The 57,671-nt window shown below is 62.7% G+C and carries 43 protein-coding genes (2 of these 43 only partly in view); 17 read left to right on the top strand and 26 right to left on the bottom strand.

Going from position 1 to position 57,671, the window contains the following annotated elements; genetic code table 11:
- Both waaA and Q8O96_RS20550 read right to left on the bottom strand, forming a co-directional pair.
- On the bottom strand, positions 1 to 478 hold the 5' portion of the coding sequence (gene waaA, locus Q8O96_RS20555; protein ID WP_305949308.1) for a lipid IV(A) 3-deoxy-D-manno-octulosonic acid transferase. It extends 803 nt beyond the left edge of the window; 478 of the gene's 1,281 nt are visible here — the first part of the coding sequence; it begins with the start codon at positions 476 to 478; its stop codon lies beyond the left edge, outside the window.
- A gap of 22 nt (positions 479 to 500) precedes the next feature.
- On the bottom strand, positions 501 to 1,385 hold the full coding sequence (locus tag Q8O96_RS20550) for a LysR family transcriptional regulator (RefSeq protein ID WP_162884166.1): 885 nt from the start codon (positions 1,383 to 1,385) through the stop codon (positions 501 to 503).
- A gap of 111 nt (positions 1,386 to 1,496) precedes the next feature.
- Here Q8O96_RS20550 and Q8O96_RS20545 point away from each other — a divergent pair, with 111 nt between their 5' ends.
- The 4 genes from Q8O96_RS20545 to Q8O96_RS20530 all read left to right on the top strand — a co-directional run bounded on the left by Q8O96_RS20545 (position 1,497) and on the right by Q8O96_RS20530 (position 5,128).
- Entirely contained in the window at positions 1,497 to 1,829 is a 333-nt protein-coding gene (locus tag Q8O96_RS20545; protein ID WP_011058907.1) for a multidrug efflux SMR transporter, read from the top strand.
- A gap of 137 nt (positions 1,830 to 1,966) precedes the next feature.
- A complete protein-coding gene (locus Q8O96_RS20540; RefSeq protein ID WP_102862882.1) occupies positions 1,967 to 3,142 on the top strand; it encodes an FAD-binding oxidoreductase in 1,176 nt (391 codons plus the stop codon).
- Positions 3,139 to 3,960, top strand: coding sequence for an aldo/keto reductase (locus tag Q8O96_RS20535; RefSeq protein WP_102862881.1), 822 nt, complete (start codon positions 3,139 to 3,141; stop codon positions 3,958 to 3,960). The genes Q8O96_RS20540 and Q8O96_RS20535 overlap by 4 nt, the downstream gene beginning before the upstream one ends.
- Positions 3,961 to 4,156: 196 nt before the next feature.
- Positions 4,157 to 5,128: a metal ABC transporter ATPase gene (locus tag Q8O96_RS20530; RefSeq protein ID WP_102862880.1), complete on the top strand. Its 972-nt coding sequence runs from the start codon at positions 4,157 to 4,159 to the stop codon at positions 5,126 to 5,128.
- A 51-nt stretch (positions 5,129 to 5,179) separates the two neighbouring features.
- Here Q8O96_RS20530 and hldE read toward each other — a convergent pair whose 3' ends face one another.
- From hldE to msbA, 4 genes are all read right to left on the bottom strand, one after another.
- Positions 5,180 to 6,613 carry a bifunctional D-glycero-beta-D-manno-heptose-7-phosphate kinase/D-glycero-beta-D-manno-heptose 1-phosphate adenylyltransferase HldE gene (gene hldE, locus Q8O96_RS20525; protein ID WP_102863061.1) on the bottom strand — a complete coding sequence of 478 codons (1,434 nt, stop codon included), beginning with the start codon at positions 6,611 to 6,613 and terminating at the stop codon, positions 5,180 to 5,182.
- A 102-nt stretch (positions 6,614 to 6,715) separates the two neighbouring features.
- Positions 6,716 to 7,327 (bottom strand): adenylyl-sulfate kinase, encoded by a 612-nt coding sequence (cysC, locus tag Q8O96_RS20520; RefSeq protein ID WP_102862879.1) that lies wholly within the window; start codon positions 7,325 to 7,327, stop codon positions 6,716 to 6,718.
- Positions 7,320 to 8,024: a sulfotransferase family 2 domain-containing protein gene (locus Q8O96_RS20515; protein ID WP_305949307.1), complete on the bottom strand. Its 705-nt coding sequence runs from the start codon at positions 8,022 to 8,024 to the stop codon at positions 7,320 to 7,322. Before Q8O96_RS20515 ends, cysC begins: the two co-directional genes overlap by 8 nt.
- 190 nt (positions 8,025 to 8,214) lie before the next feature.
- Complete coding sequence (gene msbA / locus Q8O96_RS20510; RefSeq protein ID WP_102862877.1) at positions 8,215 to 10,020, bottom strand: lipid A export permease/ATP-binding protein MsbA; 1,806 nt, start codon at positions 10,018 to 10,020, stop codon at positions 8,215 to 8,217.
- 156 nt (positions 10,021 to 10,176) lie between these two features.
- Between msbA and Q8O96_RS20505 the strand changes: the two genes are divergently transcribed.
- The gene (locus Q8O96_RS20505; RefSeq protein ID WP_305949306.1) at positions 10,177 to 12,039 is read left to right on the top strand and encodes an O-antigen ligase family protein; all 1,863 of its coding nucleotides are present in this window, start codon (positions 10,177 to 10,179) and stop codon (positions 12,037 to 12,039) included.
- Between the two features lie 81 nt (positions 12,040 to 12,120).
- Here the strand turns inward: Q8O96_RS20505 and Q8O96_RS20500 are convergent, their stop codons facing one another.
- The 16 genes from Q8O96_RS20500 to glnE form a co-directional block, all read right to left on the bottom strand.
- Entirely contained in the window at positions 12,121 to 12,741 is a 621-nt protein-coding gene (locus Q8O96_RS20500) for a CatB-related O-acetyltransferase (protein ID WP_102862875.1), read from the bottom strand.
- Between the two features lie 15 nt (positions 12,742 to 12,756).
- On the bottom strand, positions 12,757 to 13,641 hold the full coding sequence (locus tag Q8O96_RS20495; RefSeq protein WP_102862874.1) for a glycosyltransferase: 885 nt from the start codon (positions 13,639 to 13,641) through the stop codon (positions 12,757 to 12,759).
- Entirely contained in the window at positions 13,638 to 14,792 is a 1,155-nt protein-coding gene (locus Q8O96_RS20490; protein ID WP_305949305.1) for a glycosyltransferase, read from the bottom strand. Before Q8O96_RS20490 ends, Q8O96_RS20495 begins: the two co-directional genes overlap by 4 nt.
- Positions 14,789 to 15,673, bottom strand: coding sequence for a DUF6625 family protein (locus tag Q8O96_RS20485; RefSeq protein WP_102862872.1), 885 nt, complete (start codon positions 15,671 to 15,673; stop codon positions 14,789 to 14,791). Before Q8O96_RS20485 ends, Q8O96_RS20490 begins: the two co-directional genes overlap by 4 nt.
- A gap of 54 nt (positions 15,674 to 15,727) precedes the next feature.
- Complete coding sequence (locus Q8O96_RS20480) at positions 15,728 to 17,140, bottom strand: PIG-L deacetylase family protein (RefSeq protein ID WP_115581467.1); 1,413 nt, start codon at positions 17,138 to 17,140, stop codon at positions 15,728 to 15,730.
- Positions 17,141 to 17,148: 8 nt separating this feature from the next.
- Positions 17,149 to 18,045 (bottom strand): antimicrobial resistance protein Mig-14, encoded by an 897-nt coding sequence (locus tag Q8O96_RS20475; RefSeq protein ID WP_102862870.1) that lies wholly within the window; start codon positions 18,043 to 18,045, stop codon positions 17,149 to 17,151.
- Complete coding sequence (locus tag Q8O96_RS20470) at positions 18,045 to 19,175, bottom strand: glycosyltransferase (RefSeq protein WP_102862869.1); 1,131 nt, start codon at positions 19,173 to 19,175, stop codon at positions 18,045 to 18,047. The genes Q8O96_RS20475 and Q8O96_RS20470 overlap by 1 nt, the downstream gene beginning before the upstream one ends.
- The gene (locus Q8O96_RS20465; RefSeq protein ID WP_102862868.1) at positions 19,159 to 20,916 is read right to left on the bottom strand and encodes a carbamoyltransferase; all 1,758 of its coding nucleotides are present in this window, start codon (positions 20,914 to 20,916) and stop codon (positions 19,159 to 19,161) included. The genes Q8O96_RS20470 and Q8O96_RS20465 overlap by 17 nt, the downstream gene beginning before the upstream one ends.
- 202 nt (positions 20,917 to 21,118) lie before the next feature.
- The gene (locus Q8O96_RS20460; RefSeq protein ID WP_305949304.1) at positions 21,119 to 22,573 is read right to left on the bottom strand and encodes a lipopolysaccharide kinase InaA family protein; all 1,455 of its coding nucleotides are present in this window, start codon (positions 22,571 to 22,573) and stop codon (positions 21,119 to 21,121) included.
- Positions 22,573 to 23,325 carry a lipopolysaccharide kinase InaA family protein gene (locus tag Q8O96_RS20455; RefSeq protein ID WP_102862866.1) on the bottom strand — a complete coding sequence of 251 codons (753 nt, stop codon included), beginning with the start codon at positions 23,323 to 23,325 and terminating at the stop codon, positions 22,573 to 22,575. Before Q8O96_RS20455 ends, Q8O96_RS20460 begins: the two co-directional genes overlap by 1 nt.
- Positions 23,322 to 24,056, bottom strand: coding sequence for a lipopolysaccharide kinase InaA family protein (locus Q8O96_RS20450; protein WP_305949303.1), 735 nt, complete (start codon positions 24,054 to 24,056; stop codon positions 23,322 to 23,324). The genes Q8O96_RS20455 and Q8O96_RS20450 overlap by 4 nt, the downstream gene beginning before the upstream one ends.
- Positions 24,056 to 24,862, bottom strand: coding sequence for a lipopolysaccharide core heptose(I) kinase RfaP (rfaP, locus tag Q8O96_RS20445; RefSeq protein WP_115581465.1), 807 nt, complete (start codon positions 24,860 to 24,862; stop codon positions 24,056 to 24,058). The genes Q8O96_RS20450 and rfaP overlap by 1 nt, the downstream gene beginning before the upstream one ends.
- On the bottom strand, positions 24,859 to 25,983 hold the full coding sequence (locus Q8O96_RS20440; RefSeq protein ID WP_305949302.1) for a glycosyltransferase family 4 protein: 1,125 nt from the start codon (positions 25,981 to 25,983) through the stop codon (positions 24,859 to 24,861). The genes rfaP and Q8O96_RS20440 overlap by 4 nt, the downstream gene beginning before the upstream one ends.
- Positions 25,983 to 27,044, bottom strand: coding sequence for a lipopolysaccharide heptosyltransferase I (waaC, locus tag Q8O96_RS20435; protein ID WP_102862862.1), 1,062 nt, complete (start codon positions 27,042 to 27,044; stop codon positions 25,983 to 25,985). Before waaC ends, Q8O96_RS20440 begins: the two co-directional genes overlap by 1 nt.
- A gap of 1 nt (position 27,045) precedes the next feature.
- Positions 27,046 to 28,080 (bottom strand): lipopolysaccharide heptosyltransferase II, encoded by a 1,035-nt coding sequence (gene waaF / locus Q8O96_RS20430; RefSeq protein WP_102862861.1) that lies wholly within the window; start codon positions 28,078 to 28,080, stop codon positions 27,046 to 27,048.
- A 133-nt stretch (positions 28,081 to 28,213) separates the two neighbouring features.
- Positions 28,214 to 31,153 (bottom strand): bifunctional [glutamate--ammonia ligase]-adenylyl-L-tyrosine phosphorylase/[glutamate--ammonia-ligase] adenylyltransferase, encoded by a 2,940-nt coding sequence (gene glnE / locus Q8O96_RS20425; RefSeq protein WP_207166978.1) that lies wholly within the window; start codon positions 31,151 to 31,153, stop codon positions 28,214 to 28,216.
- Between the two features lie 383 nt (positions 31,154 to 31,536).
- Between glnE and aceE the strand changes: the two genes are divergently transcribed.
- From aceE to msrA, 4 genes are all read left to right on the top strand, one after another.
- Positions 31,537 to 34,182 carry a pyruvate dehydrogenase (acetyl-transferring), homodimeric type gene (aceE, locus tag Q8O96_RS20420; protein WP_102862859.1) on the top strand — a complete coding sequence of 882 codons (2,646 nt, stop codon included), beginning with the start codon at positions 31,537 to 31,539 and terminating at the stop codon, positions 34,180 to 34,182.
- Between the two features lie 11 nt (positions 34,183 to 34,193).
- Positions 34,194 to 36,122 carry a dihydrolipoyllysine-residue acetyltransferase gene (aceF, locus tag Q8O96_RS20415; RefSeq protein WP_305949301.1) on the top strand — a complete coding sequence of 643 codons (1,929 nt, stop codon included), beginning with the start codon at positions 34,194 to 34,196 and terminating at the stop codon, positions 36,120 to 36,122.
- Between the two features lie 311 nt (positions 36,123 to 36,433).
- Positions 36,434 to 39,127, top strand: coding sequence for a GGDEF and EAL domain-containing protein (locus Q8O96_RS20410; RefSeq protein ID WP_102862857.1), 2,694 nt, complete (start codon positions 36,434 to 36,436; stop codon positions 39,125 to 39,127).
- A gap of 73 nt (positions 39,128 to 39,200) precedes the next feature.
- Complete coding sequence (gene msrA, locus Q8O96_RS20405; RefSeq protein WP_060837213.1) at positions 39,201 to 39,851, top strand: peptide-methionine (S)-S-oxide reductase MsrA; 651 nt, start codon at positions 39,201 to 39,203, stop codon at positions 39,849 to 39,851.
- A 78-nt stretch (positions 39,852 to 39,929) separates the two neighbouring features.
- Here the strand turns inward: msrA and Q8O96_RS20400 are convergent, their stop codons facing one another.
- From Q8O96_RS20400 to eutH, 3 genes are all read right to left on the bottom strand, one after another.
- Positions 39,930 to 40,766, bottom strand: a complete 837-nt coding sequence (locus tag Q8O96_RS20400; protein ID WP_102862856.1) for a 23S rRNA (adenine(2030)-N(6))-methyltransferase RlmJ — start codon at positions 40,764 to 40,766, stop codon at positions 39,930 to 39,932.
- A gap of 103 nt (positions 40,767 to 40,869) precedes the next feature.
- Positions 40,870 to 41,226, bottom strand: coding sequence for a DUF1937 family protein (locus tag Q8O96_RS20395; protein WP_102862855.1), 357 nt, complete (start codon positions 41,224 to 41,226; stop codon positions 40,870 to 40,872).
- Positions 41,227 to 41,262: 36 nt separating this feature from the next.
- Positions 41,263 to 42,498: an ethanolamine utilization protein EutH gene (gene eutH / locus Q8O96_RS20390; protein WP_102862854.1), complete on the bottom strand. Its 1,236-nt coding sequence runs from the start codon at positions 42,496 to 42,498 to the stop codon at positions 41,263 to 41,265.
- A 380-nt stretch (positions 42,499 to 42,878) separates the two neighbouring features.
- On the opposite strand from eutH, the gene Q8O96_RS20385 reads away from it, so the two are divergent.
- The 6 genes from Q8O96_RS20385 (at position 42,879) to Q8O96_RS20360 (ending at position 49,987) form a co-directional block, all read left to right on the top strand.
- Positions 42,879 to 43,643 (top strand): DeoR/GlpR family DNA-binding transcription regulator, encoded by a 765-nt coding sequence (locus Q8O96_RS20385; RefSeq protein WP_102862853.1) that lies wholly within the window; start codon positions 42,879 to 42,881, stop codon positions 43,641 to 43,643.
- A 157-nt stretch (positions 43,644 to 43,800) separates the two neighbouring features.
- Positions 43,801 to 45,207, top strand: a complete 1,407-nt coding sequence (locus Q8O96_RS20380) for an NAD(P)/FAD-dependent oxidoreductase (RefSeq protein WP_305949300.1) — start codon at positions 43,801 to 43,803, stop codon at positions 45,205 to 45,207.
- Positions 45,194 to 46,426: an NAD(P)/FAD-dependent oxidoreductase gene (locus Q8O96_RS20375; RefSeq protein ID WP_305949299.1), complete on the top strand. Its 1,233-nt coding sequence runs from the start codon at positions 45,194 to 45,196 to the stop codon at positions 46,424 to 46,426. Before Q8O96_RS20380 ends, Q8O96_RS20375 begins: the two co-directional genes overlap by 14 nt.
- Before the next feature lie 27 nt (positions 46,427 to 46,453).
- Positions 46,454 to 47,878 (top strand): glycerol kinase, encoded by a 1,425-nt coding sequence (locus tag Q8O96_RS20370; protein WP_207166972.1) that lies wholly within the window; start codon positions 46,454 to 46,456, stop codon positions 47,876 to 47,878.
- A gap of 220 nt (positions 47,879 to 48,098) precedes the next feature.
- On the top strand, positions 48,099 to 49,370 hold the full coding sequence (locus Q8O96_RS20365; protein ID WP_102862849.1) for an O-acetylhomoserine aminocarboxypropyltransferase/cysteine synthase family protein: 1,272 nt from the start codon (positions 48,099 to 48,101) through the stop codon (positions 49,368 to 49,370).
- 122 nt (positions 49,371 to 49,492) lie between these two features.
- The gene (locus Q8O96_RS20360) at positions 49,493 to 49,987 is read left to right on the top strand and encodes a DUF2165 family protein (RefSeq protein ID WP_102862848.1); all 495 of its coding nucleotides are present in this window, start codon (positions 49,493 to 49,495) and stop codon (positions 49,985 to 49,987) included.
- Positions 49,988 to 50,536: 549 nt separating this feature from the next.
- On the opposite strand, the gene putP is transcribed toward Q8O96_RS20360, so the two are convergent.
- Positions 50,537 to 52,021, bottom strand: a complete 1,485-nt coding sequence (gene putP / locus Q8O96_RS20355) for a sodium/proline symporter PutP (RefSeq protein WP_102862847.1) — start codon at positions 52,019 to 52,021, stop codon at positions 50,537 to 50,539.
- 466 nt (positions 52,022 to 52,487) lie between these two features.
- On the opposite strand from putP, the gene putA reads away from it, so the two are divergent.
- Together putA and Q8O96_RS20345 are read left to right on the top strand one after the other, a co-directional pair.
- Positions 52,488 to 56,441 (top strand): trifunctional transcriptional regulator/proline dehydrogenase/L-glutamate gamma-semialdehyde dehydrogenase, encoded by a 3,954-nt coding sequence (gene putA, locus Q8O96_RS20350; protein WP_102862846.1) that lies wholly within the window; start codon positions 52,488 to 52,490, stop codon positions 56,439 to 56,441.
- 277 nt (positions 56,442 to 56,718) lie between these two features.
- Positions 56,719 to 57,671, top strand: the 5' portion of a protein-coding gene (locus tag Q8O96_RS20345) for an acyl-CoA dehydrogenase (RefSeq protein WP_207166970.1). It continues 850 nt past the right edge of the window; only the first 953 of its 1,803 coding nucleotides appear in the window; its start codon is at positions 56,719 to 56,721; its stop codon lies off the right edge, out of view.

Genomic DNA, 57,671 nt, shown 5'->3' with positions numbered 1-57,671 from the left:
GCTCGGACAACCGGGCATTGGCCAGGGCCACCGGAATCCCGCGCCGGGCGCACTGGTCAATGTGATTGGGCCACAGCTCGGTCTCCATGATCACCGCCAGCTTGGGCTGCACCCGATCCAGAAACCGCGCCGCGGCGCAGGGCAGATCGTAAGGCAGGTAGCAATGCTGGATTCGTGGCTCATTGGCGAACAACGCCTGGATACGCTCGGAGCCGGTGGGCGTCATGCAGGTCACGGTGATCGGCAACTGGGGATAACGGGCCAACAGGGCACGAATCATCGGCGCGGCGGCGATGCTCTCGCCCACAGACACCGCATGCACCCAAATGCCGCCAGTCTGCATGGCCGGCAAGCCAAGGGAGAAACGCTCGCCAATGCGCTTGGCATAAGCCGGAGCCTTGCGCGAACGCAGCCACAGGCGAATCGCTACCAATGGCAGCCCCAGGTAAAACAGTGCGGTATAGAGAGTTCTATTCATGGCGGCGGAGTTTATCGGTTTTTTAGCCGATCGCCTTCAGGTGCACGGCAAAACGTTCCGCCAGCCAACGCGCCGCCGGCCCCAGAGGTTCGTCGCGGCGCCAGGCCAACTCCACCACCAGCGCCGGCGGGGTCCATTCGCTGACCAATTCGACCATCTGGTGCTGGTAAGCCGGGTACTGCACCACATGCCGCGGCAGCCAGGCCCAGCCCAGGCCGCGCATCAGCCATTCAGCCATGACATAGAAGCTGTCAGCCCGCCAGACCTGGGGGCTGACCTGCTCGCCACCGGGATAACCGCTGAGTTGAGGAGCGATCAACAACTGCCGGTGCCGGGCCAGCAGTTGGCGATTGACCCGTTTCTCATGGGCCAGCGGATGCCCCACGGCGCAGACGGTGACCATCTCGACGCTGCCCAGGGCTTGGCGCTCCAGGGTTTCCGGCATCTGCTCATGGTGAAACAGCAACCCCAAGTCGGCCCGACGCTCCACCAGTTTGCGCGCCACGTCCCCCTGAGCACCGCTGGCCAGTTGCACTTCCAGGCTGGGAAAGCGCTCGGCCAGTGCCTCCAGGCTGTCGAGCACCGGCTGATAGGGCATCGCCTCATCCTGGGCCAGGCGCAACCGCGCCTCCTGGCCCCGCATCAAGGCCAGCGCCCGGCCATTGAGGCGATCACACTGGCGGAGGATTTCCCGGGCCTCCTGCAACAAGGCACTGCCGGCTTCGGTGAGTTTTGGCTGACGGCCGCTGCTGCGCTCGAACAGGCTCACTCCCAGGTCCTCTTCCAGCAGGGCAATGGCACTGCTGATGGCGGACTGAGCCTTGCGTTGCTGGCGGGCTACTGCAGAAAACGAGCGCAGCTCGGCAACACTGACAAACAGCCGCAACTGCTCCAGGTTCCATTGCATGTTCATAGAGCAACCTATCTCCATAACAGATAGGTAATGACTTTACCCCATCTGAACACTCTCTAGAATGCCGACCTCAGAAAAGCAGTCCCAGACACGAGGAACCCTCCCATGAACGCTTACTACTACCTGGCCATCGCCATCTGCGCGGAAGTAATTGCCACTGTTTCAATGAAAGCGGTCAAGGGCTTGAGCACACCACTGCCCCTGGCGCTGATCATCGTCGGCTACGGCGTGGCGTTCTGGATGCTGACCCTGGTAGTGCGCACCGTCCCGGTAGGCGTGGCCTATGCAGTGTGGGCAGGCATGGGCATCGTCATGGTCAGCATCGCCGCCCTGTTTCTCTACGGCCAGAAGTTGGATATCCCGGCCATGCTGGGCATGGCGCTGATCGTCCTCGGCGTGGTGGTGATCCAGCTGTTCTCTAAAACCGCCGGGCACTGACCCTCTGCTCATGCAGGAGCCGGCTTGCCGGCGAGCAGCCCCCCCCGTGACAACCTGTCACGGGGTTCGCCTGGCCGCTCCTACAGATTCACGAGCCTGTATACTGCGCCTCTCGTTTTGAACACTGAGGTCGCTGCATGCCATCCGCTATTTCTACCGATGTGCTGATTGTCGGCGCAGGCGTCGCCGGTCTCTGGCTCAACGCCCGTCTGCGGCGCCAGGGCTTTTCCACTGTACTGGTGGAAAGCGCCAGCCTCGGTGGCGGACAGAGCGTGAAATCCCAGGGGATCATCCACGGCGGCGCCAAATACGCCCTGCACGGCGCCCTCACCGGTGCCTCGGAAGCCATCGCCGACATGCCGCGGCGTTGGCGCGAAGCCCTGGCCGGCACCGGCGAGCTGGACCTGTCCGGCGTGCGCCTGCTGTCCGACGCCCATTACCTCTGGTCTCCCGGCACCCTGGCCGGCAACCTCACCAGCTTCTTTGCCAGTAAGGCCGTGCGCGGCCGGGTCGATCAGGTCAAGGGCGAACAATTGCCCCCGGCCCTGCAAGACAAACGCTTCAAAGGCAAGGTCTATCGCCTGGCCGAGCTGGTGGTGGATGTGCCTAGCGTCATCCAGCGTCTGGCAGACCTCGGCGGCGATAGCCTGCTGGCCGGACAGAAGATCGAACCCCTACTGGAGAATGATCATCTGGTGGGCCTGCGGATCGATGGGCGCGAGATCCGCGCGCAACGCATCGTCCTCAGCGCCGGTGCCGGCAATGCCGACCTGCTCAAGGCCATCGGCCTGAGCCAGCCGGCCATGCAGCAACGTCCGCTGCACATGGTGCTGGTCAAGGGGCCAACCCTTAAACCCCTGTACGCCCATTGCCTGGGCGGCGGCCCCAAACCCCGGATCACCGTCACCACTCACCCGGCTGCCGACGGCCAATGGGTCTGGTACCTGGGAGGCGATCTCGCCGAAGCCGAAGGCGTGGCCCGGGAACCGGCGGCGCAGATCGCCGCTGCCCAGAAGGAACTGGGGCAACTGCTGCCTTGGGTCGACCTGAGCCAGGCGCAGTGGGCCACCTTGCGAGTGGATCGGGCCGAGCCGGCGCAATCGGGCCTGACCCGGCCGGATAACGCCTTCCTCGCCGAGCAGGATCGCCTGCTGGTGGGTTGGCCGACCAAACTGGCCCTGGCGCCGGACTTCGCCGACCGCGTTCTCGCGGCTCTGGAGCGCGACGGCATTCGTCCAGGCCACAGTGATCCACTTCCCGCCCTGCCCAAGCCGCCCCTGGCACAACCGGCCTGGGAGCAACTGTTGCCATGAGCCAGCCGACCCTGCATAACCTGCATCGCCCCATCGGCAGCACCGGCCTGATGGTTTCGCCTCTGGGCCTGGGCACGGTCAAGCTGGGCCGTGATCAAGGGGTGAAGTACCCCAGTGGCTTCCAGATCCCAGATGACCAGGAAGCCCGCATGCTGCTCAAGCTGACCCGCGACCTGGGCATCAACCTGATCGACACCGCCCCCGCCTACGGCCGCAGCGAAGAGCGCCTGGGCCCCCTATTGCGCGGCCAGCGCCAGGAATGGGTGATCGTCAGCAAGGTCGGCGAAGAGTTTGCCGACGGCGTGTCCCGCCACGACTTCAGTGCCGCTCACACCCGACTGTCCGTGGAGCGCAGCCTGCAACGCCTGGAAACCGACTTCATCGACCTGGTGCTGGTGCATTCCGACGGCAACGATCTGGCGATCCTTGAGCAGTACGAGGTCTACCAGACCCTCGCGCAGCTCAAGCAGGAGGGCAAGATCCGTGGCTTCGGCTTCTCCGGCAAGACCGTCGACGGCGGTCTGAAGGCTCTGGAGCAAGGCGATTGCGCCATGGTTACCTACAATCTGAACGAACAGGCCGAGCGGGCGGTCATTGACTATGCCGCCGACCACCACAAGGGCATCCTGGTGAAAAAGGCCCTGGCCAGCGGCCATGTCTGCCTGAGTCCGGGCATCGACCCGGTGCGGGCCAGCTTCGAACTGCTGTTTGAGCGGCCCGGCGTTGCCAGTGCTATCGTCGGGACCATCAACCCGTTGCACCTGGCCCATAACGTGGCGACCGTGGCACAGGTTCTAGGGTCTGTTCCCGCTTGGTGACAGGCCGCGACGGCGGCTCACTGGGCACAGGGCAAGGCGCGAGGAGCGCTGTTTGGTTGTTCCAAATAAGCTCCGAGCAACGCCGCCCTGTGCCCAGTGAGCCCCGTCCCTTCGGGTTGCATGCCAAACGGGAACAGACCCTAGGTACCAACTGATGCCGCCGACGCGGCCGACCCCGACGCAAGAAGGAGCCGAGATGTCGCGACCGCTCATTAGAAAGAACCCCAGCAACTTCAAGACCCTGCCGCTGTTCGTCGAAGCGACTCCCGAAGGCCTCTGCTACCAGAGCGTCGGGAGGCCGCTGAACTTCGCTCAGACCCTGCAGCGCCGACGCGCGGTGACGGTGGCAGACCACGAAAGGTTTGCCTTGGAACTGGCCAACCTCGGGGTTTCTGTACGCCTGACCCTGCACTGGCAGAACCGTGACTACTGGGTGCTGGTGCGCCAGCGACGCCAGGACCGCGGCGACGTGGTGCTCAAGCTGATCTCCGGCTACGTACCCGCCCATGAACTGAACCTGCCGCTGCACACGGCCATCCAGGAAATCGCCGAGGAATGCCTGCTGGAAACCCCGGAAGGCTGGCTCGGCGGACGCTTCAACGACACTTGGCTACCTGCCCCTTACGCCGGGGCCCTGCATTATCGCGAGGCCCTGCCCTTTCGCCTGACTCCACTGTCCGGAGCCGCGCGACCGGTACGCTGCGCCAACCTGCAATTGCTGGAGCGACCCCGAGCCTACGTGCACCTGCCCACCGCCTCGTTGCAACTGATCTACGACCTGCGCCTGGACGTCCCCAAGGAAGCCAAGTCGCTGAGCCTGTTCCACGTCGACGAGCGCCTGGAAGGCGACCAGTTGGTGGCGCGCCTGGACCGCAAGCGGCCGGATCTGTACCTGATGCCCCTGGACAATGGCCAGCCCTGTGCCGAGCTGTACACCTTGAAGAAGGATCAACTGCACCCGGCCAGCACCCGCGGCCTGTACCTGGCCGAAAGCTTCGCCCAGCAGGAAGGCTGGGTGGTGCGTGAGGAGCGGATTCGCTGGAAGGACTGGCTCAGGCAACGAGGCCTGAGCGAACCGGAAAAGGACTCGAAGCTTTCGCGCCTGACCGGCAAGGCCCGGCAGATCCTGCGCAAGATGGTTCCCGCCAAGGCCAGGCGCCAAGGCTGAGGCAAAAAAAACGGCGCCTGGAGCAGGCGCCGTTTTTTCAGACTGCAACCGTTACTGGGCCTTGTCGGTCTTGCGGATCTTCTCGACGATGGCGGTGGTCGAGCTGTTCTCCACCAATCCCAGCACCTTCACCGTGCCGCCATACGCCGTGACGATATCGGCGCCCACCACCTGATCGATGCCGTAGTCGCCACCCTTGACCAGCACGTCCGGGCGGACCTGGGACAGCAGGTTTTCCGGAGTGCCTTCAGAAAAGCTGATCACCCAGTCCACGGCCCCCAGCCCCGCCAGCACCGCCATGCGCCGGTCGACACTGTTGATCGGACGTCCAGGCCCCTTGAGGCGGCTGACCGAAGCATCGTCGTTGATCGCCACAATCAATCGGTCCCCTTGAGCCCGGGCCTGTTCAAGGTAGGTCACATGCCCAGCGTGAAGGATGTCGAAGCAGCCATTGGTGAACACGATCTTCTCGTTGTGCGCCCGGGCATCATCGATGGCCAGCAACAGCTGATCGAGGCTCAGAACACCGCGCTCGGAACCTTCCTCGCGCTGGATCGCCCGACGCAGCTCCGGTGCACTGATGGCCGCCGTCCCCAGCTTGCCGACCACAATGCCCGCGGCCAGATTGGCCAGGCCCACCGCGTGGGGCAGCTCTTCACCGGCGGCAATCGCTGCCGCCAGGGTCGAAATCACGGTATCACCGGCCCCAGTGACGTCGAACACTTCACGGGCACGGGCCGGCAGATGCAGGGCCGGATGATCCGGACGCAACAGGGTCATGCCGTGCTCGCCACGGGTCACCAGCAGCGCCCCCAGCTCCAGATCGTGCATGAGCTTGGCGCCCTTGCTCACCAGTTCGTGCTCGTCGGCGCAGCCGCCGACTATGGTTTCGAACTCGCTGAGGTTCGGCGTGATCAGGCTGGCACCACGGTAGATGGAGAAATCCTTGCCCTTGGGGTCCGCCAGCACCGGAATGCCACGGGCCCGCGCGGCCGCGATCAGCACCTGATGGTTGCGCAGAGCACCTTTGCCATAGTCGGACAGCACCAGCACCTTGATGCCGTCGAGCAAAGCGTCGACCTCGGCCGCCAGGGCCAGGGCGTCGGTGGCAAAGGGTTCTTCAAAGTCGATGCGCAGCAGCTGTTGGTGACGGCTCATGACCCGCAGCTTGACGATGGTCGGCTGGTGGGCAATGCGCTGGAACAGTGCACGTACGCCGGCACCTTGCAGGCTGTTGGCCAGGCTGTCGGCAGCCTCATCGTCACCGGTCACCCCGACCAGGGAGGCGGGCGCACCGAGGGCGGCGATGTTCAGGGCAACGTTGGCGGCACCACCCGGGCGGTCCTCGATCTGCTCGACCTTGACCACCGGCACCGGCGCCTCAGGGGAAATCCGTGAGGTACCACCATGCCAGTAACGGTCGAGCATGACATCGCCGACCACCAAGACAGGGGCTTGATCGAATCGCGGCATGGACAACTTCATGGAGCATCCCACATACAAAATGAACAGGGGCGCGATATTAACACAGGGTTGGCGCCGCCTAGTTCTATGCCTTGAGTGAGGCCGGCGAAGATTTTCTACGATTCATTTGCACGCCAGCAGTTGCAGCAGCCGGCGGATCGCCTCCGGCAACTCCACGCAGGACGTATCGATCTCGCAATCGGCTTGCAAAGGCGCTTCATACGGACTGTCGAGCCCGGTGAAATCCTTGATACGGCCCTCCAGGGCCGCCTGATACAGGCCCTTGGGGTCACGCTGGGCACAGGCCTGGAACGGCGTGCTGATGTACACCTCGATAAACTGTCCAGCCCCGAACAGCGCCCGGGCAGCATCACGATCGGCGCGAAACGGTGAAATCGCCGACACGATCACCAACAGCCCAGCCTCCACCATCAGCCGCGCCACCTCGGCCATGCGGCGGATATTTTCCTTGCGTGCCTCGGCCCCCATTCCCAGGTCACGGCACAGCCCACTGCGCACATTGTCGCCATCAAGGACGAAGGTATGCATGCCCAACTCGTTGAGGCGCAGTTCCAGCAGGTTGGCCAGGGTCGACTTACCGGCCCCCGACAGGCCCGTCAGCCATAGACAACAGGGCTTCTGCCGCTTGAGGGCGGCCCGGGCCTCGATGGACAGCGACAGGCTGTAGGGGCGGATCTGCAGTTGCTCCAAAGGCGCACAAGCGAGCTTATTCATAACCCAGCATCTCGTAGTCGCGTTGATAGACACGGCGCACCAGGCGACGGGTGCGTACCGAGCAGAATTCCCTGACAGGGGTAGTGCGGCGTTGAGCAGTGCCGTTGACATGGGGCAGTTGGGCATCGACCCCCAACTGCTGGCACAGCAGCTGGAAGTCACGTTGCAGGTATTCCTGATAGCCGATGAAGTCCAGGGCCAGGCGCCCCAGGGAGTCGGAGAGGAAGTCGCTCTGGGGCGCGAAATGCATCTGCCTGTGGATATTCTCCGAGTGCAGCCAGCGGCCGACAAAGTCGTCGAAGTCCCGGTAGTGCGTCACCAGGCTCTGGGCCGCCTGATCCCGTCGCCCCAGGCGGTTGCCCCGCAAAAAGGCATAGGCCGAATAGGCGCGTTCCAGGGGATCGCGGACGAAGGCGAACTTGAAGCTGCTGGAAAACGCCCGGGGGAACTGTTGCTCATACCAGTACAACGGCAGGTGCCCCGGCATCCACCCGTCGAACAGGGCCGAACAGACGCTGCTGCCGGCACACTTGGGAACATGGATAAACAGACAGGAACGACGGGCAAAAGCATCAGGGAACCGCACATTGGCGGACATGGACTTGTTCACCACCTGACGATCCACCACCGACAGGCGACCCAACAGGAAATGACGCTGGGCCTTGGGTAATAACTTCCACACAAAACGTTGCAGCATTGCGGTACCCACGCGAGAAGGATGGCCCTCTCGATCCATTCGAAGATTCAGGCGGGAACCATAACAAGCGTGAAACGCAGAATTATTTAGCCTTGGTCAAGACTGTAAGACGGGCCATACAAATGATGCCAAGGTGCCTTGCACACCCTGGAGGCTCCGGGGAACGAGCGGGCTCGCTCCCCGGAAAGACTCAGGCGATCCCGGTGGGTGCGGGCTCTTCCAGCCCCATGGCATGCAACCGCGAGTAGTAGCCATTCTGGGCCAGCAACTGGGCATGAGTGCCGCGCTCGACAATCCGTCCCTGATCCATGACCAGGATCATGTCCGCCTTCTCGATAGTGGACAGACGGTGCGCAATCACCAGGGTGGTACGTCCCTTCATGACCTTGTCCAGGGCAGCCTGGATATGCCGCTCGGACTCGGTGTCCAGGGCCGAGGTGGCCTCGTCGAGAATCAGCAGCGGAGCGTTCTTCAGCAAGGCCCTGGCAATCGCCAGGCGCTGACGCTGGCCACCCGAAAGCAGCACGCCGTTCTCCCCCACCTGAGTGTCGAGGCCTTCTGGCAACTGGGCGATGAAGTCCATGGCGTAGGCGTCGGCCGCGGCCTTTTCGATGTCAGCCCGCGGTGCCCCGGCCAGGTCGCCATAGGCAATGTTGTTGGCCACGGTGTCGCTGAACAGGGTGACGTGCTGGGTAACCTGGGCGATATGCCGACGCAGGTTCAGCAGGCGGTAATCTTCAACCTCGGTGCCGTCCAGAAGGATCTGGCCCTTGTCATGGTGATAGAAGCGCGGGATCAGGTTGGCCAGGGTCGACTTGCCGCTGCCGGAACGCCCCACCAGGGCGACCATTTTTCCGGGCTCGACGCTGAAGCTGATGTCGTCCAGCACCTGACGCTCGGTACCTGGATAGGTGAAGCTCAGGTTACGCACTTCCAGGTGTCCGCTGATGCTGGCGTGTTCCACCGTGCCATGATCGACCTCGGGCTCGACGTCCAACTGTTCGAAGATGCTTTCCGCGCCGGCCACGCCTTTCTGGATGGTGGAACTGACTTCCGACAGCTGACGAATGGGCTTGGGCAGCAACCCGGCCATGGTGATGTAGGCCACCATTTCCCCCGCCGACGCATCGCCACGCAGGTACAGGACCAGGAACATCAGCACCGCCATGGCGCTGTATATCACCAGTTGCAGCAGCGGCGTGTAGATCGCGCCGGTGCGGGTCATGCGCAGTTGCTTGTCGGTGTTGCCCTGGCTGGCCGCCAGAAAGCGCTGCTGCTCATAGGTCTCGCCGCCAAAGCTGCGCACCACGCGATAGCCCTGGATGGTTTCCGAGGCAACGTGAGTCACGTCGCCCATGGCCACCTGGATCTTCTTGCTTTGCTTGCGGAATTTCTTGCTGGCGGTACGCACCATGATCGCAATCAGCGGCAGGATGGCAATCATCACCAGGGTCAGGCGCCAGTTCATCCACAACAACGAGGCAAACAGGAAGATCACCGTCATGCCTTCGCGGATCACCACCTTGATCGCATCGGTCGCGGCCCCCGTCACCATGGTCACGTTGAACGTGATGCGCGAGATCAGGTGTCCCGAGTTGTGCTTGTCGAAGTAGCGGTTGGGCAAGGTCAACAGGTTGTTGAACAACTGCACCCGCAGGTCATGCACCAAGCCCAGGGAAACCTTGGCCAGGAAGTAGTTGCCCAGGTAGGAACCCAGGCCCTGCCAGGCCGCGATCAGCACGATCAACAGTGGCACCGCCTGCAGCAGCCGCATGTCTCGCAGGTAGGGCACAGTGGGAAACAGCGCAGCCTCGGGATTGGACAGGCCATCGACGAAATACTTGAGGATGTAGCCGAGCATGGGCTGGGTCGAAGCGAAGATCAGGAACCCGACGATGCTGATGAGAAACAGACCAATATAGGGCCGCACATAGCCAAGCAGACGGAAGTAGATTTTCAAGCTCGAAGGGCTTGCGCTGGGACTGGAGTCGGTCATATCACGGGAATGTCGTCAAAAAGGAGGCTGACTTTAGCACAGCTTGTTCGAGGTACCGGCACTCCCAAGGGACCGAGATTGTTCAGCTGACCAACGACACCACCCGGTGTTAATCGCTATGATTGCCGGCTTAACTTCCGGGATGAACGTCTAAGCATGCAACCCAACGCTCTTCGCAACACGTCGAATCGAGTATTCGATTTCATTTGCCTGTGGATTCTGCCGCTAGGGTATCTATTGCTGCTCTGCGCGCTGTTTTTCCTCCCCGGCCGCAGTCAGTTGCACAAGCTGTACTACGGCCTGTTCAGCATCCCGACGCTGATTGCCCTGTGTGCACGCCCCAGCGAACTGAAAGGACTGCTGCGCGAACCTATCTTCATCGCCATGCTGCTGTTCTGTACCTGGGCCATCGTCAGTCTGGCCTGGAGCCCGACTGTCGACAGCGTGATGGGAGAGATCAAGACCCCTTTGCATACGCTGATGCTGTTCGCCGGCTGTACCCTGCTGGTGCGCTATCGCAATGACATAGTGCAGCCACTGATCTTCTGCGCGGCGATCGTTGCCCTGCTCGCCTCGATCTTCAATCTGTACGTCTTCGTTCGCTACCACACCCCCGATCTGCGCATGGTGGGTGCCGGAGCCTTTGACAATCCGCTGCTGAGCTCCCACGTCTTCGGTTTCTTCTGCGTCTACTGGCTGAGCCTGAGCATGACCTGTCGCCGCTACCAGATGCTCTGGCTGAGCATTCCGGCAATGGCCATCATGTTTGCCGCACTGATTGCCACCGGCTCCAGGACGCCCTTGGTGGCGCTGACCCTGGCCGCTCTCTGGCTGAGCTTCATCAGCTGGAACCGCCGCTCGTTGATGTTGCTTGCGGGCATGGCAGTAGGCGGCGCGGCGGTCCTGCTCCTGTTCTCGCAGATGCTTCTGGAGCGTGGCAGCTCTTCGCGCTTCGACCTCTGGCGCCTGGCGCTGGAGCAGATCGTCAATCATCCCTGGATCGGTCATGGCTATAACGCCAGCCTGTCCCTGGACCCGGGTATCGGCTTCCTCCTGGAAGAGCCACACAACTTCGCCCTGGGGGTTCTCTACTATGTGGGCATCTTCGGCCTGCTGCCGTGGCTGTTCATGCAGGTCTGGGCCCTGCTCAAGAGCTGGCAGCTTCGCACCACACCCTTGCTGATCCTGGCTTCCAGCTGGTTGGTCTTTGGCATTGGCGCCGGCCTGACAGAAGGCGGCGGGATTCTTTCGCGTCCAAAGGAGCACTGGTTCCTGCTGTGGATCCCCCTGGCCATGATCGCCGCCCTGTGCATTCACCAGCGCGCCAGACGTTCGCCGCCCCTGCAGGTAGCCTCGCTGACCCCGGCCGCAGCCGAACAACTGCTCGCCAATGCCCAGGTCATCGAAGCCGATGGCCTGGGGCCCAAGGTCCTGCGTCTGGAGGATGGCAGTTTCTTCAAGCTGTTCCGCCCTCGTCGCTGGTACACCTCGGGAGGGTTCAACCCCTACTCCGAGCGCTTTGCCGCAAACAGCGAGCAACTGCGTGATCTGGGCATTACCACCCCGGTCATCCTGGGCCTGTACCGACTTGCCGACGGCAGCAACGCCGTGCGCTACCAGCCACTGCCTGGGCAGACCCTACGCCAGCGCCTGCAATTGGCAGGCTCGGCAGAAGAGCGTGCCCAACTGATCAAGGACTTCGGTACGTTCATGGCTCGACTGCATGAACAGGGGGTGTACTTTCGCTCGCTTCACCTGGCCAATGTGCTGGTCCTGGAGAACGGCGAATTCGGCCTGATCGATCTTGCCGATCTGCGGGTCTACCCCTCCTCGCTGAGAACTTCACTGCGCCAGCGCAATCTGCGGCACATGCAGCGCTATAGCGAAGACAGTAACTGGCTGTTCCAGGAGCACCTGAATGCACTACAGGCGGGGTATGCGCTGCCTACCTCGATGTCCCGTGCAACCGGCCTGCTGAAGCAACTGCCTGCGAGCGACGAGCGCCAAGGCGCTCACTGAAACCCTGCACCCACATCTGCACCCTGACAGTCGCACAAGGCTGTCAGGGAATCAGGTCACAGGGAATTGAGCCGCTGAACGTCAGGCCTGACGCTGCCGGGCATAAGCCAGGAAGCCTTCGATATCATCACTGCACAGCTTGTCGGCAAGCCCGTGCAACTCGGCTTCCGGCCAGTCCCACCAGGCACTCTGCAACAACTGCTGGCGCTGTTCTTCGGGGAAGCGCCACCGCAGGAAACGCGCCGGATTGCCACCGACCACCGCATAGGGCTCCACATCCTTGGTGACCAGAGCCCCCGCCGCGACAATCGCGCCATGGCCGATGGTCACACCGGACAACAGTGTGCTGTTGGAGCACAGCCATACATCACTGCCCACCCGCACATCGCCATTGGTGCCGGCGTAACCGCTGATATGCGCGGCCTGGGGCAGCATTGCGGGAAAGGGGTAGGTGCTGACCCAATCCGCACGGTGGTGACCACCAAGAAAAATCTGCACGCCTTCGGCGATCGAGCAGTAAGCACCGATGCTCAGGGTCGAACCTTCCTGCCAGTCATGCACCTCAGGCAAGCCATAACTGCCGCGGCCAATGCTGTACCCCGGATAACGCTGTTGGAAGCGCACCACGCCGCGTTCGATTTTCGGCAGTTTGCGGATCGCACGCTTGGCGCGCTTTTCAAGAAAGCGTTGAATCCAGCCCATGCTCCGGCGCCCCTTTCAGTCTTTTTCCAGCGGCGAAAAATACAAGCGGCCCAGCCCACGCCAGGTTTTCTTGTTCCAGGCCTTGAACGGAATCTGTGCCAACAATTCGCGAGCCAGTTTCCGATCGCGATTGGACACCTTGAGGAACATCGAACTGAGGAACTTGTAGCGAACCTCCTCGTACAGCGGATGCTCACTGAACAGAGCGTAGGTGCGCAGGATGTTGTCGATCATGAAGCGGTTGTTCTTGTAGGAGTTGGTGGCGTGCTTGCGATAACGCGCCATCACTACGTTCAAGCCGTCGATAAAGTAGCCCGCATGGGTGATCTTCAGCTCGATCAGCAAGTCCTCAAGGCGGATATTCGGGTCGAAACCACCGACCTTCTCCAGTGCCTCGCGGCGAATCATCAACGTCGGCGCAGGCGGGTAAGGCTTGCGCTCAAGGAACATGTCATCGAAATCCAGACGCCGGAACGGTACATCACGGCGCTGGCGATTTTCGGGAAACGGGTTGCCATCGCTGTCGATCAACTCGATATTGCCGGCGCAGATCCCGACCTCCGGCTTGCCGTCCAGGTAGGCCACCTGAGTCGCGATACGTTCGGGCAGCATAATGTCGTCGGAACCGAAGGGCACGATCAGGCTGCCCTTGGCCCGAGCGATGGCGCCATTGAGGGTATTGGTCAGCCCCTGATTCTGCTGGACGCGGAAGTCGAAACCATGCAAAGCCTGCAAACGCCGGATACGCTCGACGCTGTCATCGCTGGAACCGTCATCCACCACCAGCAGTTCGATGTTCGAATAGGTCTGGTTGAGCACGCTGAGAATGCTCTGCTCGATATAGGGTGCGTGGTTGTAGGAGGCGATGATTACCGTCACCACAGGTTGCTGGTCTGTCATTGCTGCCTCTTGCCCGCCTGACTCAATCCCGAGTCGATCAATTGCCGGTATTCCTCGCGGAACACCTCGATATCATGTTCTTTTTGTAGATAGCGATACGCTTGCTGGCCCTTGTCGGCCAACGCCTCATCGGAGAGCCCCAGGTAATTGTCCAGTGCCGCCGTCAGCGCCGGCACATTGGCCGGCTCAACCGCCATGCCACCAGCCCCTTCAATCAGCGGCAGCATGGCCGGTACATTGGAAGCGATCACCGGCAACTGCCCGCTCATGCCTTCCAGCAACGCCAGGCCCAAGCCTTCGGCCAATGACGGCATGGTCCAGATATCGAAGGCACGCACATACTGCAGTGCGTTCTCCTTGAAGCCCAGCAGGTGGGCCCGGCCCTGCAGGCCCAGACGCTCGATCTCGGCGCGCAGATTGGCCTCTTCGCGCCCGGCGCCAATGATCGCCAACTGAGTCTGTGGGTACTTGTCCTTGAGCTGAGCAAATGCCTGCAGCAGGTAAGTGTGGCCCTTGACCGGCACCAGGCGCCCCAGAGCACCGATCAGGCGCACGGAAGGGTCCAGCCCCAACAACTCACGAGAGCGCTCGCGGGAGTGCTGCAAGGCTTCGGCCTGTTCGATATCGATGGCGTTGGTGATCGCCCAGGTGTTCTGGTCGGTGAAACCGCACCGGCAATCCAGCAGGTACTGCTTGACCGCGGGCGATACACCGACAAAACGCCAGTGCCGGTCGATCAGGCGCTGGGTCTGGCGCCGCCGGTAAAGCCGGTCGTACTCACCGAAACCATGGGAGATGCCAATGCACAGGGGGACCTTCAACCAACGGTTGAGGGTCAGCATCATGTTCACCGGCTTGAAGCGATTGCAGATCACCACATCGAACTTTTCCTTGCGGCAGAACTGATACAACCGCCACATGGCCCGCAGACGCATGCCTTTCAGGGCCTTGTCGGAAAACTCGAAATACACCGAATGATCGGCCCGGCTGACCGGATCGGCCGGCCCGGGTCGCCCACGCAGGAAGGCCGCCGTCATCTCGTACCGGTCAGCCGGCAAGGCCTTGACGATCTGCTCCGCCAGGTCGGCGAAGTCGTGGGATTTGACGTTGTAGTCCGGCTGCAATTGCAGGACCTTGAAGCGCTGACTCATAACTCTCCCCGGTGGAAGCCTGTGGCATCGATGACCCAGGAAGACTCGCTGGCCAGGGCCTGGACCACCTTGGCATCCTGCTCAGGCAAATCCGACCACTCATTGCGCTTCCAACACACAAAGTGGAAATACGGAAAACTGCGGTCGCCGTCGCGGTCATTGGTCAGATGCCCCTCCTTCCAGTACCAGCGCGTTGGAAAATCACGACTGCCGTCATGCCAGTCGATCACTCCGCCCGGCGTGCTGAACGCCTCAGTGAACTCGCTGCGACGACGCCATGGATTGAACTTGCCCACCAGCTTGAACAGCGGCTTCGGGAAGTTCTTGCGCCAGAGAAAAATTCGACTGAACGCCCCTTCATCCAGTGCATGATGCTGCTGGTCGGTAAAGCGCGTCTGCCAATCCTTGATCTGCCTGAACAGTTCAAGCTGGCGGGCGCTGTTGCGTATCAGGCACAAGTGCCCAGCGACGCGACGCTCGTGGGTGGAGAACAGGTCATACTTCGCCAGACGATCTGCGGTGAAGTAGGCCCGCAGGTCACCGTAGACCAGATCGATATCGCCGAAAGCCCAAAAGTCGTAGCCCTGCAGCCGATCAATATGGATATAACCCATTGCAGGCCTGATATCACAGAGCTTGTAAGCCGCATTGGGCGCAAAATCGATGTTCAGGCGCTGCGACACCAAGGCGCAATAATCAGCAAAGCTGATGCTTTCAAACTGGACGTTCGGCGGCAGATTCTCCGGAATCCCACAATCGCTGAAAAACAACCAGTCGATGTCCGGATTGCGTCGGCAGCTTTCGAGAAAAAACGGCAGCCAGAATGGCCAGCGCCCGAAATAGGGCATGAGAAACAGGATTCGCGGGCGTGGATTGATCACAAAAGACTCGCTGTCAGGTTAGGGGCACAACAGATTCCTGTGTTTATGCCGGTTTTATCGCTGCCGCAACAGCCAGAACAGTTCGTGCCGCCGCACTGCCTTGCGAAAGAACTCATTCTCTCCCAGGGTCGAAGGCACTCTACTAGCCAGAAGCCATTGTATCGACCTGCGCAGACGCCGCTTGAACGGCATTCTCGGCTGCAGGTCATGCATCATGCCCAAGGCCATGGCCTTGTCATATTGCTCAACCTGGGACAGTGGCAAACACCAGGGACGCAACTCTGTCGTCGAATCGAACACCGGCGGCAAAGCAATGCCCGCACCCGAATCACCCATTGGCCAGCGGTCGTTGTCATGCAGGTGATTGGCATAGCCAAGCACGGTGGTCGGCTGCCAGTCCAACCCCTCCAGCGCCTGCATCACCGCCGCCTGGGCACAGATATGGTCAGGATGAGGGTCCAGTGACGGATGGGGCAGCACCAGCACTTCGGGCCGCGCCTTGAGCAGCAGCTCGCGCAGATCAGCCAACAGGTTGTCCCAGGTCGGCAGCCCATCCCGATCGGCTGGTAGCGGGAACGGATTGAACTGGCGGAACAGGCGGATATCGCTCAACTGCGCCTCACGCGAGGCCACCGGCTGTTGCGGCGCGGCCTGCATGGCAGGCAGTTGCAGACAGAAGTACCCCAGCTGTACGCAGTGCGCTTCAGGCACTCCCGCCCAACGCGGCACAGCGATACTGTCCCAGGCTCGCAAACGGCCCTTGATTCGCGCTGCCTCGGCAGCGTTCATACCCATGGCCTGATAATGCTCGGCCTCGATTTCCCCCGCTGTCAGGGTCACGATCCAGGCTTCGTCAGCCTGGCTGTACAAGCCAAAGGCTGCCAGTTCAGCATCGTCGGCATGGGGCGCAATCACCATCACTCGCTGGCGTCGGTAGTCGGGGTCGCGCCAGGCCATCAACTGCGGCTGGACCTGAATCCGACAGAATCGCCCACGCAGTTGCAGCTCGCCGCCGAGCAGCGGGCCAGTCAGGCCGCTAAGGTTGAGATAACGCAGGCCATCGACGCCCCGCTCGAACGCCTGGCGGTCGAGCGTCGGGCCGCCCAGCACCTCAATGGCCGGATCGAGAAAACGTCCGATCCAGGAACTCTTGACCTGCACCCCAAGAATCAGTGTCTCGTCCGCCGCCAGTTCCGGCACCGAGTCCAGCAGCAGGCGCCCCGCCTCCAGGCGCACTGCGAGCTGCCGAGCATCGCTGCCAAAGTCATAGCAGTAGTCGTCCTTGGGCGAGTAGAACAGGTGATCGGCAAACCAGGCTTCATGGGCCAGCCAGCCAAGAACGGCCAACAGCAGCGGCAACCACCAGGCCACCAGCACGCCAATCAGCAGCAACAGCACCAGCCCCACCAACAGGGCGATTCGTTTATTGCGCCGGTGGCGCTTGAGCAGTTGCTGTTTGCGACTCATGGACGGCCTCACACCTGAAAAACCGGCACCGGATTGCACCAACGGTCCTTGTACTCACGGTCGGCGCGGCCAAAAGAGAAACGCAGCGGTTTATCCAGGGCCCGAGCCTGTTCCCAGGCACTCTGGGTGTTGAGGAAGCTCAGCACGCTCCCCGGACTGAACTCACGCGTCTGTGGGTCAACACCACCGTTTACATACTCCACGCTGATCCACTGCGGCGCTTCGACCCGGTAGATCAACTGCACGGCAATCGGCGCATCGTTGAGGAAAATCACCGAGCCGATCAGCAGCTCGCGCAAGCGTTCCAACACCTCGGCCATGCGCTCGGCGCCAGTGGCCGCAAAGCCCCAGCGGCGCTGGAACAGGTCACAGTAGATGGCCGCCAGTTCAGCGCTGGTGAAATCACTGACCGCACGCACCACCCCACCCGCTTCTTCCAGCAGACGCAGTTCGCGGCGCTGGTTGTAGCGAAACTTCTTCGACAACTCTTCGGGGGTACGGGCCATGGCCAATTGTTCGGCCTGAGGCTTGAGGGTGCTGAAGCGCCCTTCGTTAAGCGCAGACAGGTAGCGCCCACGATGACGCAGTGGCACCTGAGCATCGGCCGCTGCCGGAAGGATCAACTCGGCATTGCCGATATCAAACAGGCCCTTCTTGCCGGCTCGCTTGAGCACGTCCTTGGACAGCGCCAGGTCCCGCCCCCAGGTGGCAATGGCCGCCTGCAGATGGCCGTCCTGTTCCCAGGCCAGATAACGCACGGGAATCTGCGCCAGGTCCGCCAGTTGCTCCACCACCAACGGATGGGTCGCCACACTGCCACCAAAGCGCTGCCAGGCATCGGCATAGGTCGACGCGTCAATGACTGACCAGCCACGTTCGCGCCAGCCTTGAAATCGATTGAGCATCAGCCCCTCGCGGTCAGATCGGTGACTTGCGGCAAACGCCAGAATACGTCCCGTACAGCACGGTCGGAGAAACGCTCGCGCAAGCGATCGAGCATCAACTCGGCACAGACCCGGCGCTGATGGTCATCCATCGCGGCCAGGTGCTGCAGGCCTTGAGCCATGTGCTCGGCGTCTCCCAGAGGGAACAGAATACCCACACCCTCTACCACTTCCTTTGCACCGCCGCAGGCGGTGGCCAGCAACGGCACACCGGCCGCCATGGCTTCCAGCAGGACCATGCCGAAGGGTTCGTGATCGGAGCTCAAGGCAAATACGTCGAACGCACGGAAATAGCGCCGAGCGTCCGGCACCTGCCCGAGGAACAGCACGCGATCAGCCACGCCCAGTTCACGGGCCAGGGATTTCAGATCCTTCTCCAGGCGTCCGGTCCCCAGGATCGCCAGTTGACTCTGCTGCGGCAATTGCGGCACGGCGGCGGCAAAGCCCCGCAGCAAAGTGGCCTGATCCTTGTCCGGGTGCAGGCGTCCGACGTTGCCGACAATCCAGGCATCCGCGGACAGGCCCAGCTCGCTGCGGGCCTGGGCTGCGTCCAGCTGGCTGGCCTGCAAGGCTTCCAGGTCGATGCGGTTGTACAGGGTCTGGATGCGCGCCGCAGGCCATTTGGGCAGGCAGGCACGCATGTCGTCACGCACCGCATCAGAGACCCCCAACAGGCTCAGGCGCTTGCGAAACAGTCCAGCGAAGATCTGCCGGCTTCGGCGCTTGTAGTCGGAAAAGGCGTGATGGACACCCACTACCGGCAAGCGGGTGCCCAACAAAGCGATGTAGATCGGCTTGAAACGGTGAGCGATGCAAAAGCTGAAATTGCGCGAGGCGGCAATCTTGCGCAGGTCACGAATGGCACCCAGCTTGAGGCCACGAATGGCCTTGGAGCTGTATTCCATGAACAGCACTTCATCGGACGCACAACCGGCAGCCACTTCGGCATCGGCGGCCCCGGTGAGAAACACCGTGGTCACCCGATAGCCGCTGCCCGCGAACAAGTTGGCGTATTGCCGGGCGCAGTCCAGGAACGGCCCGTCATAGCCGTGGCAAAACTGCAGCACATGGCGTTCAGCCGAGCGTGTCATAAGGGTCCACGCCGTCTTTGACCACCAGAATGTCTTCCATGATCAGGTACTGCAGATCGGAACCGTAGAACATGTTCAGGGCGTCGGTCGGCGAGCAGATCATCGGCTCGCCACGGCGGTTCAACGAGGTGTTCAGCGACACGCCGTTACCGGTCAGGACTTCCAGGGCCTTCATCATGTCGTAGTAGCGCGGGTTGTATTCGCGCTTGAGCACCTGGGCCCGGGATGTACCGTCTTCGTGAACCACTTCCGGCACCCGGGTCTTCCACTCTTCAGCCACTTCGAAGGTGAAGGTCATGAACGGCGCCGGGTGGTCGACCTTGATCATCTGCGGACCGACGGTGTCGAGCATCGACGGGCAGAAAGGCCTCCAGCGCTCGCGAAACTTGATCTGCTCGTTGATCCGGTCGGCAACGCCCACGGCGCTCGGGCAACCGATGATCGAACGACCGCCCAGGGCCCGTGGACCGAACTCCATGCGGCCTTGGAACCAGGCCACCGGGTTGCCATCGACCATGATCTTGGCGATGCGTTCCGGGGTGTTGTCGATCTGCCGCCAGGCCGGTTTGTTCGGGTGACGGGCACAGGCGGCGATCACGTCTTCGTTGCTGTAGGACGGGCCGAGATAGACGTGCTCCATCTTCTCTACCGGCACCCCACGGGCATGGGAAACGTACGCAGCAGCGCCCACGGCGGTGCCGGCGTCGCCGGAAGCCGGCTGCACGAACAGCTCTTTGACTTCAGGACGGGCAATGATCTTCTGGTTCAGCTTGACGTTCAGCGCGCAGCCGCCGGCGAAAGCCAGCTTGCCGGTTTCCTTGAGGACGTCGCCCAGGTAGTGGTCGATCATCTGCAGGGCCAGTTTCTCGAACAGCGCCTGCATGCTCGCGGCGTAGTGGATGTAAGGCTCGTCGGCGATGTCGCCTTCGCGCTTGGGACCCAGCCACTCGATGAGTTTTGGCGAGAAGTAGAAACCCTTGCCCTTCTCTTTGTAGCGACGCAGGCCAATGACGTTGGCGTAGTCGGTGTTGATCACCAGTTCGCCGTTTTCAAAGCTGGCCAGGCGCGAGAAATCGTACTTGCTGGCGTCGCCATAAGGCGCCATGCCCATGACCTTGAACTCGCCGTCGAGCATTTCGAAGCCGAGGAACTCGGTGATCGCGCCATAGAGGCCACCCAGGGAGTCCGGATCGAAGAACTCCTTGATCTTGTGGATCTTGCCGTTTTCGCCGTAGCCGAAGAAGGTAGTGGCGTATTCGCCCTTGCCGTCGATCCCGAGAATCGCGGTCTTCTCCTTGAAGCCCGAGCAGTGGTAGGCACTGGAGGCGTGGGCCAGGTGGTGCTCCACCGGCTCGATCTTGACCTTTTTCGGGTCAAAACCCAGTTGCTCCAGGCACCAGACGATCTTCTTGCGATAGCGCTTGTAGCGACGGTTGCCCATCAGGATCGCGTCCAGAGCGCGGTCCGGGGCATACCAGTAGCGCTTGGCGTAATGCCAGCGAGCCTTGCCGAACAGGCTGATCGGGGCAAACGGAATCGCTACCACGTCAACGTCGGAAGGCTTGATCCCGGCCTGTTCCAGGCAGAACTTCGCCGACTCGTAGGGCATGCGGTTCTTTGCATGCTTGTCGCGCACGAAACGCTCTTCTTCAGCGGCGGCAATCAGTTTGCCGTCGATATACAGGGCTGCTGAAGGATCATGGCTAAGGGCGCCGGACAGGCCAAGAATCGTCAATGCCACAGGGGTCTAGCCTCGTTTAGTCTGCATGCGGGCGCAGTGCGCCTTGAAAATAAAGTGTGCTCGCAAAGGGGCGAGAAACAACGAAAGGGCGGGATTATAACGTAAAAGCAGGAGCAAGCCTCTAGCGGCAAGCGCCAAGCCCGGGCGCCGCATACGCCACGGCCCGCAGCCGCTGCCAGCTGCAGCGGCCATAGGTCGCAGGTCAGGCCTCGGCGCTCTGGACGGTCTTGGGCAGCCGCCGATCAATCACTTGATACAAATTGCTGCTTTCGGGCCAGTTGCGCATGAAACGTGCGCGATCCCGGGCAAATGCCGGAGCAAAGCTGCTCTGACTGGAGTGCTGACACATGGAATCCAGATCGATCAGGGCCCAGCGATCTTCCTGCCAGAACAGATTGTGGCCCTTGAAGTCGCCATGACTGATGCGCTCCCTGATCAACTGGGCAAACAGCCGATCCAGCGCCAGCAACTCCGACTCAGGCGCCTCGCCACTGTCCACGAACGGCGCAAAACGCTCAATGATGTCAGGCCCAGGCAAGTACTCGGTCACCAGGTAGGCGCGATGGCGCAACCAGAGAAAACGCTGCTCCAGTACCGCCAGGGGCCTGGGCGTGGCAATCCCCAGGAACTCCAGGCGATTGCCTTCACGCCAGGAGTGCCAGGCCCGGCTCGGGCGCCAGAAACGCTTGAGCCAATGAGCCAAGCCCTTGATGTTGTAGCGCTTGACCACCAGGGTCCGCCCCGCGGCCTCAACCCGGCCGACACTGGCGGCGCCACCGGTCTTGTACAGATGCCCCTGATCCAGCAGGGCATCGGCCTGCGCCAACACTGGCAGCATCGCGGCCTCTTCCTCACGGCGAATCGCACGCAAGGCGAAAGGTCCACGCTGCACGCTGAACAGCGTGCACTCACGGCCAACCTTGTTGAGAAAGTCCCGCAGGCGCCAGCCACGCACCTTGTTCACCTGCTTCTCCAGGGCCTCCAGAGGCAAGGCGTGCTCGGCATTGCTCAGCAGGTAATGCACCAGCAACTCTTCAGTGAAGGGTTCCAGGCTCTTGGGTAGCTGGGCGAAGAACACTCCCAGGTTTTCCAGGACCTTTTGCCGGGACAGGGGCTTGCCAGCCTCTTCGACACAGATCCCCGCGCCATCGATCAGGTGCAGCTTGCCGTCATGGCGCAGCAGGTTGTCCAGGTGCAGGTCTTCCTGCCACAGGCCCTTGGCGTGCAACTGGGCAATAGCCCCGAGGGCCTCAGCCAACACCGCGGTCTGCTCATCGGCCAGCACCGGCAGCTTTTCCACCTGCTTCCAGGCGTCGCCGAGGCTTTGCGCCCCTTCCAGGAACTCGAAGAGCAACCAGCCGCCCTCGCCTTCCTGCAAGCCGTCCGCCAGCAGCAACGGCGTGGTCAGCCCCTGCTCCGCCAGCAGGCGCACACCCTGCAATTCCCGCTGAAAATGCCGCGCTGCCTTGGGCCCCACCAGCAACTTGGCCAGCACCGGACGCCCACGCCAGACACCGGCACCGACATAGCGCTGCCCCGGCAGCACGCGCAACAGGGTCAGCAACTGCAACTGCGCCGGGCCGGCAGCGTCCGCCAGCTCCAGGCTCAGGGGCAGGGTCGGGCTGCGCCCGCTGTTTTTCAGCTCGGACAAACGCATCAGCGAGATTCCTTATGACTGCTGCGAGCACTGAGACGAGCGGCCCAGGCGCCCACCAGGGAACTGTCCAGGGGCTGGTCCAGATAGGCCGCCAACAGGCCACGCACTTCGTCGGCATTCCACACCGAAGCCCGGCGCAGTAAAGGTTCCAGATCCTTGACCCGGTCGCGCTGACCGAACAGCAAGGGCCGAGTTTTCTCCAGGTCGATCAACTGCGCCCGGTAACCCTCGCCATGGCCTTGCAGGAAAATATGCTTGGGATAGAAGCAGCCATGGACCTGACGCAAGCTGTGCAGTTGCCGGGCCAATTGCCCACAGGCCTTGAGTACCGCCTGGCGCTGAAGCTCACTGAGCTCATCCCAACGCGACAGCAGCGCATCCAGATCGTCCCAACCATCCAGGGCCCGGGTCAGGAGTATGGCTCGAGACTCGCCATTGACCTTGCGCATGCCAAAGAACACCGCCTGCAGCGCGGGAATGCCCAACTGCTGATAACGCCGGATGTTGCGAAACTCCCGGGCGAAACTCGGTTCGCCGAAAGGCCGATGCAGGGTCCGGGTCTGGTAGTTGGTCTGCCGCTTGAGATAGAACCCCTGCCCTTCCACATCCAGGCGAAAGACGCTGCTGCTGCCGCCGCGACTGGTATTGGGCTCATCCACCGCATCCAATTGCGTAGCCCACAACTGGTCAAAAGTGCCGAGACCGTTACGCTCCAGTAGCGCACGCTCCTCGGACGCCAGGAAATCAGTCATTCGCGTCCCTCGAAAAATCTCACCACGTGGCGAATACGCGCCTTGTCGGAGGCACTCAAGCGATCGCGCTGGCGATACTGCAGATAGAAACGCAGGCGCTGAGTGGCCGACAGATGATATTTGGCCACCTTGTCCAGGCAGGCCAGATCCTTGGTGATCCGGTACTTGAGCCAGAACCCACGCCAGAAATCGCCGTTCGGACAGTCGATCAGGTACAACCGGTCCTGATCGTCGATCAGCAGGTTGCGCCACTTCAAATCATTGTGGGTAAAGCGATGGTCATGCATGACCCGGGTATAAGCGGCCAACTGACGACTCACCCCATCGACCCAGCGCCGATCCTTGAGCCGCGGATCGTTGCGCTCGGCCAGCACCGACAGGTCCTTGGTCCGCGGCAGCTCGCGAGTGATCATCGCGCCCCGGGAGTAGGCCAGGCAGCGACGCTCCAGGCCCCAGGCCACCACATCGGCAGTGGGAATGCCCCACTTGGCGAAGCGCTTGAGGTTCTGCCATTCGAACTTGACCCGGGGCTTGCCCAGGTAGCGCCGCAGGTTCTTGCCGGCGCCGGTATAGCGCTTGACGTAGTAATTGACACCGCCGCGCTCGACCCGAATAACCTCCGACAGAGGGTCCCGGGTCAGATGCTCGCCCTGCAGGGCAAATACCGCGTCCAGACTGCCAAAATCTTGCATCAACTCCTGATAAGCGGGGTCCAGGTTCCAACTCGCCATCAGAGTGCATCTCCGTACCGCTGCTTACGTGCGTAGAGTTTTTCCGCCTTGCCTTCGAGCCAGGACAGCAGCGCCGCTTCTTCGGCCAGGATCTGCCGCAACGGCTGCTGGAAATAGCCCTTGAGGAAGCGCAACTTGTCGCGGCGCGTCAGGCCGATATCCAGGGCGGAGAAATACAGGGCGGCCAGGTCCTTGTTGCGCCAGCGCAGGGTGATCTTCGGCCGGGTCTGGGCACGATGCAGGTCGATCACCGAGAGTTTCAGCTCCGCAGGCGTGATGGGACGATCGGTGTGCAACAGGAAATGGCAGATGTAGCAGTCGCGGTGGTTGACCCCGGCGCGGTGCATCATGCCGGTCATGCGCGCCACTTCGGCGATCAGCGCGCGCTTGAGGGCCGGTGCAGGCGGCTGCTTGACCCAGTCGATGCTGAAGTCTTCAAGGCTGACGGTGGGCGCCAGCTCCTCGGTGACGATGAACGAGTGCTGGTCCGCCGGGTTGCGGCCGCGCTCGCCGTAGGCCACAGCGGTCATGGTCGGCACGCCCACCTGATGCAGACGCTCCAGCGCCCGCCATTCCTGACCGGCGCCAAGCACCGGCAGCTTGGCGGTGATCAGGTTCTTGACGATCTCGCCCCAGCCAATGCCGCGATGGATCTTCACGAAATAACCGCGACCGTCGACTTCCGTACGCAAGGTACGGCGCGCTTCCAGCTCACGGTAGACCTGGCCCTTCAGGCCCTCGACAGCGTCGAACGCATCGCGTCCGGCCCAGAGGCTCTTGAAGGGTTCGGCAAGCATCAACTTCATCGGTGTTGCTCCGCCAGAATCACATCCGCAGCGTGCTGCGGCATGCTGTAAAGGTCGGCCGTCTCGGCGAACGCCAGGCCATTACGGCTCCAGGTCGCGCGTGCAGCGTCGTCGGTCAACAAGGTGGTGAGGTATTGATTGAGCTGCGCCTGCTCGAACGGCTCATCCAGCACCAGACCGCATTCGGCCTCGGCGATGTAATGGGCGTAGCCGCAGACCGCGCTCACCAGCACCGGCAGCCCAGCCACCAGGGCTTCGAGCAGCACGGTGCCGGTATTTTCGTTGTAGGCCGGATGAATCAGCAGGTCGGCTCCCAGCAGGAAACGCGGAATATCACTGCGCCCCCTCATGAACTGCACCTGGTCGCTGAGCCCCAATGCGGCACTTTGTACCTGGAATACCTTGGGGTCGTCCTGGCCGATTACAAACAGTCGGGTGCGTTTTTTCAGCGCCGAAGGCAGGGCCGCCAGCGCCTTGAGGCTGCGGTCCACGCCCTTGGTCTTGAACCCGGAGCCAATCTGCACCAGCAGCAGCTCGTCGTCCTTCAAGGCGAACTCACGACGGAAATCGGCGCGGATCTCGGCCGCGTTGGACGGTGCGCGGCGATCCTGGGCAATGCCCGGCGGCAGCAGGTGAAAGCGCTCCAGCGGGGTGTCGTAATGCTTGATGAACAGCGGCTGCTGAACCTCGGAGATCATCAGGATCTCGGTCTTGGCATCCTTGGCGAACACCGCCCGCTCGTACTCGGCGAAATGCCGGTAGCGGCCCCAGCGACGGTACAGGGAGTGCCGCAGATTCTGCGCCTTGTCCTCGAAGCAGCCATCGGCGGCGTAGTACACGTCCAGCCCCGGCATCTTGTTGAAACCGATCAGCCGATCCACCGGACGCTTGGCCAGGTCGGCCGCCATCCAGGCGCTGAGCTTTTCGTTGCGACGATGATTGAACAGCGCCTTGACCGGCGCCACCAGCACTTCAAAGCCAGGAGGCACGTCACCTTCCCAGATCAGGGTGTAGACGCGGATCTGGTGCCCGCGGCGCTGACACTCCAGGGCAATGCGCATGAAGTCGCGCTGCAGGCCGCCAAAGGGAAAATACTTATAAAGGACAAAAGCCAATTGCATCAGCGCGGCTCCTCAGCCAGTAACAAGGTGCTCAGTCGGCTGGCGACACGCTCGGGGTTAAGGCGCGTGAAGCACAATGGCCACTCGCGCTTGATGTCATAGCGTTGCTGATCCACAGCAGTGGGCTGGTAGGTGCATTTCTTCTGCAGGCACGGCGCACAGGGGAAGTTGCTCCCCAGGTGAATCTGCACCTTGCCATAGGCACCGGTCAGGCCCGGATTGGTCGGGCCAAACAAGGATATGGTCGGCACATCCAGGGCCGCGGCCAGGTGGCCCAACCCGGTGTCCACGGCCACACAGGCCTGGGCATCGGCCAGCACCTTGGCGACCCCGGCCAGGTTCAGCTTGGGCAGTACCGTGGCGTTTTTCAGGCCACTGGCAATACGCTCCGCCCGGGCCTTCTCGACAGCATTGCCCCAGGGCAGCTTGACCTCGACCCCGAGCATGCCCATGCGTTCGGTCAGCTCGCGCCAATAGGCCTCAGGCCAGTGCTTGGTGTCCCAGGTGGTGCCGTGCAGGAACAGCACGAAGGGATTCTTGCGCGGCAGCTCCACCAGCTTTTCGACATTCAGGCCGTAGTCGCCCAGGCCCTGTGGCAGGTCGTAGCCCAGGGCCACGGCGAACAGCTGGCGCACCCGCTCCACGGCGTGCTGCCCGCGGGCCACCGCCAGGCGTCGCGAGTAGAAACGCGAAGCCAGGGGCTCACGGGCCGAGTGCTTGTCCAGCCCCGCCACCGGGGCGCGCACGTAACGGGTCAGCCAGGCGCTTTTCAGCAGGCCCTGGGCATCGATCACCAGGTCGTACTTGGTCGAACGCACGCTCTGCTTGAAGCGGCGCCACTCGCCGCTCTTGATGGTCTGCCAGATATTCTTGCGCCAGCGGCGGATCGCCACTGGAATTACCTTGCCTACCGCCGGATGCCAGGAAGGAATCTCGGCGAAGCCTTCTTCCACCACCCAGTCGAACGTGATCCCCGGGATCGCTCGCGCGGCATCGGTCAGCGCCGGCAATGCATGAATCACATCACCCAGGGATGAGGTCTTGATCAACAGTACCCGCAACTTACTGGACCTCTACCACAGTGCCCTGCAACCGCTGCAGGGCTTCGTTCACCGGCTGCGGCAGGAGTTGGCGCAGGCAGTTGTAATGACCGAAGCGACAAGTGCGATCGAAACACGGGCTGCACTCGATCCCCAGGCGCACCACTTCGACCTGATCCGCCAGGGGCGGGGTGAAACCCGGGGAGGTGGAGCCGTACACCGCCACCAGCGGACGATTCAGCGCGGCCGCCACGTGCATCAGCCCGGAGTCGTTGGACACCACCGAATCGGCGCAGGACAGCAGGTCGATGGCCTCGGCCAGGGAGGTTTCGCCGCTGAGATTGGTCGACTCCTCGCGCAAGCCGGGAATCAGTCGCCCGCGAATCTCTTCACCCACGGCATGATCGTTCTTCGAACCGAACAGCCAGACCTGCCAGCCCTCGCGGATCTTCGCCTCAGCCACTTGTGCGTAATGCTCGGACGGCCAGCGCTTGGCCTCGCCGAACTCCGCTCCCGGGCACAGCGCCAGCACCGGGCGATCCAGGCTCAGGCCAAACTTGGCCAGGGCCGCCTCGCGGCTTTGCGGATCGATCTGCAGGCTCGGGCGCGGATACGGCTGGGGTAATTCGGCGCCCGGCTCATAGGCCAGAGCCATGAAGCGCTCGATCATCAGCGGATAACGCTCTTTGTCGAGCTTGCGCACGTCATTGAGCAAGCCGTAGCGGAACTCGCCGCGCCAGCCGGTGCGCTTGGGGATGCCTGCGAAGAACGGCACCAGGGCCGACTTCAGCGAATTGGGCAGCAGGATCGCCTGATCGTACTGGCCGGCCAGGGACTTGCCGATCCGCCGGCGGGTCGCCAGTTCCAGGACACCGTGGCCAAGAGGAAAGCTCAAGGCCCGACGCACCTGGGGCATGCGCTCCAGGATCGGCCGGCTCCACTCGGGGGCCAGCACGTCGATCTCGCATTGTGGATGACGCTGTTTCAGGCACTCCAAGAGTGTCTGCGCCATCACCATGTCACCGACCCAACTGGGCCCAACGATCAGAATATTCATGTGGTTTCCATAAACGAGCCGGGGAGGCATACGCCTCCCCGCCTCGAGAATCCAGCACCGCGGCCTTCACCGTCGGTTCAGTTGGGGCGAGCCTCGCAGCTCGCCGAATACAATTGCGGCTGCATTATGCCGACTAGCTTAGCCCCAGCTCGCGCCAAATTCGTAACACTTCCCGTCGTTCGGTCACGAATTGATCACCGTTAATGATTCCGGCCTCATTCTGCAACGCCTGCCGGTGAGCCGCGGAACGGTAGGCCTTGTAGACCTCGCGCAGCAGGCTGGCATCGCTCGCCGGCATCAGCCCAACCTGCTCCAGCCCTTCCAGAATGCGGATGTTATCGGTGTAGCGCAGCAATGACGGGTGCTCTTCGGACCACGCCAGGGCCGCGTATTGCACCATAAATTCGATATCGACGATACCTCCGGCGTCCTGCTTGAGGTCGAACGGCGCCGTGGCTTCAAAGGCGTTGGCCGCGGTTCCGGCGGCGGTCAGGCGGCTGCCCAGGTTGTCACGCATCTTGGCCCGCATTTCACTGACTTCCTGGCGCAACTTGGGCAGGTCGCGGGTTTTACCCAGCACGGCGGCCCGGACCTTTTCAAAGGCCTGGCCCACATCCTGGCTGCCCACCAGCACCCGGGCCCGGACCAGCGCCTGATGCTCCCAGGTCCAGGCTTCGTTTTCCTGATAGCGGGCAAAAGCCCCCAGGGAACTCACCAGCAGCCCCGAAGCACCGGACGGCCGCAGGCGCATATCCACCTCATACAACTGGCCGGAGTTGGTCTGGGTGGTCAGCAGATGGATGATGCGCTGCCCCAGCCGGGTGAAGAACTGTGCACCGTCTATGGGTTTGGGCCCATCGGTTTCCGCTTGCGGATCGCCATCATGGATAAAGACCAGATCCAGGTCGGAACCGTGGCCCAGCTCGATGCCGCCGACCTTGCCGTAGCCGACGATAATGAAACCCGGGTCACACAAGGTGCCGTCAGTGCGCTGTGGCGCCCCGTACTTGGCCACGGTCTGGCGCCAGGCCAGGGCCAGCACCTGCTCCAGAATCGCCTCGGCGAGCCAGGTCAGGTAATCGCTGACCTTCATTAAAGGCAGGCTGCCAGCGATCTCCGAGGCGGCCACCCGCAAACGGTGGGCCAGTTTGAAGTGGCGCAGGGCCTCCATCTGCTGTTCCAGGTCGTCCTCAGGAATCCGCGTCAGGCGCTCGCGCAGCTCGGCCGCCAGCTCCGGCGCCAGGGGCGGCTTGAACAGGCGTCCTTCGTTGAGCAATTCGTCCAGCAACAGAGGGAAGCGGGTGATTTGTTCGGCAATCCACGGACTGGCCGCGCACAGGGTCAGCAAGCGGCGCAAGGCGCCCGGATTTTCGGTGAGCAACACCAGATAGGCCGAACGCCGCGCCACCGCCTCGACCAGCGGCAAGACCCGCTCCAGGACCAGATCCGGATTGGCGTGTTCGACGGCCTGAGCCAGCAGGCGTGGAATAAAGGCATCCAGACGCTCACGCCCCAGGCGCTGCATGGCACGCAATTGCGGACTACCGCGCAGGCTGGCGAGTGCCCGCAGGGCCTTGGGCGCATCGACGAAACCACCCTCCTGCAACTGCCGGCAGGCGGCCTCCTCGTCCTGGGCTTCCTCCCATAACGGCAGCCACTCGCCCCCCACCACCACTTCGCTTTCGGCGCCTTCATCTTCATCAGGATCGGCAATCACCTGGCGGAAGTGCCACTCCACCCGCCCACGCCAGTACATCAGTTGCTCATGGAAGGCGCTCCAGTCGGCAAAGCCGAGCATGAAGGCGATTCGCGCCTGATCCTGGGGGTTGTCCGGCAGCATCTGCGTCTGGCGATCGGCAATGGCCTGGATCGCGTGCTCGGTATAACGCAGGAACTCGTAGCCCTCACGCAGCTCGCTGATCACCGCAGCCGGCAAATAACCCTGCCCCTCCAGCGTACCCAGCACCTTTAATAAAGGACGCTGCTGCAGGCTCAGGTCGCGCCCGCCGTGAATCAGCTGGAAGGCCTGGGCGATGAACTCCACCTCGCGAATGCCCCCCGAACCCAGCTTGATATTGTCGGCCATGCCCTTGCGCCGCACCTCCTGCTGGATCAATTGCTTCATGGTGCGCAGCGCCTCGATGGCGGAGAAGTCCAGGTACCGGCGGTAGACGAAGGGCCGCAGCATCTCCAGCAATTGCGCCCCGGCCACCTGATCCCCGGCCACCACCCGGGCCTTGATCATGGCGTAGCGTTCCCAGTCGCGCCCCTGGTCCTGATAGTACTGCTCCAGGGCATTGAAACTCAGCACCAGGGCACCGGCTGAGCCGTAAGGCCGCAGGCGCATGTCGACCCGGAACACGAAACCGTCGACGGTCATGGGGTCCAGGGCCTTGATCAGACGCTGCCCCAGACGGATGAAGAACTCCTGGTTATCCAGGGCACGCTTGACCCCCACCGTCTCGCCGCCTTCGGGGTACGCGAAGATCAGGTCGATGTCCGACGACAGGTTGAGCTCCACCGCCCCCAGCTTGCCCATGCCGAGGATGACCATCTGCTGCGGCTCGCCGCTGCGGCCGCCGGTAGGCACGCCAAATTGCTGGGTATGTCGCAGATACAGCCATTGATAGGCCTGGTCGATGCAGGCGTCGGCCAGGTCGGAAAGGTCACGGCAGGTTTGCACCAGATTCGCCTGGCGGGTCAGGTCGCGCCAGATGATCCGCACCTGCTGGCGGGTGCGCTGGCGGCGCAGTACGCGGCCCAGTTGATCATCGGTCTCGGCCGCTTGCACCGCCGCCGCAATCTGCGCGCACAACTCACCCGGCGCAAAAGCCCGGTCCAACTCACCGGAGCGCACCAGCTCCAGCAACATCAAAGGGTCACGCAGACTCTGTTCAATGACGAAGTCACTGGCGGCACTGACCCGGGCAAACTCGGCCCAGCGCTCGGTGCTCCAATCCGCAACATCGGGACCGCCTTCAAGGGTCGCCACCGCAGCGCGGAACGACTGCTCTGCACGGCTGACCAATGGCAGGAGAATCGCGGGGACTGGGGCAAGCGCGGGCAGACTCATGGGCTATCCTTGATCGGCGTGGAAAAGGCAGGCGGAGAGGAATATCGAGGGCAAGCAGCCTGATGGACTGTCGAACAAAAGTTAGAAATAGCTGAAAATAGGTTTTTTTTAGCAGCCGGCATTAATTTATTACCTATTCCCGTTAGTCAGCGACCAACAGTAACGATTATTCTCACAACGCAGCAGGAGGCCATAAGCCGCTCTTCTGTAGTTTTACTACTCGTATATACATTCGAAAGGCTGAAATGGCCGACGATTTGTAGTAAAACTACACGCCGCCGGATCAACCTCCGGCAATCCAAGAATTTATAATCGTCTGCCCACAAGGCCAGTCGCAAACTCAGGCAACCGATTCTGGAAGCCTTTCCGCCCTGGAGCAAGCCATGCAAGACCTCGATCCCGTCGAAACCCAGGAATGGCTGGACGCCCTGGAATCGGTTCTCGACAAAGAAGGCGAAGACCGTGCTCACTATCTGATGACCCGTATGGGCGAACTCGCGACCCGCAGCGGCTCGCAACTGCCCTACGCCATCACCACGCCATACCGCAACACGATTCCCGTCACCCACGAAGCACGCATGCCTGGCGACCTGTTCATGGAACGCCGCATTCGCTCGCTGGTACGTTGGAACGCGTTGGCCATGGTCATGCGTACGAACCTGAAAGATTCTGACCTGGGCGGTCACATCTCCAGCTTCGCCTCCAGCGCCACCCTGTATGACATCGGCTTCAACTACTTCTTCCAGGCCCCGACCGACGAACACGGCGGCGACCTGATCTACTTCCAGGGTCACGCATCGCCAGGCGTCTACGCACGTGCGTTCATGGAAGGCCGCATCACCGAAGAGCAAATGAACAACTTCCGCCAGGAAGTGGATGGCAACGGCCTGTCGTCCTATCCACACCCTTGGCTGATGCCTGATTTCTGGCAGTTCCCCACCGTTTCCATGGGTCTGGGTCCGATCCAGGCGATCTACCAGGCACGCTTCATGAAGTACCTGGAAGCCCGCGGCTTCATCCCGGCCGGCAAGCAGAAAGTCTGGTGCTTCATGGGCGACGGCGAGTGCGACGAGCCGGAATCCCTGGGCGCGATCTCCCTGGCCGGCCGCGAGAAGCTGGACAACCTGATCTTCGTCATCAACTGCAACCTGCAGCGCCTCGACGGCCCGGTTCGCGGCAACGGCAAGATCATCCAGGAACTCGAAGGCGTGTTCCGTGGTGCCCAATGGAACGTCAACAAGGTGGTCTGGGGCCGTTTCTGGGACCCACTGCTGGCCAAGGACGTCGACGGCATCCTGCAACGTCGCATGGACGAAGTCATCGACGGCGAGTACCAGAACTACAAGGCCAAGGACGGCGCGTTCGTCCGTGAGCACTTCTTCAATACCCCTGAACTCAAGGCGATGGTTGCCGATCTGTCCGACGACGAGATCTGGAAACTCAACCGTGGCGGCCACGACCCGTACAAGGTCTATGCGGCCTACCACGAGGCGGTCAACCACAAAGAGCAGCCGACCGTCATCCTGGCCAAGACCATCAAGGGTTATGGCACCGGCGCCGGCGAAGCGAAGAACACCGCGCACAACACCAAGAAAGTCGACGTCGACAGCCTGAAGCTGTTCCGCGACCGTTTCGACATTCCGGTGAAAGACGACGACATCGAAAACCTGCCGTTCTTCAAGCCTGAAGAAGGCAGCGCCGAAGCCCGCTACCTGAGCGAGCGTCGTGCTGCGCTGGGCGGTTTCGTGCCTCAGCGTCGCGCCAAGAGCTTCAGCATCCCGACTCCGCCACTGGATACCCTCAAGGCCATCCTCGACGGTTCCGGCGATCGCGAAATCTCCACCACCATGGCCTTCGTGCGGATCCTCGCGCAGTTGGTCAAGGACAAGGAAATCGGCCAGCGCATCGTGCCGATCATCCCGGACGAAGCCCGTACCTTCGGTATGGAAGGCATGTTCCGCCAGTTGGGCATCTACTCCTCCGTCGGCCAGCTCTACGAGCCAGTCGATAAAGACCAGGTGATGTTCTACCGCGAAGACAAGAAGGGCCAGATCCTCGAAGAAGGCATCAACGAAGCGGGCGCCATGAGCTCCTTCATCGCGGCCGGTACTTCGTACTCCAGCCACAACCAGCCGATGCTGCCGTTCTACATCTTCTATTCGATGTTCGGCTTCCAGCGTATTGGCGACCTGGCCTGGGCTGCCGGCGACAGCCGCACCCGCGGCTTCCTGATCGGCGGTACCGCCGGCCGTACCACCCTCAACGGTGAAGGCCTGCAGCACGAAGACGGTCACAGCCACATGCTGGCCGGGACCATCCCGAACTGCCGCACCTTTGATCCAACCTACGGCTACGAGCTTGCGGTGATCATCCAGGACGGCATGAAGAAGATGACCGAAGAGCAACAGGACGTCTTCTACTACATCACCGTGATGAACGAGTCCTACCAGCAGCCAGCCATGCCTGAAGGTGTCGAGGAAGGCATCATCAAGGGCATGTACCTGCTGGAAGAAGACACCCGCGAAGCCGCGCACCACGTGCAACTGATGGGCTCCGGCACCATCCTGCGCGAAGTCCGCGAAGCGGCGAAGATCCTGCGTGACGAGTTCAACGTCGCCGCCGACGTGTGGAGCGTGACCAGCTTCAACGAACTGCGTCGCGATGGCCTGGCCGTAGAGCGCAGCAACCGTCTGCACCCTGGCCAGAAGCCGAAGCTGAGCTACGTGGAAGAGTGCCTGAGCGGCCGTAAGGGTCCGGTCATCGCCTCTACCGACTACATGAAGCTGTTTGCCGAACAGATCCGCCAGTGGGTGCCGTCCAAGGAATTCAAAGTCCTGGGCACCGACGGTTTCGGCCGCAGCGACAGCCGCAAGAAACTGCGTCACTTCTTCGAAGTAGACCGTCACTTCGTGGTGTTGGCAGCCCTGGAAGCCTTGGCTGACCGTGGCGACATCGAACCCAAGGTCGTGGCTGAAGCCATCACCAAGTTCGGTATCGACCCGGAAAAACGCAACCCACTGGACTGCTGAGGAGACTTTCTGTGAGCGAACTCATTCGCGTACCTGACATCGGCAGCGGTGAAGGTGAAGTAATCGAACTGATGGTCAAGGTCGGCGATCGCATCGAAGCCGACCAGAGCATCCTGACCCTCGAGTCGGACAAGGCCAGCATGGAAATCCCTGCGCCGAAGGCCGGTGTGGTCAAAAGCCTGAAAGTGAAGCTGGGCGACCGCCTGAAAGAAGGCGACGAACTGCTGGAACTGGAAGTCGAGGGCGCCGCTGCTGCGGCCCCTGCGCCTGCAGCCGCTGCACCTGCACCTGCACAGCCGGCCGCAGCGCCAGCTGCTGCCGCTCCAACTGCCGCTCCTGCCGCTGCCTCGGTACAGCAGGTGCACGTGCCGGATATCGGCTCGTCGGGCAAGGCCCAGATCATCGAGATCCAGGTCAAGGTCGGCGACAGCGTCGAGGCCGATCAGTCGCTGATCACCCTCGAATCGGACAAGGCCAGCATGGAAATCCCGTCGCCGGCCGCCGGCGTGGTCGAGAGCATCAGCGTCAAGCTCAACGATGAAGTGGGCACTGGCGACCTGATCCTGGCCCTGAAAGTGGCCGGTGCTGCGGCTCCTGCCACTGCCGCACCAGCCCACGCCGCCGCTCCGGCTGCCGCCGCGCCTGCACCAGCCGCTGCTGCAGCTGCGCCAGTGGCCGACAGCGTCCAGGACATTCACGTTCCGGACATCGGCTCGGCCGGCAAGGCCAAGATCATCGAAGTGCTGGTCAAGGCCGGCGACAGCGTGGTTGCCGACCAGTCGCTGATCACCCTCGAATCGGACAAGGCCAGCATGGAAATCCCATCGCCAGCCGCCGGCATCGTGGAAAGCGTGTCGATCAAGCTGGACGACGAAGTCGGTACCGGTGACCTGATCCTCAAGCTCAAGGTCAAGGGCGCAGCCCCGGCAGCCGCTCCGGCCCCTGCCACGGCGAAAGCTGAAGCTGCTCCTGCCGCCGCCGCGCCTGCCGCTGCCGCTCCAGTTGCCGCACCGGCCAAACCAGGCGCGAAAGTTCACGCTGGCCCGGCTGTGCGCCAACTGGCCCGGGAATTCGGTGTCGAGCTGAGCGCCGTGAGCGCCAGCGGTCCGCACGGCCGCATCCTCAAGGAAGACGTGCAGGTCTACGTCAAGGCGATGATGCAGAAGGCCAAGGAAGCACCGGCTGCCGGCGCAACCGGTGGCGCGGGCATCCCGCCAATCCCGGTCGTGGACTTCAGCCGCTTCGGTGAAATCGAAGAAGTGCCGATGACCCGCCTGATGCAGGCCGGCGCCGCCAACCTGCACCGCAGCTGGCTGAACGTGCCGCACGTGACGCAGTTCGACTCGGCCGATATCACCGAGCTGGAAGCGTTCCGCGTTGCACAGAAAGCCGTGGCCGAGAAGGCCGGCGTCAAGCTGACCATCCTGCCGCTGCTGCTCAAGTCCTGTGCGCACCTGCTCAAGGAACTGCCGGACTTCAACAGTTCCCTGGCACCAAGCGGCAAGGCGATCATCCGCAAGAAGTACGTGAACATCGGCTTCGCCGTGGACACCCCGGATGGCCTGCTGGTACCGGTGATCAAGAACGTCGACCAGAAGAGCCTGCTGCAACTGGCGGCCGAGGCGGCTTCCCTGGCGGAAAAAGCCCGGACCAAGAAGCTCTCTGCAGACGAGATGCAAGGCGCCTGCTTCACCATCTCCAGCCTCGGGCACATTGGCGGCACCGGCTTCACGCCGATCGTCAACGCGCCGGAAGTGGCGATCCTCGGTGTTTCCAAGGCCACCATCCAGCCCGTCTGGGACGGCAAGGCCTTCCAGCCGAAGCTGATGCTGCCACTGTCCCTGTCCTACGATCACCGTGTGATCAACGGCGCGGCCGCCGCACGCTTCACCAAGCGTCTGAGCGACCTGCTGGCCGACATCCGCACCATCCTGCTGTAACTCGCGAACCGGCCTTCCCGTCATGGGTGGGCCGGTACCGCACGTTTTCCGAGCGCCACGCTCGTACCTCAACCCCGTCAATTTGGCGGGGCTTTTTTTGCCGGAAAAACGTCGCCAATTGCCCGTCATTGCTCGAGCCCAAACAGCAAAAAAGTTACTTTGCAGAAATCCTTCTGCCTGCCGATACAGGTTTATAGCACTTAGCCTTCATCTTACTTGTCAGTCGATGCCGCATGATGCAACCTTGCCGCAGGCAACAGTAAAGAGGGCGCGAGCCCGGCGCGATCAGCAATTTCGAAGCGAGTTTCCCCATGAAAAGCCAACCCGATGCCGCCAGCCGTATGGCGGCCGAGGTAGTGACGCAGTTGCCTGTGCCCTCGCGGCTCGGCATGTTGCGTTTCGAACGGCTGAATGAAGCGAGCTGGGCGCTGCTGTTTCTCGATCCCAACTGCGAACGTCAGTTCGGCCTGCCCGCCGTCGAACTCTGCGCTCTGGTCGGTTCCCCCTATGCCAGCCTGATGGAGCCTGAGGCGCGTTATCAGTTGCACGACGCCATCCAGCAGCAACTGAGTAACAGCCCCCATTACCTGATCCGCTACACCTTGCACACCGGCCAAGGCCCCTTGAGCATCCTGGAGCTGGGGGAAGCCTACAAACAACACAACCGGCACTTGCTGCGCGGCTACCTGCTGGTGGTCGAAGGCCTGTTCAGCGATGCCTCGCCAATGCCCACCGTGGATCTGGAAACCCAGAACACCCGCCTGCAGATCGCCCTGGAACTCAACCAGCGGGCCCAGCAGGAACAGCTGCAGCATCTGGAACGGGTACGTGCGCAGCAGGACCTGATCCTGCTCCTGACCCGCCAGCGCTACAGCACCAGCAACTCCCTGAAGGAAGCTGCCGAGCTGATCACCCGCAGTGCCTGCGACATCTACCAGATCGACTGCGCCAGCATCTGGAACCTGGAAGACCAGCGACTGGTGCCGATTGCCGCCTACCACCGCGGCCCCCAGGAATACCGCATGCCGGAGTCCATCGACGCCAGCAGCTTTCCCGATTACCTGGAAGCCCTGCACAGCTGCCGCGCCATCGACGCCCAGAACGCCATGCGCGACCCGCGCACCCGAGAGATGGCCGAAAGCCTGCGGCCACGGGATGTGAATGCCATGCTCGACGCCAGTATCCGCATCGACGGCCAGGTAGTCGGCGTGCTGTGCCTGGAACAGACCGGCATGACCCGAGCCTGGCAGTCCGACGAGATCGCCTTTGCTGGCGAGCTGGCAGACCAGTTCGCCCAAGTCATCAACAATCACAACCGACGCGCCGCCACCAGCGCCCTGCACCTGTTCCAGCGCGCCGTGGAACAGAGCGCCAACGCTTTCCTGCTGGTCAACTGCGACGGCGTGGTGGAGTACGTCAACCCAAGCTTTACCGCGATCACCCAATACAGCACCGAAGAGGTGCACGGCCACCGCCTGTCCGAACTGCCGGCCCTGGAAAACCTCAGCGAACTGTTGTTCGACGCCCCTTCCAGCCTGGCCAAGAGCAACAGCTGGCAAGGCGAGTTCAAGAGCCGACGCAAGAACCTCGAGCCCTACTGGGGCCAGCTGTCGATCTCCAAGGTCTACGGCGACAATCGTGAGCTGACCCACTACATCGGCATCTACGAAGACATCACCCAGACCAAGCTCGCCCAGCAACGCATCGAGCGCCTGGCCTACACCGACAACCTGACCAACCTGGGCAACCGCCCCGCGTTCATCCGCAACCTGGATGAACGCTTCGCCCGAGACAGCGATACCCCGATCAGCCTGCTGCTGGTAGACATCGACAACTTCAAGCGTATCAACGACAGCCTCGGCCACCAGACCGGCGACAAACTGCTGATCAGCCTGGCCCGACGCCTGCGCAACAGCCTGAGCCCCAGCGGCAGCCTGGCGCGCTTTGCCAGTAACGAATTCGCCGTACTGCTGGACAACACCGACCTGGAAACCGGCCAACAGATCGCCAGCCAACTGCTGATGACCCTGGACAAGCCGATGTTCGTCGACAACCAGCTGATCAGCGTCACCGGCTCCGTGGGGCTGGCCAGCGCGCCACTGCATGGCCGCGACCCGCAGACCCTGATGCGCAACGCCGGCCTGGCGCTGCACAAGGCCAAGGCCAACGGCAAGCACCAGGTGCAGGTTTTCACCGAAGCCCTCAACGCCGAAGCCAGCTACAAGCTGTTCGTCGAAAACAACCTGCGCCGGGCCCTGACCCAGAACGAGCTGGACGTGTTCTATCAGCCCAAGCTGTGCCTGCGCAGCGGCCGCCTGCTGGGCATGGAAGCGCTGCTGCGCTGGAACCACCCGGAAAAGGGCATGATCCGCCCGGACCAGTTCATCAGCGTGGCGGAAGAAACCGGCCTGATCATCCCCATCGGCAAGTGGATCGCCCGCCAGGCCTGCCGCATGAGCAAGCAACTGACCGCCGCCGGCCTGGGCAACCTGCACGTAGCCATCAACCTGTCGCCCAAGCAGTTCTCCGACCCGGACCTGGTTGCGTCCATCGCCAGCATCCTCAAGGAAGAACAACTGCCCTCCTCGCTGCTGGAACTTGAGTTGACAGAGGGCTTGCTGCTGGAAGCCACCGACGACACTCACCAACAGCTAGAACAGCTGAAAAAACTTGGCCTGACCCTGGCCATGGACGACTTCGGCACCGGCTATTCGTCCCTGAGCTACCTGAAGAAATTCCCCATCGATATCATCAAGATCGATCGCAGCTTCATCCACGAGATCCCCGACAACCAGGACGACATGGAAATCACCTCGGCGGTGATCGCCATGGCTCACAACCTGAAGATCAAGGTGGTCGCCGAAGGCATCGAAACCGCCGAGCAACTGGCGTTCCTGCGCCGTCATCGCTGCGACGTCGGCCAGGGCTACTTGTTCGACCGACCGATTCCCGGCACCGAACTGATCGCCAAGCTCAAGCGCTATCCCCGCGGTCCAATTGCCTGACAGCGCTGTAACACTCGGGCAAACTGCGTGTCTGATTAATTACTCAATCCCACCCTGACTGAGAGGACTGATCATGGTTCTGCGCTCGGAAATTCTGGTGAAAAAAAACGTGCTACCTACCAAAGAACAAGCTCTGCCTGGCCGCGAAACCCCGATGACACTGCCTGAAAAGCACTTTGTCTTCGAAGACACCCCGCTGCTGGGTCCGTTCTTCCAGGACGTCGACTTCGCGATCTTCGGCCTGGGCTGTTTCTGGGGCGCCGAACGTCGCTTCTGGCAGCGCGAGGGCGTGGTCAGCACCGTGGTCGGTTACGCCGGCGGCTTCACACCGAACCCGACATATGAAGAAGTCTGCTCGGGCTTAACCGGCCACACCGAAGTGGTACTGGTGGTGTATGACAAGGCCAAGGTCAGCTACAAAGAACTGCTGGCGATGTTCTGGGAACTGCACAACCCGACCCAGGGCATGCGCCAGGGCAATGACATCGGCACCCAGTACCGCTCGGTGATCTACACCACCAATCCGGCCCAGCTGGAGCAGGCGCTGCACAGCAGGGATGTGTTCCAGGCGGAACTGACCAAGGCCGGCCTGGGCACCATCACCACGGAAATCGAAGAAGCGCCGACTGTGTACTTCGCCGAGGCTTACCACCAGCAGTACCTGGCGAAGAACCCTGAAGGCTACTGCGGGATCGGCGGCACCGGAGTGACTTGCCCAATCTGAAGCAGCTACAAGCTGCAAGCCTCAAGCTCCAGACGCTGTGTTTTCAGCTTGAGGCTTGAGGCTTGAAATTTAGCGCTGTTACTCGGCGATCAACCAGTCCATCTGCCAGCCGCCCTGGGTCTGGCCAAGCTTCTTCGACAGCCACGGCAGCAGCTCGCGCAACTCCTCCTCCAGCCCCCAAGGCGGATTGGCAATCGCCAGGCCTGAACCGTTGAGGCTGTTGGGCGTATCCAGCGGATGCACCAGCAACTCCACCCGCAGCAACTTCGGCGCACCGGTGCCGGCCAGGTCCTGGTAGAAGCGCCGCAGGGCCCGCTGGTCCTTGACCGGGTACCAGATGGCCGCCACGGTCTGACGCATGCGGCCAATGGCCTCCTTCAACGACGCAGCACAGCGCTGCATCTCGTCGAGCTGCTCGAAAGGCGGGTCGATCAGCATCACCGCACGTTTTTCAGCAACCGGCAGCAACGCCCGGGCCACATGCCAGCCTTCCCCCAGGTGCACCGCCACCCGACGATCACCCTTCATGTTGTCCTTGAGCAGCAGGCCGTCTTCCGGGTGCTTTTCGTTGAGCAGCACCCGGTCCTGGGAACGGGTCAGGCGTCGCGCCAATTCCGGTGACCCCGGGTAGTAACGCAACTCGCCATCGGGGTTCATCTTGTGCAGCACCTGCATGTAGTCGGCGGTCAGCGCCGGAAGATCCTGTTCGCCCCACAAGCGGGCGATGCCTTCCAAATACTCGCCGGTACGGTTTGCCTGGTCGCCCTTGAGGTCATACAGACCGATGCCGGCGTGGCTGTCGAGGTAGGCGAACGGCTGCTCCTTGCGCGACATCAGGGCGATGAGGCGGGTCAAGGTCAGGTGTTTGAAGACGTCGGCGTGATTGCCGGCGTGGAAGGCGTGACGATAGTTCATGGTTGCTCCTGCGCAGGCGGGCAAGTTTACCTTGTGCGCAGGCTGTCGTCAGTTCGAACGGCGGCCGTACCCGGCGCAGGCGACAATGGGTACGGCCCGGGACTCAGGCAAATTCGTGGCGGACCTCGGACCACAGGCTGACCCGCCGCCCGGACGATTCGAAGACCTCGATCTCGCGCTTGATCCCGCCGCTGTCCTTCCAGCCCGGCAGGTCGAGCACGATCAACTCTTCCATCATCGCCATGTACAACGCATCCACCGGTGCCCAGAGCCTGCCGATGGCAGCGTTGTCCTTGCCGGCCAGGCACAGGTTGATCGGATGGGACATGCTCACCTGGCTGAACACTGCGTGCCCGGCCTCGAGTATCTGCGCCGCAACGCGATTGCACTGAAGAAAACGCTCATTGATGACCTCAGCGTCGGAGTGGCTGTAGGGACAGGCCAGGAAAATCTTGCGCATCGTTACCTCGACTTCAGGGATAGGTGGAGCGGACCCTCAGGTCCGCGCAGGTTGCAGGGCAAAGGCCGCGGCCTGTTCCTGCTCTTGCAGCTCATAACGCTGGGCGGCCGGCACCGAGATACGGATGGCAATCGCCACCGCCAGCAAGCCGCCGAACAGTTTGCCGATGAGCACAGGCAGGATCAGGCTCGGCTGGAAGTTCGCGGTAAACGCCAGGTGATCGCCGATCAGCGCCTGGGCACAGACCCCCAGGGCCACGCACAGCACTTTGTCGCGAGCGGTCATGTGCTTGAACAAGTGGTAGGTGGCGATGATGTTGGCGAACACCATGACAAAGCCCGCAGCACCGGTGCTGGACAGGTTCAACTGGCGTCCCAGCAGCTCCATGGGCTTTTTGCAGTAGCGCTGGAACAGGTAGCAGATGGGGAAAGTGCCGGCGAGCATGATGCCGATGTAACCGGCGATCTCGATGGCCCGGAACAGCTCCTTTTCATCGGCGAACATCGGGTCGAAGCCCCAGCCGCCGAAGTTGATGCTGAAGAACTTGGTGAAGTGCTCGACGATGCTCAGGGCCAGGATCAGCTTGATCGCCGCGTCCATGATCTTGCCGAACACCAGGAAGCCGCCAACCATCATGCGCGGCCGGTAACGCAGTCCCGCCGCCAGCAGGAAGCAGAACACGAACAGCGGCGCCAGCAGCTTGAGCATGTCGACAAACCCCAGGGACAGGTAGTACAGCGCCTCGGAGTTGGTGGAGACGATATCGCGCACCGGCAACTGGGTAGCGGTGATGATCAGCAACGACATCAGCACGGCGAAGGGAATGCTGATCAGCCCGGCCATGGCGCCCAGGGCCAGGTACTTGTGGTCCTTGCGCTCAAGCATGGTCAGGCCCACCGGGATCAGGTAGACGATGGTCGCCCCCGAGGTGTAGCCCACCAGCATCGCGGTGATCCACAGGTCGCGATTGGCGGTCAGGGCATTGGCCAGCTGATAGCCGCCCATGTCCACGGCGATGATCGACAACGCCGCGATCGACACATCCGAACCCAGGGCATTGAAAAACGGCCCCAGCGCATGGGAGATGCCCTGGGACAGGTAGGGAATCGCCACCATGATCCCGGCCTGGGCCAGAAAGACCGGACCAATGGAGTGGATACCGTTGACGAACTCCTTACCCAGGCCACTGTCGGGCTTGATGATGGATGACAGGGCGCCGACCACGGCGCCGAGCATGATCAGGTAAATGACGTAGTTTCCAAATTCAGCCATGTGGGTTCATCTCTCTGCGCGTCATTTATAGGTTTCCCCCACCGGGGAGGTTTTTGTTGAGGCCAGCGCTGGTCATCTCTTCGCCAAGGCGGGCGATGACCCGGTGTGCAAACACAGGGCATTTCCTATGCCACAATGTGTATTAGTTGTGGCTTTTACCTACAAACACTCAATTATCGGTCACAATATCTGTCACCAGAGTCTTCATGAGCTGATCTGGCCTAGCTAAGCGGGTGACCGGTCACGATTGTGAAACCTGCAGTTAAATGCTTAACTTCGCCATCGAACCTGACCGAATATGCATGCAAATGTGCAAAATGTGTGCGTAAGTAACAGAAACTGCCCATTTGTGTGGCGAAGTACCACTAACGGAAAGCCCCATGCGCCCCAACGAACGACGACAGCAGATTCTCGAACTCCTGCGCCAGCGGGAGCGAATTTCCGTGGAGGAACTGGCCCGCATTACCGCCACTTCCCAGGAAACCATTCGCCGCGACCTCAGCGAACTGGCGGAAAACGGCCTGGTTACCAAGTTCCACGGCGGCGCGGCCCTGCCGCCTACCGGTGAACACGAAAACACCTTCCAGACCCGCATGAACGAACACGCCCAGGAGAAGCGCGCCATTGCCCGCTACGCCGCCGGCCTGTTCTGCGCCGGGGACAGCATCTTTATCGATACCGGGACCACCACCCTGTTCTTCGCCCGGGAACTGGCCCAGCTCACGCGCCTGACGGTCATCACCAACTCCCTGCCAATCGCCGGCTGCCTGGGCGAATCCGGCAACCGGGTGTTCATGATCGGCGGCGAATACCGCCCCGACTCGACGCAGAACGTCGGCACCCTGGCCCTGGAGCAGATCACCCGCTTCAACGCCGAACACGCGGTGATCACCATCGGTGCACTGAATGAAGACGGCGCCATGGACTTCTCCATCGAAGAGGCCGAAGTCGCTCGCGCCATGATTGCCCAGGCCCGCCAGCTGACCGTAATCGCCGACTCCTCGAAGCTGGAACGCCGTGGCCTGTTCAAGGTATTTCCACTGGAGCGCATCGACCGCCTGGTGATTGATCGCCAGCCCGGACCAGCACTACAGGCAGCGCTGGAAAAAGCCGGTGTGGAGGTGCATCTGGTGGCGCAGGCTTGAGCCCGCCCGGTGTGGCAGGCGCTCGCCCAGCGCCTTAAACCCACACTTAACTGACCGATATATGACCGAATAAGAAACAAAAACAACAATCATGGCCCACAATATGCTTTGATTCCTGCACACGACCTTGGTGTTACCGCAGGAAACAGGCATTCATATGACCGAACTTTATCCGAACAGTGTGACTTTCGATGTGGCCATCGTCGGTGGCGGCGTCGTCGGTTGCGCCATGGCCAGGCGCTTTGCCCTGGAGGGTGCACGGGTGGTGCTGCTGGAAAAGGGCAGCGACATTCTTTCCGGCGCCAGCAAGGCCAACAGCGCCATCCTGCACACCGGCTTCGATGCCCCCAGCGGCAGCCTGGAGCTGCAGTGCATGCAGGCCGGGTACCAGGAATACCTGGAAATTCACTCGGCCATGAACTTGCCGCTGCTCAAGAGTGGCGCCCTGGTGGTGGCCTGGAACGCCGAGGACCAGGCCCGCCTGCCAGGGATTCTCGACCAGGCCCAGGCCAATGGGGTCAATAACGTGCGCCTGCTGGAACGCAGCGAGATCCTCGCCCTGGAACCCCATCTGGCCAATCACGCGGTGGGCGCGCTGCTGGTGCCCGACGAACACCTGATCGACCCCTGGTCAGCGCCCCTGGGTTACCTGCAGCAGGCCATGGCCCATGGCGCCCGGGTGCATCTGCGGTGCGAGGTGCAGCAAGGCCAATTCGATGGTGATGCCTGGACCCTGCATACCAACCAGGGCACCTTGCGCAGCGCCCAGGTGATCAACTGCGCGGGGCTGTTCGGTGACACCCTGGAGCACAACCTGCTGGGCCACAGCGAATTTCGCATCATGCCGCGCAAGGGCCAGTTCGTGGTCTTCGACAAGGCCGCGGCCAAACTGCTGGAGCGCATCGTCCTGCCGGTGCCCAACGAACGCACCAAAGGCATCGTCCTGACCCGCACCGTCTACGGCAACCTGCTGGTGGGCCCCACCGCCGAAGAACAGGAGGACCGGGTGCATGCCGGGCTCGACGGCCCGACCCTGCAAAGCCTGATCGACGCTGCCGTGGAGCGGATTCCCGGCCTCGCCGGAATGCCGGTCACCGCGACCTACGCGGGGCTGCGCCCGGCCAGCGACAAGAAGGAGTACCGGATCCAGGCCGATCACTCCCGGCACTGGATCACCGTCGGCGGCATCCGCTCCACCGGGCTCACTGCCGCCCTGGGCATTGCCCGGCACGTCTACAGCCTGTACAGCCAGCGTCGCCAGCATCACCCGGTGCGCGAGCCGGTCTGGCCGCAGATGCCCAACCTCGCGGAGCACTTGCCCCGGGACTGGCAACGCCCCGGCTATGGCGAAATCGTCTGCCATTGCGAACTGGTGACCCGTCGCGAAATCGAGACCGCCCTGCACAGCCCCCTGCCCCCCGGCGATCTGGGTGGGCTCAAGCGTCGCACCCGTGCCTGCATGGGGCGCTGCCAGGGTTTCTATTGCTCGGCCCAAGTCGCCGAACTCAGTGCCAGTCAACTGGCCGTCCCACTTGCCACAGGTCGTTGCCATGAACAGTACTGAACTCCTTCAGGCCGAAGCGGCCATTATCGGCAGCGGCCCGGCGGGCCTCGCGGCCGCCATTGAACTGCGGCGCCAGGGCATCGGCCCGGTGATTGTCATCGAGCGAGAAAGCGAAGCTGGCGGCATTCCCCGGCACTGCGCTCACCCGCCCTTCGGCATGCGCGAGTATCAACGCATTCTCAGCGGCCCGGCCTATGCCCGGCGCAACGTCGAAGCCGCGCTGAAAGCCGGCGTGATCCTGCTGCTGCGCCACACGGTAGTCAGCCTGGAACCCGGCGGCCTGCTGCGCCTGGCGAGCACCGACGGGCCGCGACAGATCCAGGCAAAAAAGGTCCTGATCGCCACCGGCGCCCGGGAAACCCCGCGCTCGGCACGCCTGCTGTCCGGCGACCGCCCGGTGGGCGTGATCAACACCGGAGCCTTGCAGAACTTCCTCTATATGCAGCACCTCAAGCCCTTTGAGCGGCCGCTGATCGTCGGCACCGAGCTGGTCAGCCTGTCCGCCGTGCTCAGTTGCCGGCGCGCAGGAATCCGCCCGGTAGCGGTGCTCGAAGCCAACAACCGGGCAACCGCACGCTGGCCGCTGTCGCTGTTTCCACGCTTGCTGGGCATTCCCATGCATTTCGGCGCGCAATTGCTGGCGATCAACGGCACCGGCCGGGTGGAATCGGCCCAGGTGCGCCTGGGCGACGGTCAGGTGCGCGAGATTGCCTGCGACGGCGTGCTGCTCACGGGCCAGTTCACCCCGGAGTCGAGCCTGGTGCGCCAGAGCCACCTTCAGCTGGACAGCGGTAGCAACGGGCCGAAGATCGACCAGTACGGGCGCTGCTCGGACCCGGCCTACTTCGCCGCCGGCAACCTGCTGCGACCGATCGAGACCGCCGGCTGGTCCTACCGTGAAGGGCGGCGTATCGGCAGCCTGATGGCACTGGCCCTGTGCAACCAGCTACCCGCTCCCCATGACGCGCTGACCCTGAAGTACGCAGCCCCGATCAAGCTCGGCGTACCGGGCCGGCTGGTGCGCGGCGAGCTGGCGGGCCTGCGGCACATCCAACTGCGGGTCAGCCGAGCGGTCAGCGGCACCTTGCGGGTCCGCGCCCAGGGCCTGGACCTCTGGAGCCGCCCGGTCTCGGCACTGCCGGAACGGCGCCTGCTGATTCCCCTCAAGGAGCTGCAACTGCCGGAACACCTTGACCAACTGGACATCTGCATCGACTAGGCCCGTCCCACAACAAGAGAAAAGACCATGCGAATAGCCGCACTTGACCAGGGCACCACCAGCACCCGCGTACTGGTTGTGGACATGCAAGGCCGTGCCGACATCCAACTGGCGCTGCGCCACCAGCAGCATCACCCTCGTCCGGGCTGGGTCGAGCACGACCCGCTGGAACTGCTGGCCAACCTGCAACGCTGCCTGGAAGCCACCGGCCGGGTCGACGCCATCGGCTTGGCCAATCAGGGCGAAAGCTGCCTGGCCTGGGACGCCATCAGTGGCGCACCGCTGTCTCCGGTAATCGTCTGGCAGGACAACCGCAGCGCCGCACGCATCGAGGAACTGCGAGCCAACGGAGCCGAAGCCCTGACCCTGGAGCGGGCCGGATTGCCTCTGGACGCCTATTTTTCCGCCAGCAAGCTGGCCTGGATCGTGGAGAACCTGCCGGCGGCACAAGCGGCCCTGAGTGCCGGCCGCCTGCGCCTGGGCACCACCGATGCCTACTTCCTCGACCGCCTGGCCGGGGTCTATGCCACCGACATCACCACCGCGTCGCGCACCTCGCTGATGAACCTCGCCACCGGCCAGTGGGACCCGCAGTTGTGTGCACTGTTCGGCGTCCCGCTAGAGGCCCTGCCACCGATCCGCGCCACGGTCGGCGACTTCGGGCGTATTGGCCAGACGCCCATCAGCGCCTCAGTGGTGGACCAGCAAGCCTCGCTCTACGGCCACGGCTGCCGGCAGCCGGGGGACGCCAAGATCACCTTCGGCACCGGCGCCTTCGCCCTGACCGTCACCGGCGATCAGATCATCCGCGCACCTGAGAAAGGCCTGCTGGCCACCATTGCCTGGCAGGTCGATGGCAAGCCGGTGTATGCCATGGACGGTGGCGTGTACGACGCCAGCGCCGCGGTGGAGTGGGCCGGGCGGCTGGGCCTGTTCAGCGACTTCTCGGAGCTGGCGGCCTTCGATCAGCCACCGGCCATTTCCCGCGAACTGGCCTTTGTCCCGGCGTTGTCGGGGCTGGCCTGCCCGCACTGGGACCGCAGCGCCGGAGCGGTGTGGATCGGCATGAACGCCGCCACCAGCCGCCAGGACCTGTGCCAGGCGGTGCTGGAAGGCGTGGCCCTGCGCAGCGCCGAAGTGATCACCGCGATGGACGATCACCTGCGTGTCACCGACCAGCTGTCGATCGACGGCGGGCTGGCCCGCAGCCCGTATTTCGCCCAGTTCCTTGCCGATATCCTGCAACGCACCATCGTCACCCAGCGTTTCGACGAACTCACCGCCCTGGGCTGCGCCGCCCTGGCTGCCCGTGGCCTGGGCCTGGAGCTGCCGGAGTTGGACAACACCCGCACCCACTATCAGCCCCGTGTCGACCGGACCACGGCCGACGCTTGGCGCCGCACCTTCAGCGCCGCCGTCAGCCGCTCCCAGGGCTGGTCCCAGCCGCGCTGAAACCGCCATTGGCCAAGGACGGCCGCCCCATTCCCGGCAAGCCAGCGCCCCTTGCCCATCCGCCGCGCCTATTGGACACTGACGCGCCCGCTCGCGGCCAAGCGGCGGGCACCTCAAGCGGTTGCTGGCGACTCAGACACACGGGACCACTGACTGCTGCGCGGGCACACGACCTGCCTGGCTGTGCTCATAAAACGGATTGCTACTGAGTCGAGGATTTATGAAAGACGCAACGATTGCGCTGCACCATGGATTCAAGTCGGACCCGACCACCAAGGCCGTGGCCGTGCCCATCTACCAGAACGTCGCCTTCGAGTTCGACAACGCCCAGCACGGGGCGGACCTGTTCAACCTGGATGTGCCCGGCAACATTTACACCCGCATCATGAACCCCACCAACGATGTGCTGGAACAGCGCATGGCCGCCCTGGAAGGCGGGATCGCCGGGCTGGCGGTGGCGGCTGGCAGCGCGGCGATCCACTACGCGATCCAGACCCTGACCCAGGCCGGGGACAATATTGTCTCCACACCCCAGCTGTACGGCGGTACCTACACCCTGTTCGCCCACCTGCTGCCCAGCTTCGGGGTCGAAGTGCGCTTCGCCCGGGACGATTCGCCAGAGGCCATCGCCGAGCTGATCGACGACAAGACCAAGCTGGTGTACTGCGAAAGCATCGGCAACCCGGCGGGCAACATCGTCGACATCGAGGGCCTGGCCCAGGCCGCCCACGCCCGCAACGTACCGCTGATGGTGGACAACACCGTGGCCACGCCAATCCTGTGCAAGCCGATCCAGTTCGGCGCCGACATCGTGGTGCACTCGGTGACCAAGTACGTCGGCGGCCACGGCAACTCCCTGGGCGGGGTGATCGTCGACAGCGGCAACTTCCCCTGGGCCGAGCATCCGCAGAAGTTCGCCAGCCTCAACACCCCGGAGCCGGCCTACCACGGCGTGGTCTACACCGAAAAGTTCGGCCCGGCTGCCTTTATCGCCCGGGCCCGCACCGTACCACTGCGCAACACCGGCGCGGCGCTGGCGCCGATGAACGCCTTCCTCCTGCTGCAAGGCCTGGAAACCCTGGCCCTGCGCATGGAGCGCCACACCGACAACGCGATCCGGGTCGCGCAGTTCCTCAAGGACCACCCGCTGGTGGCCTGGGTCAGCTACGCCGGCCTGGCCGATCACCCGCACCATGAACTGGCGCGCAAGTACATGCAGGGCAAGCCGTCGGCGATCCTGTCCTTCGGCCTAAAAGGCGGCTATGCCGCAGGCGTGCGTTTCTACGACGCCCTGCAGATCTTCAAGCGCCTGGTAAACATCGGCGACGCCAAGTCCCTGGCCTGCCACCCGGCGTCCACCACCCACCGGCAGATGAACGAACAAGAGCAGGCCAAGGCCGGCGTCAAGCCGGAGATGATCCGCCTTTCGGTCGGCATCGAGGCCATCGAGGACCTGCTCGAGGACCTTGACCAGGCGCTGAAACAAGCCTGATTCATCGGCCCTGGCAGCAGACGCCAGGGCCATCCCCCCCAAATCCCCCCAGCGCGTTGGCACCGACGCATCCACCCCCAACCAGCCCCCAGGATCATTACTCACCCTCAAAGGAACCCAACATGATTGTGCGTTACGTAAAAATCACCATGACCCTGGCAGTGGCGGCGTTCGCCTTGCTGGTGGCTTACAACAACATCAGCGACTACGACTCCAACTTCGCCTTTGTCCAGCACGTACTGAGCATGGACAGCGTCTTCCCCGGCAACACCGCCACCGACCGCGCCCTGACCCTGCCTCTGCTGTGGAATGTCGGCTACTGGCTGATCATTACCGGCGAGGCCCTGACCGGGGTATTGCTGGCCGTTGGCGCCTTGCGCCTGTGGCTGGCGCGACACGGTGTCGCCAGCTACTTCAACCGGCGCAAAGGCTGGGCCATTGCCGGCTTCTGCCTGGGCTTCTGCGTCTGGTTCTTCGGCTTCATGGTGGTGGGTGGCGAGTGGTTCATGATGTGGCAATCCCAGACCTGGAATGGCCAGGACGCGGCCTTCAAGTTCTACATGGCGATCCTTGGCGTGTTGATCTTCCTCAACCAGCCGGACGCAGAACTGCACTGACCCTACCGCTGCCGAGCCTGCAAGGCTGCGCAAAGGCCCGCAGGGCCTTGCCTGGCGATCCCCCGTCGGAGCTCATCGGCCTTAAGAACGCGGCAGCCCTACGGGCCGTTCGCAGCCTGCGGCAGCGGCTACACCACCCCCGGATCGGCATTGGTCTGTAGCCGCTGCCGAGCCATGGCGAGGCTGCGCAAAGGCCTGCAAGGCCTTGCCTGGCGATCCCCCGTCGGAGCTCATCGACCTTGAGAGCGCCGCGGCCCTACGGGCCGTTCGCAGCCTGCGGCAGCGGCTACACCACCCCCGGATCGGCATTGGTCTGTAGCCGCTGCCGAGCCATGGCGAGGCTGCGCAAAGGCCTGCAAGGCCTTGCCTGGCGATTGCCAGACGAGCCCCTGGCGTTCTTCAGAGCGCCGCCAACGCTGCGCCGGAATGCTGCCCATCTGGTTCGCAGCCTGCGGCAGCAGCTACCCGAACCGCAAAAAAAACGGCCCGCTGCGGTGACGCAGCGGGCCGTTTTCATTGCCCCGAACGATCAGGGCAGGATTTGCGCACTCAGTGGTTGAGCTTGAAATCCTTCTCGGCCGCTTCAAAACGCTGAACCATGCCAGCGCTTGGAGCACCCATCTTGCTCACCAGCACGATTGCCAGGCTGGCGAAGATGAAGCCCGGGATGATTTCGTACAGACCCAGCAGAGCGAAGTGTTTCCACAGAATCACGGTGACGGCACCGACGATGATCCCGGCCAGCGCGCCGTCACGGGTCATGCCCTTCCAGAGCACCGAGATCAGCACCACAGGACCGAACGCCGCACCGAAGCCGGCCCAGGCGTAGCTCACCAGGCCCAGCACGCGGTTTTCCGGGTTGGCGGCCATGGCGATGGCGACCAGCGCCACCACCAGCACCATGGCGCGACCGACCCATACCAGCTCAACTTGAGAGGCGTGCTTGCGCAGGAAGGCTTTATAGAAGTCTTCGGTCAGGGCGCTGGAGCACACCAGCAACTGGCAGCTCAGGGTACTCATCACCGCCGCCAGAATGGCCGACAGCAACACGCCGGCTACCCACGGGTTGAACAGCAGCTTGGCCAGTTCGATGAACACACGCTCAGGGTTCTCGGTCACCGGACCGGCCACTTCAGGATGCGCCGAGAAGTAGGCGATACCGAAGAAGCCCACGGCCACGGTGCCGCCCAGGCACAGGATCATCCAGGTCATGGAGATACGACGGGCATTGGCGATCGACTTCACCGAATCCGCCGCCATGAAACGCGCCAGGATGTGTGGCTGACCAAAGTAGCCCAGGCCCCAGCCCATCAGCGAGATCACGCCGATAAAGGTGGTGTTCTTGAGCATGTCGAAGCTGGTCGGGTCCTTGGCTTCGATCGCCAGGAAGGTGGTATCGACGCCACCGGTGGCCAACAGCACGATGATCGGGGTCAGGATCAACGCGAAGATCATCAGCGTGGCCTGCACGGTATCGGTCCAGCTCACCGCCAGGAAGCCACCAACAAAGGTGTAAGCAATGGTCGCCGCCGCGCCAGCCCACAGCGCCGTCTCGTAAGGCATGCCGAAGGTGCTTTCGAACAGACGGGCACCGGCTACGATGCCGGAGGCACAGTAGATGGTGAAGAACACCAGGATCACCACTGCGGAGATGATGCGCAGCAGGCCGCTTTTATCTTCGAAACGGCTGGAGAAGTAGTCCGGCAAGGTCAGAGCATCACCGTTGTGCTCGGTCTGCACCCGCAGACGACCGGCAACGAACAGCCAGTTCAGGTAGGCACCGACGATCAGTCCGATGGCGATCCAGCTCTCCGACAGACCCGACATGTAGATAGCGCCCGGAAGGCCCATCAGCAGCCAGCCACTCATGTCGGAAGCACCAGCGGAAAGCGCGGTCACCACGCTGCCCAGACTGCGGCCGCCAAGAATGTAGTCGGAAAGGTTGTTGGTGGAGCGATAGGCCATGAAGCCGATCAGCACCATTGCTGCGATGTAGATCACGAACGTGATCAAGGTTGGATTGCTTGCACTCATTTGAGTTACGCCCTGGCTTTGTTTTTATGTAGCGGCGGTCAGCAGTACCGTCACCCAGCTTTTACAGTTTGGAAGACGATCGGCCATCGCGCACGTTTTATGACCAATGTTTCCCCAGGAAAGCCATTGGCCGATGAACCGAGTCGCAAAAGACAGGTTGCACCTTGGGCGCGAATCCTATTCAACAAATTAAACAAGGTGCAACCAGTTTCATCCAATTAAGTTGCACCTTGTCGCATTTACCGACGACGACAACTTTTTTGCTCCTTTTTGGAGCAAGAAATCCACCCGCCAGAATTAAATGCACCAAGGCAATACGGGAGCCAGGAGGCAATATTGATTTCCTGACGAGCTGCTATTTATTCCAGCGAAAAAAGGGTTGCACCCGGTTGCACCTATTTCGGCGCACGGATAATCTTGCCGCCAGCTGATGCCACACGTGCGTGGCAAACATGAGGATAAAAATATGGCTACCACCACCCTCGGGGTCAAACTCGACGACCCAACCCGCGAGCGCCTCAAGGCTGCTGCGACCTCGATCGATCGTACGCCGCACTGGCTGATCAAGCAGGCGATTTTCAATTACCTGGAAAAACTCGAGGGTGGTGCAACCCTGACCGAGCTGAGCAGTGTCACCACCAAGGACGGCGACGACGCCGGCGATGTGCTGACCGATCACGCTCACCAATGCTTCCTCGAATTTGCCGAGAGCATCCTCCCGCAATCGGTGCTGCGCGCCTCGATCACCGCTGCCTACCGCCGCCCGGAACCGGAAGTGGTGCCGATGCTGCTGGAGCAGGCGCGTCTGCCGGCCGCCACCGCCGAAGCCGCCAACAAGCTGGCCGCCTCGATCGCCGAGAAGCTGCGTAACCAGAAGAGCGCCGGTGGCCGTGCCGGTATCGTCCAGGGCCTGCTGCAGGAGTTCTCCCTGTCGTCCCAGGAAGGCGTGGCACTGATGTGCCTGGCCGAGGCCCTGCTGCGCATCCCCGACAAGGGCACCCGTGACGCGCTGATCCGCGACAAGATCAGCACCGGCAACTGGCAGCCGCACCTGGGCAACAGCCCGTCGCTGTTCGTCAACGCCGCCACTTGGGGCCTGTTGCTCACCGGCAAGCTGGTGTCGACCCACAACGAGGCCGGCCTGACCTCCTCCCTGAGCCGCATCATCGGCAAGAGCGGCGAGCCGATGATCCGCAAGGGCGTGGACATGGCCATGCGTTTGATGGGCGAGCAGTTCGTCACCGGCGAAACCATCGCCGAAGCCCTGGCCAACGCCAGCAAGTTCGAAGCCAAGGGCTTCCGCTACTCCTACGACATGCTCGGCGAAGCGGCACTGACCGAGCACGACGCGCAGAAATACCTCGCCTCCTACGAGCAGGCCATTCATTCCATTGGCAAGGCCTCTCACGGCCGCGGCATCTATGAAGGCCCGGGCATCTCCATCAAGCTCTCGGCGCTGCACCCGCGCTACAGCCGCGCGCAGTACGAGCGGGTGATGGAAGAGCTGTACCCGCGCCTGCTGTCCCTGACCCTGCTGGCCAAGCAGTACGACATCGGCCTGAACATCGACGCCGAGGAAGCAGACCGCCTGGAGCTGTCCCTGGACCTGCTGGAGCGCCTGTGCTTCGAGCCGCAGCTGACCGGCTGGAACGGCATCGGCTTCGTGATCCAGGCCTACCAGAAGCGCTGCCCGTACGTCATCGACTACGTCATCGATCTGGCCCGCCGCAGCCGTCACCGCCTGATGATCCGCCTGGTGAAGGGCGCCTACTGGGACAGCGAGATCAAGCGCGCCCAGGTCGAAGGCCTGGAAGGCTATCCGGTCTACACCCGCAAGGTGTACACCGATGTTTCCTACATCGCCTGCGCACGCAAGTTGCTGTCGGTGCCGGAAGTCATCTACCCGCAGTTCGCCACCCACAACGCCCACACCCTGTCGGCGATCTACCACATTGCCGGTCAGAACTATTACCCCGGCCAGTACGAGTTCCAGTGCCTGCACGGCATGGGCGAACCGCTGTACGAGCAAGTGGTCGGCAAGGTTGCCGATGGCAAGCTGAACCGTCCGTGCCGCGTGTACGCACCGGTCGGCACCCACGAAACCCTGCTGGCCTACCTGGTACGCCGCCTGCTGGAAAACGGCGCCAACACCTCCTTCGTCAACCGCATCGCCGACCAGTCGATCTCGATTCAAGAGCTGGTGGCCGACCCGGTGGCGCAGATCGAGCAGATGGCCACCCTGGAAGGCGGCTTCGGCCTGCCGCACCCACGCATTCCGCTGCCGCGTGACCTGTATGGCAGCGAGCGCGCCAACTCCGCCGGCATCGACATGGCCAACGAACACCGCCTGGCGTCGTTGTCCTGCGCCCTGCTGGCCAGCGCTCACAACCACTGGAAAGCCGCGCCAATGCTCGGTTGCGCCGCCAGCAGCGAAACCCCGGCGCCGGTCCTCAACCCGTCGGATCATCGCGATGTGGTCGGTCACGTCCAGGAAGCCACGATCGAAGACGTCGACAACGCCATCCAGTGCGCCCTCAACGCCGCGCCGATCTGGCAGGCCACGCCGCCGGCCGAACGCGCCGCGATCCTGGAACGCGCCGCCGACCTGATGGAAGCCGAGATCCAGCCGCTGATGGGCCTGTTGGCCCGCGAGGCCGGCAAGACCTTCGCCAACGCCATCGCCGAAGTGCGTGAAGCCGTGGACTTCCTGCGTTATTACGCGGTGCAGGCCCGCAATGACTTCAGCAACGACGCCCACCGTCCGCTGGGTCCTGTGGTGTGCATCAGCCCGTGGAACTTCCCGCTGGCGATCTTCAGCGGCCAGGTCGCCGCCGCCCTCGCCGCCGGCAACCCGGTACTGGCCAAGCCGGCCGAACAGACCCCGCTGGTGGCGGCCCAGGCCGTGCGCCTGCTGCTCGAAGCCGGGATTCCTGAAGGCGTGCTGCAACTGCTGCCGGGCCAGGGCGAAAGCGTCGGTGCCCGCCTGGTCGGTGACGAGCGCGTCAAGGGCGTGATGTTCACCGGTTCCACCGAAGTCGCGCGCCTGCTGCAGCGCAACATCGCCGGGCGCCTGGACAACCAGGGTCGGCCGATCCCGCTGATCGCCGAAACCGGTGGCCAGAACGCCATGATCGTCGACTCCTCGGCCCTGACCGAACAAGTGGTCATCGATGTGGTGTCCTCGGCCTTCGACAGTGCCGGCCAGCGTTGCTCGGCCCTGCGCGTGCTGTGCCTGCAGGAAGACTCCGCCGACCGCGTGATCGAAATGCTCAAGGGCGCCATGGCCGAAAACCGCCTGGGCAACCCGGAGCGCCTGTCGGTGGACATCGGCCCGGTAATCGACGCCGAAGCCAAGGCCGGCATCGAGAAGCACATCCAGGCCATGCGCGACAAAGGTCGCAGCGTGTACCAGATGGCCATCGCCGACAGCGAAGAATGCAAGCGTGGCACCTTTGTCATGCCGACCCTGATCGAACTGGAAAGCTTCGATGAACTGCAGCGCGAGATCTTCGGTCCGGTGTTGCACGTGGTGCGCTACAAGCGCAAAGACATCGACCAACTGATCGCCCAGATCAACGCTTCCGGCTACGGCCTGACCCTGGGTGTGCACACCCGGATCGACGAAACCATTGCCAAGGTGGTGGACAACGTCAACGCCGGTAACGTCTACGTCAACCGCAACATCGTCGGTGCCGTGGTCGGCGTGCAGCCGTTCGGCGGCGAAGGCCTGTCGGGCACCGGCCCGAAAGCCGGCGGTCCGTTGTACCTGTACCGCCTGCTGTCGACCCGTCCGGTGGATGCGATCGAGCAATCCTTCGTCCGTGCCGATGCGGCCAACGCTCCGGACCTGCGCCTGCGCGAAGCCCTCGGCAAGCCGCTCAACGCCCTGCAAGCCTGGGCCGAGAGCAGCAAACTGGTGGAACTGGCGACCCTGTGCAAACAGTTCGCCAGCCAGTCGCAAAGCGGTATCACCCGCCAGCTGAACGGCCCGACCGGCGAGCGCAACAGCTACGCCATCCTGCCCCGCGAGCACGTCCTGTGCCTGGCGGAGGTCGAGGGCGACCTGCTGACCCAACTGGCGGCCGTACTGGCCGTCGGCGGTTCGGCAGTCTGGCCGGAAAGCGAGCTCAGCAAGGCGCTGTTCGCCCGTCTGCCCAAGGACGTGCAAGCACGCATCCAGCGGGTGGCGGATTGGACCAAGGACGACGTGGTATTCGACGCGGTCCTGCATCACGGCGACTCTGACCAACTGCGCGGCGTTTGCCAGCAAGTGGCCCAGCGTGCCGGCGCCATCGTCGGCGTCCAGGGCCTGTCCCAGGGCGAGACGGCGATTGCCCTGGAACGCCTGGTGATCGAGCGCGCCCTGAGCGTCAACACCGCAGCGGCCGGCGGCAACGCCAGCCTGATGACCATCGGCTGAAGCCGATAGTCAGCACCATGAAAAAGAGCGCCCTCAGCGGCGCTCTTTTTTTTGCCCGATGCAATGTCCTGTAGCCGCTGCCGCAGGCTGCGATCGGCCGCAACGGCCGTAGCGACTTCATTGCAGCCAAAGTCCCGGCGGGACTTATCGCAGCCTTCGGCAGCGGCGACAGGGGCTGCGCCTGTTTGGCATCTTTATCACCCAGATCAATCTTGCTATTCAGCCTTTATTCACGCGCCTAGACTCGGCCCATTCCCTAGCCAACAGGTATGCCGCCATGTCCGAGACGCTGCTCAGTTCCCGCAATCTGGCTTTCGAACTGTATGAGGTGCTCGACGCCGAAGGTCTGACCCAGCGCGAGCGGTTTGCCGAGCACAATCGCGAAACCTTCGATGCCGCCCTGGGCACCGCGCGCAACATCGCCGAGAAGTACTTCGCCCCGCACAACCGCAAGGGCGATGAACACGAGCCGCGCTACGAGGACGGCCAGGCGGTGCTGATCCCTGAAGTGAAACCGGCGGTGGACGCCTTCCTCGAAGCCGGCTTCCTCAACGCTGCGCGCAGTTTCGACGCGGGCGGCATGCAGCTGCCGACCCTGTTGTCCCAGGCCTGCTTCGCCCACTTCCAGGCGGCCAACGCGGCCACGACTTCCTACCCGTTCCTGACCATGGGCGCGGCCAACCTGATCGAGAGCTTCGGCACCGACGAACAGAAACACCGCTTCCTGCAGCCCATGATCGATGGCCGCTTCTTCGGCACCATGGCCCTGACCGAGCCCCATGCCGGTTCGTCGCTGTCTGATATCCGCACCCGCGCCGAACCGGCTGCCGACGGCAGCTACCGGCTCAAGGGCAACAAGATCTTCATCTCCGGCGGCGACCACCCGCTGTCGGAAAACATCGTGCACATGGTCCTGGCCAAGCTGCCGGACGCGCCGCCCGGGGTGAAGGGCATTTCCCTGTTTATCGTGCCCAAGTTCCTGGTCAACGATGACGGCAGCCTGGGGCCGCGCAACGACGTGCTGCTGGCCGGGCTGTTCCACAAGATGGGCTGGCGCGGCACCACTTCCACCGCCCTGAACTTCGGCGATAACGGTAATTGCGTGGGCTATCTGGTGGGCAAGCCCCATCACGGCCTGAGCTACATGTTCCAGATGATGAACGAAGCACGGATCGGCGTCGGCATGGGCGCGGTGATGCTGGGTTATGCCGGCTATCTGTATTCATTGGA

It is taken from the genome of Pseudomonas sp. LPH60, from assembly GCF_030718165.1.
Taxonomy (GTDB): Bacteria; Pseudomonadota; Gammaproteobacteria; order Pseudomonadales; family Pseudomonadaceae; genus Aquipseudomonas; species Aquipseudomonas danubii.
This window is presented reverse-complemented; position numbering and strand designations above follow the sequence as displayed.

Bases quoted from the DNA above. Each gene is read 5' to 3' on its own strand.
- Q8O96_RS20550 (WP_162884166.1), bottom strand. From the start codon at position 1,385: ATGCAATGGAACCTGGAGCAGTTGCGGCTGTTTGTCAGTGTTGCCGAG.
- Q8O96_RS20545 (WP_011058907.1), top strand. From the start codon at position 1,497: ATGAACGCTTACTACTACCTGGCCATCGCCATCTGCGCGGAAGTAATT.
- Q8O96_RS20540 (WP_102862882.1), top strand. From the start codon at position 1,967: ATGCCATCCGCTATTTCTACCGATGTGCTGATTGTCGGCGCAGGCGTC.
- Q8O96_RS20535 (WP_102862881.1), top strand. From the start codon at position 3,139: ATGAGCCAGCCGACCCTGCATAACCTGCATCGCCCCATCGGCAGCACC.
- Q8O96_RS20530 (WP_102862880.1), top strand. From the start codon at position 4,157: ATGTCGCGACCGCTCATTAGAAAGAACCCCAGCAACTTCAAGACCCTG.
- hldE (WP_102863061.1), bottom strand. From the start codon at position 6,613: ATGAAGTTGTCCATGCCGCGATTCGATCAAGCCCCTGTCTTGGTGGTC.
- cysC (WP_102862879.1), bottom strand. From the start codon at position 7,327: ATGAATAAGCTCGCTTGTGCGCCTTTGGAGCAACTGCAGATCCGCCCC.
- Q8O96_RS20515 (WP_305949307.1), bottom strand. From the start codon at position 8,024: ATGCTGCAACGTTTTGTGTGGAAGTTATTACCCAAGGCCCAGCGTCAT.
- msbA (WP_102862877.1), bottom strand. From the start codon at position 10,020: ATGACCGACTCCAGTCCCAGCGCAAGCCCTTCGAGCTTGAAAATCTAC.
- Q8O96_RS20505 (WP_305949306.1), top strand. From the start codon at position 10,177: ATGCAACCCAACGCTCTTCGCAACACGTCGAATCGAGTATTCGATTTC.
- Q8O96_RS20500 (WP_102862875.1), bottom strand. From the start codon at position 12,741: ATGGGCTGGATTCAACGCTTTCTTGAAAAGCGCGCCAAGCGTGCGATC.
- Q8O96_RS20495 (WP_102862874.1), bottom strand. From the start codon at position 13,641: ATGACAGACCAGCAACCTGTGGTGACGGTAATCATCGCCTCCTACAAC.
- Q8O96_RS20490 (WP_305949305.1), bottom strand. From the start codon at position 14,792: ATGAGTCAGCGCTTCAAGGTCCTGCAATTGCAGCCGGACTACAACGTC.
- Q8O96_RS20480 (WP_115581467.1), bottom strand. From the start codon at position 17,140: ATGAGTCGCAAACAGCAACTGCTCAAGCGCCACCGGCGCAATAAACGA.
- Q8O96_RS20475 (WP_102862870.1), bottom strand. From the start codon at position 18,045: ATGCTCAATCGATTTCAAGGCTGGCGCGAACGTGGCTGGTCAGTCATT.
- Q8O96_RS20470 (WP_102862869.1), bottom strand. From the start codon at position 19,175: ATGACACGCTCGGCTGAACGCCATGTGCTGCAGTTTTGCCACGGCTAT.
- Q8O96_RS20460 (WP_305949304.1), bottom strand. From the start codon at position 22,573: ATGCGTTTGTCCGAGCTGAAAAACAGCGGGCGCAGCCCGACCCTGCCC.
- Q8O96_RS20455 (WP_102862866.1), bottom strand. From the start codon at position 23,325: ATGACTGATTTCCTGGCGTCCGAGGAGCGTGCGCTACTGGAGCGTAAC.
- Q8O96_RS20450 (WP_305949303.1), bottom strand. From the start codon at position 24,056: ATGGCGAGTTGGAACCTGGACCCCGCTTATCAGGAGTTGATGCAAGAT.
- rfaP (WP_115581465.1), bottom strand. From the start codon at position 24,862: ATGAAGTTGATGCTTGCCGAACCCTTCAAGAGCCTCTGGGCCGGACGC.
- Q8O96_RS20440 (WP_305949302.1), bottom strand. From the start codon at position 25,983: ATGCAATTGGCTTTTGTCCTTTATAAGTATTTTCCCTTTGGCGGCCTG.
- waaF (WP_102862861.1), bottom strand. From the start codon at position 28,080: ATGAATATTCTGATCGTTGGGCCCAGTTGGGTCGGTGACATGGTGATG.
- glnE (WP_207166978.1), bottom strand. From the start codon at position 31,153: ATGAGTCTGCCCGCGCTTGCCCCAGTCCCCGCGATTCTCCTGCCATTG.
- aceE (WP_102862859.1), top strand. From the start codon at position 31,537: ATGCAAGACCTCGATCCCGTCGAAACCCAGGAATGGCTGGACGCCCTG.
- Q8O96_RS20410 (WP_102862857.1), top strand. From the start codon at position 36,434: ATGAAAAGCCAACCCGATGCCGCCAGCCGTATGGCGGCCGAGGTAGTG.
- msrA (WP_060837213.1), top strand. From the start codon at position 39,201: ATGGTTCTGCGCTCGGAAATTCTGGTGAAAAAAAACGTGCTACCTACC.
- Q8O96_RS20400 (WP_102862856.1), bottom strand. From the start codon at position 40,766: ATGAACTATCGTCACGCCTTCCACGCCGGCAATCACGCCGACGTCTTC.
- Q8O96_RS20395 (WP_102862855.1), bottom strand. From the start codon at position 41,226: ATGCGCAAGATTTTCCTGGCCTGTCCCTACAGCCACTCCGACGCTGAG.
- eutH (WP_102862854.1), bottom strand. From the start codon at position 42,498: ATGGCTGAATTTGGAAACTACGTCATTTACCTGATCATGCTCGGCGCC.
- Q8O96_RS20385 (WP_102862853.1), top strand. From the start codon at position 42,879: ATGCGCCCCAACGAACGACGACAGCAGATTCTCGAACTCCTGCGCCAG.
- Q8O96_RS20380 (WP_305949300.1), top strand. From the start codon at position 43,801: ATGACCGAACTTTATCCGAACAGTGTGACTTTCGATGTGGCCATCGTC.
- Q8O96_RS20375 (WP_305949299.1), top strand. From the start codon at position 45,194: ATGAACAGTACTGAACTCCTTCAGGCCGAAGCGGCCATTATCGGCAGC.
- Q8O96_RS20370 (WP_207166972.1), top strand. From the start codon at position 46,454: ATGCGAATAGCCGCACTTGACCAGGGCACCACCAGCACCCGCGTACTG.
- Q8O96_RS20365 (WP_102862849.1), top strand. From the start codon at position 48,099: ATGAAAGACGCAACGATTGCGCTGCACCATGGATTCAAGTCGGACCCG.
- Q8O96_RS20360 (WP_102862848.1), top strand. From the start codon at position 49,493: ATGATTGTGCGTTACGTAAAAATCACCATGACCCTGGCAGTGGCGGCG.
- putP (WP_102862847.1), bottom strand. From the start codon at position 52,021: ATGAGTGCAAGCAATCCAACCTTGATCACGTTCGTGATCTACATCGCA.
- putA (WP_102862846.1), top strand. From the start codon at position 52,488: ATGGCTACCACCACCCTCGGGGTCAAACTCGACGACCCAACCCGCGAG.